Here is a 57,671-nt window from a genome sequence, read left to right as displayed (position 1 = left end):
AAATATTCAGGATGAGATTAGGTCGGTTACCTCCGATTTAATGATGATAGCAGAAAGTAATAGTCTTAGAAACTATTTAAGTGGTAATTCTAGTTTACTAGAGAATCTTCAAACTGAATTTTATAATTATTCCAAACATCATGAAGTTTTTGATCAGGTAAGACTTTTAGATGAGAATGGGATGGAGATTGTGAGAGTGAATTATAATAATGGTAATCCTATAATTGTGCAGTCTGAGGATTTGCAAAACAAAAATGACAGGTATTATTTTTACGATTCATTCAAATTAAATCGAAATGAGGTTTTCATTTCTCCTTTAGATCTAAATGTAGAGAACGGACAAATTGAACAACCGATTAAACCAATGATTCGTTTTGCAACTCCAGTGTATAATAATGAAGGGATTAAAAAGGGAGCGGTGGTTTTAAACTATTATGGGCAGAATATTATTAAATATTTTACAGAAGCGAATAACCGATTTATTAAGGGACAGTTAATGTTTCTTAATTCAGAAGGATACTGGTTTAAAGGTATCAATTCGGACTATGATTGGGGATTTATGTATGAGGATAAAAAGGATATCACCTTTAAAAATATATATGGGAATGTTTGGGATAGCATTTCAGGAGTTAACCATTCGCAATTTGAGAACTACCAGGGATTGTTTACCTTTCGAACAGTGAATCCTATTCCGTCGCAGCTTAGTCCGAGGTACGATTCTTCCCAAATACCTAAGGTAAAAGATAATTATCACTGGAAAATTGTTTCGTTTATCCCTGTTAATGTATTACAACAGGCTAAAAATGAAAGAATAATTCAAGCAGTACTATTGTTATCTGTTTTATTGATTAGTTGGCTGTTGATTTTTATCAGATTATTTAAGAATCAGTATTATAGATTTCTTGCTCAGAGAGAATTAGAAAAACGGGAGGTAAGATTATCCGAATTAAATGCTACTAAGGATAAATTGTTCTCGGTAATTGGGCATGACTTAATAAATCCTTTAAACCGAATTGAAGGGTTTAGCGATTTGCTATTGGAATCAGTAAAAGAAAAAGATTATGCAAGTGTAGAAGAATATGCCAGAATAGTTCAAAACTCTTCCAGTAAAGCAACTGATTTACTTTCCAATTTACTACAATGGTCGCGTTCGCAAATAGGAGGTGTTAGTTTTAATCCAGTAGAATATAATTTGTATGATCAGCTTACTGAAACTGTGTTATTATTGAAAGATGCAGCAGAAATAAAATCGATTTGTGTAAAAGTAAATGTAGTTGATGAATTTTCGATTTTGGCCGATAAAGAAATGGTTAATACAATTCTTAGGAACTTGATATCAAATGCTATAAAGTTTACTCATCAGAATGGGGAGATCGTTGTAAGTGCTAATGTAAAGGATAGTAAGGTCTTAATTAGTGTTTGTGATAATGGTGTGGGAATGGATCAAGATCAGTTAATAAAACTGTTTGATATTGAAAAAGGGGATACTCGATTAGGCACAGAAAAGGAAAAAGGTACAGGTTTAGGACTTGTTTTGTGTAAAGAATTTGTATCCAAACACCACGGTGAAATTTGGGTTGAAAGTGAGGTAAGTAAAGGCAGTTGTTTTAAATTTTCAATTCCGCAATAATAAAATTTGACTTTTAGCTTAAGAAATCTTTTGTGATTTAGATGTATAGGTATTAAATTATGTGCTAATGAATATCTCAATATTATACCTTTTCTTAACTCATAATTCCAAATTCTTTACTTTTTTGTAATATTTTTCGTCAAATAACTTAACAAGAGGAATTTACATTTGTCCATAATCAAGTAATTGAATATATGGCGAAAAATAAGCGAAAGGTAGAAGTAGTAGTTTTATCTGATATACACCTTGGAACTATAGGATGCAGAGCAGATGAATTACTAAAATATCTGAATTCCATCCAACCTAAAAAATTAATCTTGAATGGTGATATAGTGGATATCTGGCAATTTAAAAAAAGATATTGGCCGAAATCTCACATGCGTATCATCAAACACATTACATCTTTATTGTCTAAGGGAGTGCCCGTATATTACGTAACAGGAAATCATGATGAATTGCTAAGGAAATTTGAAGGGTTTACATTGGGAAAGCTCCAAATTGTAAACAAACTGATATTAAATTTAAATGGCAAGAAGGCATGGGTATTTCATGGCGATGTTTTTGATGTTACCATGCAATATGCCAAATGGCTAACAAAGCTTGGCTCTATTGGATATGACTTGTTGATCATGATCAATTCTGTGGTGAATTACTTTGCTAAACTGATGGGACGTGAGAAAGTTTCCTTATCAAGAAAAATAAAAAACAGTGTAAAATCTGCGGTAAAATACATCAATAGTTTTGAACAAACAGCAGCCGATATAGCTATTGATAAAGGCTATGATTACGTTGTTTGTGGTCACATTCATCATCCGGAATACAAAGAAATTACATCTAAAAATGGTTCTACAGTATACTTGAATTCTGGAGATTGGATTGAAAGTTTAAGTGCCCTGGAATACCACAAAGGAGAATGGAGCATTTATGAATACCATAAAGATCAGAATGCAAAATCCATGGAGCCAGATTTAGAAAGTTATAAGCTGGATGACAGCAATAAAATATTTAAAGAACTACTTGTGGAATTCACTTCAGGAGAAACGATTGTCGCATCATGACGATTTATCAGATCTAATGTTTGATTAATACCAATTAATGAAGATATTATACGGAATACAAGGAACAGGTAATGGACATTTGAGTAGAGCCATTGAGCTGATTCCTTATTTAAAGAAAGAATCTGAGGTTGATATTTTAATTTCAGGTTTGCACCACGATTTAGAATTTAATCATCCAATAAAGTTTAAGAAACAAGGTTTAGGTTTTTTCTTCGGTAAGAATGGTGGTATAGATATATGGAAAACCATTCGGAAATTTAATATTTACCGATTTTTAAAAGATATAAAATCATTGCCTGTAGAGGAATACGACTTGGTGATCAGTGATTTTGAGCCTGTGACTTCCTGGGCTTGTAAGCTGAAAAAGGTTTTTTGTTTGGGCTTAAGTCATCAATCAGCCATGTTGAATTCGCGAACTCCAATGCCTGATAAAATTGAATTTTTGGGTTACCAGGTTTTGAAAAATTATGCGCCATGTAATCACAATGTAAGCTTCCATTTTAAGGAATATGGACACAACATGTTTACACCGGTAATTCGAAGGGAAATCAGGCTTTTGGAGCCTGAGAATAATGGACATTACCTGGTTTATTTGCCTGCATATTCCGATGAGAAGTTAATTAAGGTTCTATCTCATTTTCCAGATACTCAATGGGTGGTCTACTCAAAGCATAGTAAATTAAAGTATCATGCAGATAATGTAAAAATCAATCCAGTGAATGGTGAGGCATTTATTCGAAGCTTAAAAGACTGCGCAGGAGTATTGTGTGGCGCGGGTTTCGAAACACCTGCCGAAAGTTTGTTTCTGGGAAAGAAACTTGCAGTAATTCCTATGAAAAATCAATTTGAACAAGTTTGTAATGCTCATGCATTAGGAGAATTGGGAATACCGGTTATTGAAGATTTAGAACAGGATGGACCTGCGAAAATAGCTCAATGGATTAATGGAGTGACTTCAATAAAAAAGTTGAACTATCCGGATAATGCTAAATCAGTAATTAAATACCTCATGAATCATTATGCGGTTCAGAAATAAGCGGAATAGGAGATAGGGAATAATCTTGCAGTTATTTACTGCGAAACCAAATCTCTTAGCTCCGAGTTCGAAGCTTTTTTCTGTGAAACCGAAGCTCTGAGCTCCGAGTTCGGAGCTTTTTACTGCGAAACCGAAGCTCTAAGCTCCGAGTTCGAAGCTTTTTGCTGTGAAGCCGAAGCTCTGAGCTCCGATTTCGAAGCTTTTTGCTGTGAAGCCGAAGCTCTGAGCTCCGATTTCGAAGCTTTTTACTTCGAAACCGAAGCTCTGGGCTCCGATTTCGAAGCTTTTTACTATGAAAATGAAGCTCTATGCTCGTATCAGTTCAAAACTAAATAGGCCTATAATCTGCTCATAAATTTTACAGGATCGATAATGTAGCGAACGTGGAAAGCAGATCCAATTTGTCCATCTTCGTCCGAAGCCTCAATTTCGAAGCTTAACTTTTTACCATCCACTTTAACCAACTTAGCAGTGCAAGTAATTTTAGCACCAAGCTTGCTGGCTTTAATGTGTTTGGTGTCAATTTGAATTCCAACCGAATCCATTCCTTCTTCAAGATCGGCATCGATACAAGCTACTGCAGTTCCTTCCATAAAAGCAACCATTGCAGGAGTTGCATAAACATCCAATTTACCTGACCCGTGATATTTTGCTGTATTTTGTTCGCCAACAATCATTTCTTGTGTGGCAGTTAATCCTTCTTTTAAAGCCATAATCTATATGAATTAAAATTCTGATGTAAAATGGAATTCAAGATTCGGATAGTTCGATTGTGCCATTTGAAGCATGTATCCTGAATCAGCTAGGAAAACATCTCTACCATGCTTGTCTTTTGCCATGTATTGATATTTTGCCTTCTTGAATTCTTTCAATTGTTCTTCGTCTTCGGTTTTAATCCAACAAGCTTTGTGCAGCATAATTGGTTCCCAACGACAGGACGCACTATATTCGTGTAACAAACGATACTCAATTACTTCGAACTGTAGCGCTCCAACAGTACCAATTACTTTTCTTCCGTTGAACTGAGAAACAAACAATTGGGCAACCCCTTCGTCCATTAACTGGTCAATTCCTTTTGCCAATTGTTTCGATTTCATCGGATCTGCATTTTCAATGTATTTGAACAATTCAGGAGAGAAACTAGGAATTCCTTTAAAGTTGATTTTTTCTCCTTCAGTAAGGGTATCTCCAATTTTAAAGTTTCCTGTATCGTGCAAACCGATTATATCGCCTGGGAAAGCTTCCTCAACAATTGATTTTTTCTCGGCCATAAATGCTGTCGGACTCGAGAACTTTAATTTCTTGCCATTTCTTACATGCAGATATGGTTTGTTTCTTTTAAAGGTTCCCGATACAATCTTTACAAAAGCAATTCTGTCTCGATGGTTTGGATCCATATTCGCATGAATCTTAAACACAAAACCAGAGAATTTTTCTTCTTCAGGTTCGATTACTCTTTCAACCGTCTGACATGGCAGTGGAGAAGGAGCTACTTTAATGAATACATCCAATAATTCGCGCACACCGAAATTGTTCAAGGCTGAACCAAAAAATACAGGTGCAATCTTAGCATCCAAATACTCCTGAACATCAAATTCAGGATAAACTCCCGATACCAAATCCAATTCTTCACGAAGCACTTCTGCATCTTCTCCAATGTACTCTTCCAATTTTGGATTGGAGATATCATCAAATTCGATACTCTCTTCTACAGTTTGAGTAGCAGGAGTAAACAAACTTAAATTTTTGTGATAGATATTGTAAACACCCTTAAAGTCAGGGCCCATATTAATTGGCCAACTCAAAGGATTTACACTTAATTGCAATTCTTTTTCAATTTCATCCAGCAAATCAAACGCATCCTTACCCAATCGGTCCATTTTGTTAATGAATACGATCACAGGTGTTTTACGCATTCTACAAACCTTCATTAGCTTTCTGGTTTGTGCCTCAACCCCTTTGGCAACATCAATTACAATAATTACACTATCGCAGGCAGTTAAGGTACGGTAAGTATCTTCTGCAAAATCCTGGTGACCTGGAGTATCAAGGATATTGATTTTATGTCCTTTGTATTCAAATCCCATTACCGATGTTGCAACCGAAATACCTCTCTGACGTTCAATTTCCATAAAGTCAGAAGTTGCAGTTTTCTTAATCTTGTTTGATTTTACAGCACCTGCAACGTGAATTGCACCACCAAAAAGAAGTAATTTTTCGGTTAGTGTAGTTTTACCGGCATCCGGGTGTGAAATAATTCCGAAGGTACGGCGTCTTTTAATTTCTTCTTTGAAACCCATTTATAGAATTGTATTTACTTTCAAAATTTAGCATGCAAAAGTAGTAATTAATACCGACAACTTAAGCGATAAGCTTGGTTTAAAACTTTAATTTCTGGTTAAAAATTGAATCTTTTTCTTATCTTCACGCTTCCAAAATTCAAAACACACTTAAATGAAGCAAATTGGATTACTTTCCGATACACATGGGCATCTTGATTCAGTTGCAGTAAAGCACTTGAGTGATTGTGATGAAATTTGGCATGCAGGAGATATTGGAAATATCGAAACGGCAGAAACTCTTGATCAAATCGCACCTCTCGTTGCAGTTCATGGCAATATTGATGGTCAAGAAGTTCGTTCGCAATATCCAAAGCATAATCGATTTACCTGCGAGAATGTGGATGTTTGGATGACTCATATTGGAGGATATCCTAAAAGGTATGATGTAAATGTGAAGCCGGAAATTTTTAACAATCCGCCACAACTTTTTATTTCAGGACATTCCCACATTTTAAAAGTGGTATTCGACAAGGAGTTGAACTTGTTGCATATTAATCCAGGAGCTGCAGGATTACAGGGATTTCACAAGGTGCAAACTTTAGTGAAATTTATAATCGATGGTAAAGAGATTAAAGACCTTCAGGTGGTCGAATTCGGAGCAAAGGGTAGATCCCTTTAAAGAAATTAAAATTCAAACCTGAAATCAAATTTATTAGGGGGAATTTTTTCTGGTATACTAAAATTATGCCAAAGGTGTAAATTTTGAGTTTTCTTAAACAAGAAATTCGCCTTCATCTTTTTAAAATACCAAGTTTTTGTTATATTTAGATATCTAAATTTGACCGTACTTAACACACTCTTATTAATGTTGGGTGTGGCTAAAATATTGAGATTTAGAAATATCAGCATTTGCAGATATGTGTCAAAAATACACATAAAAAGATCGGGAACTCTGAATAGGATTGATCTATATTCTAGGTTTTCGATTGTTAAATGCTGAAAGACCAAAATTTGAAATAAAAATTAATCAAAAATTCACTAGACATGCTATTTGATTTTGAATTGATAAAATCTGTTTATGAGAAAATGCCCGAAAGGGTGAATAAAGCCAGAAATATTCTTGGCAAACCATTAACCTTAAGTGAGAAAATATTGTATTCACATTTATCTGTTGAAGAAAAAGGTGAAAAATTTGAAAGAGGAGTAGATTACGTAAATTTTGCTCCGGATAGAGTTGCTATGCAGGATGCTACAGCTCAAATGGCTTTGCTTCAATTTATGAATGCAGGTAAAGCTAAAGTAGCGGTTCCATCTACAGTACATTGTGATCATTTGATTCAGGCATCAATAGGAGCTGAAAAAGATTTGGCTGATGCTAAGCATCAAAACAATGAAGTATATAACTTTTTGGAATCTGTATCTAATAAATATGGTATTGGCTTTTGGAAACCAGGAGCTGGTATTATTCACCAAGTAGTTTTGGAAAACTATGCATTCCCTGGAGGTATGATGATTGGTACCGATTCTCACACTGTAAATGCAGGTGGTTTGGGTATGGTAGCCATTGGTGTTGGCGGAGCTGATGCTGTAGATGTAATGGCAGGAATGCCTTGGGAATTAAAAATGCCAAAATTAATTGGAGTAAAACTTACTGGTAAATTAAGCGGATGGGTTTCTCCTAAAGATGTAATATTAAAAGTAGCTGGTATTCTTACTGTAAAAGGTGGTACTGGTGCAATTGTAGAGTATTTTGGAGAGGGTGCTGATGCCATGTCTTGTACAGGTAAAGGAACCATTTGTAACATGGGTGCTGAGATTGGTGCTACGACTTCCATTTTTGGTTACGATCAGAATATGAGCAACTATTTGCGTCACACAGGTCGTGAGCAAGTTGCAGATTTGGCTGATGTAGTAATGGATCACTTGCGTTCTGATGAAGAAGTGTACCAAAATCCTGAAAAATACTACGATCAACTAATCGAAATAAATCTTTCGGAGATAGAGCCATATATTAATGGTCCGTTTACTCCAGATTTGGCTCATGATTTATCATCTTTTGCCAAAGCAGTTAAGGAGAATGATTATCCTCAAACTTTGGAGGTTGGTTTGATCGGATCTTGTACGAACTCATCATATGAAGATTTATCGAGAGCTGCATCACTTGCGAAGCAGGCTAAGGATAAGAACCTGAAAGTAAAGGCTGAATTTGTGGTAACACCAGGTTCGGAACTGGTGAGATATACTACAGAGCGAGACGGAATCCTGAAAGAATTTGAAGATATTGGTGGTGTGATCATGGCCAATGCATGTGGACCTTGTATTGGACAATGGAAACGCCATACTGATGATCCAACAAGAAAGAACTCAATCATTACTTCTTTCAATAGAAATTTTGCCAAGCGTAATGATGGAAATCCAAATACACATGGATTTGTAGCTTCGCCGGAATTGGTAACGGCTATGGCAATTGCAGGTGATTTGTGTTTTAATCCAATGACTGATACTCTTGTTAATGAAGATGGAGTTGAGGTGAAGTTGGATGAACCAACAGGATTGGAATTCCCTCCAAATGGATTTGATATGAAGGATTCTGGTTATCTGGCTCCTCAAGCAAATGGTTCGGAAGTAGTTGTGGATGTGAAAGAAGATTCGGAACGTTTACAATTATTAGCTCCTTTTGGAGAATGGGATGGTTTAGATTATAAAGGACTAAACCTGTTGATAAAAGCCAAAGGAAAATGTACAACTGACCACATTTCTATGGCAGGACCATGGTTGAGATTCCGTGGACATTTGGATAACATTTCGAACAATATGCTGATTGGAGCTGTTAATTACTTTAACGAAGAGACCAATTCCATTTTTAATCCGGTGAGTGGTTCTTATGATGAAGTTCCTGCAACAGCTCGAGCATTAAAAGCCCAGGGTGTGGGTTCAATTGTAGTTGGGGATGAAAACTATGGTGAAGGATCATCAAGAGAACATGCTGCAATGGAGCCGCGTCATTTGGGTGTTAAAGCAGTTATCGTGCGTTCGTTTGCTCGAATTCATGAAACCAATTTGAAAAAACAAGGAGTTCTGGCACTTACATTTGCTGATAAAGCGGATTACGATAAAATTCAGGAAAAAGATCAAATTGATATTATCGGTTTAACCGATTTTACTCCTGGAACACCATTAACGCTTGTTGTAACACATGAAGATGGAACACGCGACAATATCGTAGCAAATCACTCATACAACGAGGTTCAAATTGAGTGGTTTAAAGCAGGAAGTGCACTGAATTTAATCAGAAAACAGAACAATTAAAACAATAAATAATCCTGGAATCAATTACCCCACTTGATTCTAATTCTAAAGTATAGACCATATGAAGAAAACATTAAAACAAACTTTGTCTGAGAAGATTGAAGAACACAGACCAAGAACAAAACGCCTGTTAAAGGAATATGGAGATGTGGTTGTAGATAATGTAACCGTATCTCAGGTGATTGGAGGAATGAGGGGATTGAAATCACTGGTTACTGATATTTCTTATCTGGATCCTGAGGAAGGTATCCGTTACAGAGGATATACACTGGGAGAAGTAATTGAAAACTTGCCAAAACCTAAAGGTGGAACAATGCCTTATGTGGAAGGTTTGTTTTACCTGTTGCTAACCGGCGATTTTCCAAATCAGGAAGAGGTAATGCAAGTAGTGGATGAATTTAGCAAGAGAAGAATTGTTCCTCGCTATGTTTATGAGGTAATTGATTCTTTCCCATGCTGCAGCCATCCAATGGCCATTTTCTCAACTGCTATTCTAACATTGAATCGTGAATCGGTTTTTAACAGACAATACCATGCAGGTTTAAATAAGAAAGATTACTGGGAAGCAACATATGAAGATGCGCTAAACCTATTGGCTAAACTTCCTGAAATTGCTTCTTATATCTACAATAAATTGTATCGACAAGGACCAAGAATCCAATCGAATCCTAATTTGGATATGGGCGGAAACTTCGCACATATGATGGGAATTGATAAACCTTACGATGATGTATCAAGATTGCATTTTATTATTCATAGTGATCACGAAAGTGGTAATGTGAGTGCTCACACCGGTCACTTGGTAGCAAGTTCATTATCGGATATTTACTTGTCGATATCAGCAATGATTAATGGCCTGGCAGGACCACTTCATGGTTTGGCTAATCAGGAAGTTTTAAGATGGTTACAGGATGTGATGGATAAGATGGGTAATAAATTGCCTACAGAAGATGAAATGAAACAGTTTGTTTGGGATACTCTGAATTCAGGACAGGTAATTCCAGGTTTCGGTCATGCCGTGCTGCGTAAAACAGATCCTCGCTACATGTTGCAACGTGAATTTAGCTTAAAGAACTTGCCTGATGATCCAATTTTTAAATATGCTGACTTACTTTACAATGTGGTACCTCCAATTTTGAAGGAGCATGGTAAGGCGAAAAATCCATGGCCTAACGTTGATGCTCAGTCAGGTGTAATTCAATGGCATTATGGTGTTACCGAATATGATTTCTATACAGTTTTATTTGGTATTGGTAGAGCCATTGGTATTTGTGCCAATATTATTTGGGACAGAGCTTTAGGTTATCCTCTGGAACGTCCTAAATCTATTACAACTGATATGCTGGAGAAAATTGCAGGTATTAAAAAGGAAGTTGTAGAAACACAACAAAGTTAAACGATTATAAAGCAAGATAGAAAGCTGATTTCAATTTATTGATTTCAGCTTTTTTTATAAAAAAAACTGTAAAAAAGTCTGGTGACAACTTTTTTACAGTTTTGAAGCAAAAACTAACAATATGGAAAAGTTCCAATAAATACAATTTAATAAGTGGGAAATACTTCAAATCCTACTAAACTCTAACCCTTACCTAAACAATGTAGGATTTGAAGTATATTCGCAGTTGAAAATTAAACTACCTCTCTACTCACTCACAATGATTGTATGGTTAAACATTGTGATTTCCCTTTCACATTACAAATATGGTTTCTTTTGTAACAGGAAAATAGATTGAATTTACCCAAAATACAGGGGTTATACACTCAAAATACAATGGGTGTTTTACGCCATAAGAGACATAAATAAAGGAGAAGTTTAATGAAGTTGTCTTGTGGGTAAGAAAAAAGCCAATCTTTTATGACTTGTAAAGATTGGCTTTGTTATGATTTATGATTCTGTTTTTATCAGAATACTCTTAATTTCTCCTTCGAGTTTTTCCAGATCTTTAGAGACTTGATATTTCATGTCATTATATTTATCTGAAAACTTCTGGGAAAGACCTTTATAGTAATCAACACCACTTAATAGGTTTTTCTTAAATCCTTCAAGAGATTTAATTTGTTTAGGAATTGGATTCTTGATTTCCGACACTTGTTCTTTTAAGTAGTCGTAATACAAATTCAATTCTTTAATAAACATGTGAGGTCTGTCTTTTCTTTCGATCAAATTGGTACGATTGTAAATGTGATCAATCATCTCTTTTAGCTTCACCTTTTTCGTGAAATAAGCAAGGTTTGGCCCTGGACAAATTGAAACACCATCACCATCTTTATTCGTATCAATATCATTCACCAAATAGGAAGCAGTGGATAATCCTTTACACAAACATGTCTTTTGAAGTAAAAGATTTATCTCCTTTTCAAGCTCTTCTTTTGGTAAGTTTTGTTCTCTTAAGTGAGCTAGCTTTAATTTCTGATACTGACGTGAAGCAGTACAAATCGGTTCCTTGGTAAACTCAGTATTCGCGATCATGTATCGCTTGGTACATGGACTACCTGGTTTATTTTGCTTTAATCTATCCCAAACATCAGCATCTCTGGTATTGCTGTTCAAATTATTGAATCTTACACCAAGAGGAGAGGCGTGACTTAAAGAAAGATCTTCTTCATCGGCTTTTTCAAGTAACGACAATGTTTTATCATCAACATCGCAAGCTTCCGGTACCATTAAAAATGGAGACCCCCAGCCAATTGAATCCAAATTGTATTGCTTCATTAGGAATTCATGCTCTTCTGCAGTTCCTACACCTCCCTGAGCGGTAACTTTAATGCTTAGTGGCTCGGAAGGAATAGTTTTTCCTTTTTCCTTTAGGGTGTCAAAAAGAACAGGATTAAGGCTGTCTCTTAATTCATCTCTTTTTTCTTTGAACTCCTGAAGGATAGGGCCCATTAAAAAGCCATCGGTGGCAAATGCGTGCCCACCACAGTTCAAGCCTGATTCAATTCGATATTCCGAAATCCAAATTCCCTTTTTGGCAAGAAAGCGTCCTTGAATCAGAGCCGATCGGTAATCGCTCACTTTCAGAACAATTTTTTTCTTGATATATCCATTTGCATTTGGATAGAAATCATCGAACTGCTCAAGGTAGCCATACAAACGTGGGTTCATTCCAGCAGAAAGGACCATGGAGCTCTCCAGGTTACTCATCGCAAATCCACGAAGAGCTGCATGGGCATCATTGAATTCTACAGGTAAATCTTCACCTTCATATTGGTTTCCCTTGTCTAATTTGGTCATGATATTTACATCAATCGACCCAAGAGGAAGGTTATTGCTTAACCATTCTTTTGCTTCTTTCACATAAGGATTATCAGCAAACTTTTCTTTGAATTCTTTCTTTACTTCTGAAAAATCAGGAAGCAAATCTAAGTATTCTTCAATCTCTTTTCCTTTATCCTGAATGGATTCTTTAAGATTTTCAAACTTCTCCTTCACCAAATTATCTAATAAATTTAGATAAGATGTAATTCTTTCTGCACGAAAATCTTTGGTTTTTTCTGTAATAGGCTTAAATGGAAGGCTTAATTTCTTGCAGTACATTTCTCGCATTTTCTCTACAAGAACATCATCTACGATTGATACTACCGAAGAAATCCCCAAATGAGCCACTTTTACAGGAGTATCCACTGTAAATCCTGTACCCATAACAGGAATGTGGAAACTATGTCCTAAAATTTTACTCATGAATTGTTTTTATTGATTTAATGATACTTTACCAATGTTATGCATCGGCTTTTTTATCGTGTGGCAAGTTAGATCAAATAGCCATCAAATCAAAGATAATTCAAGAGAAAGTGCTTTATATTAAAGTTAAAGCTTATAAAAGTTGAATAAGGAGTATTGTGATATTTTTCAAAAAATAAATTAAACCTTAAAATAACTCGAATTGTTGTGAGTCATCACCCAAGTCGATGCCTTCTATTTGTAATAGTTTGGCTTTAATATCAAGTCCTCCCGCATACCCTGTAAGTTTTCCATTTTTACCAATTACTCTATGACATGGAATGATAATTGGAATTGGATTTTTTGAGTTAGCCATTCCAATTGCTCTGCAAGCATTGGGTTTTTCAATAGAATTGGCTATGTCTAGGTATGATCTGATTTCTCCAAAAGGAATTTCTTCCAATTCTTTCCAAATTTGTTTTTGAAAAACCGTTCCTTCGGGATCAAGATCCAGGCTAAAGCTTGTTCGTTTCTTCTCAAAGTATTCTTTGAGTTGAGTTTGTACCTGTTCAAGTTTCGAGGAATCCTGCTGCCAGTCGTCCGAAATGTTTTCCAGATCAATTTGTTCTTCAAACAGAATTTTTTTCAATCCCTTATCGCTTGCTAAAAGCAGAAGCTGCCCAATGGGAGAGGAGATAATATCAAAATAGAGCATATGACTTAATTTTAGATTTAAGAATCTGCCAATAATCCTTTAATTACTACCGATGAAATAAAACAACCAAACAATGGAGGCATGTAAGAAATGGTTCCTACATTTGATTTTTTGTTTCTGCTTTCATCCAGAATTACTGCATCTTTAGAAACATCTTCAGGAGAGAACACGACTTGTACGCCTTTGTATACACCAAGTTTATGAAGGCGTTTTCGAAGCATGCGAGCCAACTTGCAATTGTAGGATTTAGAAATATCGGCAATTTGAATTTTACTTGGATCTGTTTTGCCGCCAGCACCCATTGCACTTACAATTTTCAAATTGTTTTGCAGACTATGGTAGATCAAGAAAATTTTTGGAGCCAATGTATCAATGGCATCAACCACATAATCGTATTCCTCTTCCTTTAATACTTCAATCATTCGTTCATCTTTAAGATATTCATTAAGAATTCTTAAATCCAAATTCGGATTGATATCTAAAAGACGAGCTCCCATAACCTCAGCTTTATCTTTGTTCACATTTGAGGTTGTTGCTGGTAGTTGTCGATTAATATTAGATGTGTCAATGGTATCTCCATCAACAATAGTCATTTTTCCAACTCCTGCACGACAGATTTGCTCTGCTGCATATGCTCCAACTCCGCCTAATCCAACTACAAGAACATGCGAATTCTGTAATTTTTCTAGTTTTTCACTTCCCAATAACAGATTCGTTCTGCTCAACCACTCTTCACTCATATTTTAAAAACACTTTAGGTAATTTAATAGAATTTGTTCTTTTAAAACGTCAATTTCAATTCCTTTAATTTCAGCTGCCTTTTGATAAATTTTTCTAATATCAATCTGCTTATCATCAGTTTCAAGAAATATTTTATCCAATGGGACTTCACGAAAAACTTTCTGAAGATTTTCGTTTTTTAACAAGTTTTCTCCAAATGAAAGGAAAAATCCAAACTTTAATAAATCCTTTGCCATTTGTAAACTCTTATTATAGCCATGAAAAATCCATGTAGTTCCAGTTTCATTTGCTTGCTTAATCTTAAGAAGTTCTTCTTGAGATTTAACGCAGTGAATAATTACTGGTTTTTGAGTTAATTTTGCCAATTGAAGTTGTGCAGTGAAAAATTTCTCCTGAATAGAAAAATCGGTGCTAATCAACTTATCAAGACCAATCTCGCCAATAGCTATATTGCTCTTATTAGCAGAAAACTCTTTTAAATAAATATCTATAGAATCGATCTCTAATTTTTCAATGTCCCAAGGATGAATTCCAATTGAATAGGCTTGATTCCTATCCAATTCATTTATAGATTCACCAATGCTCATATTAATAATAGAAAGGATTTCTTGGTCAGAATCCACTTGATGAGTATGAATATCTATGTAAGGAATTGATGCCATATTTATGATTTAATAAACGCAAAAATAAGAATATTGCATGGTACGCCAAAGTGAAGAGAATATGTAACAAATAAAATTTTTAATAAGCTTTTAATTATTTGAATGTTGCAGTTACTCTAGCTTGCGATTCGTCAAAAAATGAATGAAAAAAACACTGAAACCCTTGTTTAATGGTAGATTCTTGCTTACTTTGCAAGTAGAAACAGAACGTTCTTTACATACAAGATAAACGCATTCCGCATTAATTAGCGATTGTTAAACTCAACAGTTATCACATACCGAGAAAGCAACATGCTTGCAAAAGCAGGCCCCAACCTTCGGGTTGCTTCGGCACAGGGGAAACTTGACCAAGCAGGCACTCAAATCCTGTCGTACAGGAGTTTAAAATCCCATTAATTAATGCGGTTTTTTTATGCCTTTTTTTCTGAAAGTCTTGAAGAGTTTGAATAGCGGAAAATCACGGAAAATCAATGGACTATACTATGATGCATAGTTCTAATTTTATATTTACACAATAACAAAATTACACATCATGAAAACTTCCATTTCTGTTGGTGATTCGAACTTCATCATGAAAGTTTTTATGATTTTTCTATAAAGAACTGCTTTCTACCTGTTTCAATTTATAGCTGGTTCCTTTTTCTTCAAAATTAGGTTCCAATACTTCCCAGCATATTAATTTTACAAGAATTCGCTCCGCTTTATATCGGCTTATTTTTGCCAGTTTACAGAATTTATTCAAGCTAATACTTTCATTAGTTTTGAGATGCTCAAGCAATAAACTTTCAGTTTTGGTATACTCCAGATATGTACCTGTAGATTTTGATTTGCGTTTCCAAACTTCCAGAAGAATTCTGTTTGCTAGTTTGTTTTCATCATCTTTTCGTACGTATGCCAACCATTTTCCATTTTCATTTTGGGCATAATGGGGCATATCATCCGATGGTTCTATCGTAATCTCGAGTACATTTTTACCATGTACAGTCCAAACCTTACTTTCGAACTCTATTTTAGGTTTAGAATACATTTCTGCTGCAGCCTGAATCATATGAAACTCTTCATCAACAATGGTTCCAGCAATTTTGCCATTGTCTTTCACACCAATAAGTAGTCTGCCACCATCGGTATTGGCAAAAGCCGATAATGATTTGGCAATTTTTCGTGAATCAGTAATACAAAATTTAAAATCTTGTTGTTGGTGTTCGCCTTCACGAATTAGTTTTTCTATATAGTGAACCATAATCAAAAAACTTTAACGGTTCGTAATATCAGTAATTTCAATTCGAAGATTATCCGAAGATAATCTTCATTTCGCAGCGCTGACAGTTGAATTCCAACTTGTAGCGGTTTTTATTATCTACCAAAAACAATGCCTGATTTTTCTCCTTTTCAGTCTTGGTTAATTTCTGGCACATTCCAAATTCATGACGCAAACAATGTTTTGTTGTCATGATGGTTTTTCCAGTATGATTTTTTTGTAGTTCGAAACCCTTTTCGATTTTTTCTACTCCGCATTTGTGATAGAACTCTTCAGCCTTGCAATTCACCACATTTCCCATATAGCTTAATTCTTTTGCAGGGTATTGTGGATGAGCAATCAATGGTCTACTTTCTTCTTGTTTTGCCGCTTCTATTCTAATTTCTGTCAATTGCTCCAAACATTGTCTTCGCAAATCATTTAATTTCTTTGCCTGGATAAAAGGAACTTTATCACAGTTGATTTGGATATTATTGATTTCAAAGATTGAATCGCCACTTTTTTGAAGTTGCTTTTTGATATTGCTTAAAGCCAATTCCTCATTTTTTGCAGATTCAAATTCCTCCTGAATTTGAATGTTAGCAGAGATCTCATCTTCATCTATTGCAGTAAGATTTATACAACCATCAAAAATATCCAGATAGAATTCAACGCCAATTTTTCTAATGGAATTGTCTTTTTTTAGAGCTTTCGAAAATTCATGATCGTTGTTTCGAAACAAGCCAACTCCTCTTTGAAGCATATTCATATCATTGGGAAAGATCTTGTTTCCCTGAACGCCATTTACCTGAAATCCTTTTAAAAGCTTATTCTTGTTAAAGAAACAAAGTCCATCGCCATTGTGTAGTTTAAATTTGCTATCAACAACAATGTGATCCTTTTTGACTTCCCGGATTCTTCCAATTTCTTTACCCATTGATTTTGGCGTATGGAAATTGGCAATCTCAGGAATTCTGCCTGTAAAAAAGTAAGATGTATATCCACGATTAAAGGTAACATCAGGATCGGGTTTAAAGCCAGGTTTTATGGTTCCCGATGAGGCTTTCTCGTATTCTCTTTTCTTATTGAAAATTTTATCCAATGATTGTCGGTAGTAACTCGTGATATTTTTCAGATAGGAACTATCCTTTAACCTACCTTCAATCTTTAAAGAACAAATGCCAGAGTCTACAATATCACCTAAATGATTAGATAAATTCAAATCTTTAAGAGACAGAAGGTGTTTATCTTTAGCAATTACCTTTCCTTCATCATCAACCAAATCATATTTCATACGACAAGCCTGACTGCATTCACCACGATTGGCTGAGCGTCCGCCAATGGCATGAGAGAAATAGCATTGTCCGCTAAGCGAAACACATAGTGCACCATGAACAAAATACTCCAGTTCTACATTTGTATGCTTTCTGATGTTTTTAATCTCTTCAAGAGACAATTCTCTTGCAAGAATGATTCTTTTGAATCCAACTTTCTCTAAAAATTGAATTCTCTCCAAATCGTAATTGTGAGTTTGAGTACTGGCATGCAATTCGATAGGAGGCAAATCCATTTCCAGAATTCCCATATCCTGAACAATGAGAGCATCAGCTCCCATTTCATACAGTTTATGAATTAGTTTTTCAGCTTCGTTTAATTCATGATCGTACAGAATGGTATTCATGGTAATAAATACTTTAGCCCAGTATTTATGAGCATATTGTATTAGTTCACCAATATCTTCCAAAGTATTTCCTGCGGCAGAGCGTGCTCCAAATTTGGGTGCTCCAATATATACGGCGTCGGCTCCATAATTAATGGCTGCTATACCTGTTTCCAAGTTTTTAGCAGGAGCCAATAGTTCAATTTTCTTCATGCTTATCGCTAATTTCAAACAAAGATACCAAGCAATGTTGAAAGCGCTTAGCATTCTTCTATCATATTTTAAATTGGTTTCAAAAAATCTTTATTACCAATTCATTTTAAGATTTTTTAATGAACCTTATTTTCTGATTCTTGTTCTTATTTATATCTTGTATAAATAAAAATAATAAAAGAATATGACTAAAAATACATTGCTAAGCAATTTCTCTATCGGAGATTTACAGCTAAAAAATAGAATGGTTATGGCTCCAATGACCAGAAATAGGGCAGGAGAAGGAAATGTTCCGACCGAATTGATGGCTGAATATTATAGACAACGCTCAGGAGCTGGATTGATAATAACAGAAGCAAGTCAAATTTCACCTCAAGGAATGGGATATCCGGCAACACCAGGCATACACTCCAAAGAACAAGTTGAAGGGTGGAAGTTGGTTACCAATGCCATTCACGAGAAAGGAGGGAAGGTATTTATTCAGTTGTGGCATGTTGGAAGGATTTCACATTCTGATTTCCATAATGGACAATTGCCAGTGGCTCCATCGGCAATAAAAGCCTCAGGACAAGCTTTTACTTATGAAGGATTAAAAGATTTTGAAATGCCTAGAGCTCTTGAATTGAAGGAAATAAAATCGATTGTTGAAGATTATAAGCTTGCAGCAAAAAATGCTAAAGAGGCTGGTTTTGATGGAATAGAAATCCATGCAGCTAATGGCTATTTAATTGATCAGTTTCTTACAGATAAAACCAATCATAGGAATGATGAGTACGGTGGGAGCGTTGAAAATCGAGCTCGCTTTTTGTTTGAAGTGATGGATGCCGTTTGCGAGGTATGGCCAAGTAATCGAGTAGGAGTTAGGTTATCGCCAAGTGGCTTATTTAATGACATGGGCGATTCTGATCCAAGAAGCTTATTTGCATTTGTAATAGAGAAGTTGAATGCCTACAATCTGGCATATTTGCACCTAATTGAACCGTTGATGCCGATTGATGAACATCCACATTTGGTTCAGGATGTAGCTGCTGAGTTTGGCAAATTGTATAATGGGGTTAGAATGGTGAATGGTGGATTTACCAAAGACAGCGGCAATAAGGCCATCGAAAGGAATATTGCTGAATTGGTTTCCTTTGGAGTTCAATATTTGGCAAATCCGGATTTAGAAAAGAGGTTTGAATTGAATGCAGAGTTAAATTTTCCAAATCAGGATACCTTTTATGGAGGAAATGAGGTTGGGTATACCGATTATCCAAGCATGAAATAATAGTAACGGCAGTTCAAACTTGAACTGCCGCTTTATTTTAGTCATTTATCTCGATAGAATATTCTGCCGTAAATTTATTTCCGGGTTCTAATTTCTGTAACAACTCTTTGCTTGAAAATTCTCGATTGCTATCTGCACTATCAGCAATTCCAATCCAAGGTTCAATGCATACGTAGGGAGCATGAGGTTTTGCCCAAAGTCCCAAATAAGGAAAATCAGCAAAGCGAACTTTCAATTCAAAATCTGATTTTTTACACTTTAAGCTAATTGCCGAAGATTTTAAATTTTTCAGGATTAGTGCATCCTTGGCAAAAATCTCTGGATGAAGATTAATGGTGTTTGCATTGTTCAAGACTTGTTTGCCTTCTGATCCAATTAAACCACCATCTGCCAAATTCCAGGTATTTAAAGTTTCGTTTTGTTCAAACTCCAAATAATAATCGGTGTACTCTTCACCATTTTTCAATTGACAATTAAAAGCCGGATGACCACCTAAATGGAACAGCATTTCATTGTTTCCGGCACTGGTAATCTCATGAACGACTTTCAACTGGTTTGATTCAAGAATGAAATGAATCTTGAACTCAAATTCGAAAGGATAAACTTTTCGTGTGTTTTCATTCGAAGATAATATGAAAGATAGGCGATCTTCGCTTTGTTCAAATAGTTTTACATCGGTATTGTTGCGAATAAAACCATGCTTAGGCATGGCATATTCTTTCCCTTCATGAATAAATGCATTTTCTTTTAGGCATCCGATAACAGGAAATAGGTTAGGAGCGTGGCTTCCCCAAATATCAGGGTTTGCCTGCCATATGTATTCAGTTCCATTTTTAATAGATTGTATGCTGCACAGTTCAGCACCTTTTTCGAGGACTGAAACTTTCAATTGGTCGTTTTGTATTGTGTAAATCATTATTTTCTAATTCTTAAAAAATGTATCTCACTTTTATTAAATGATAAAGAGCCAAAATATTACATTTTGGTCTTTCATTAAATGATGAAGAGTTAAAATATTACATTTTGGTCTTTCATTAAATGATGAAGAGTTAAAATATCACATTTTGGTCTTTCATTAAATGATAAAGAGCTAAAATATCACGTTTTAGTCTTTCATTAAATGATAAAGAGTTAAAATATCACGTTTTGGCCTTTTATTAAATGATAATTTGAAAAAATGAATTTTCGTTTTCATCAAATGATAATTGGAAAAGGTCATCTCGTTTCATTATTAAAATGACTCTCTCATCATTTTTATAAAAAAATAGCTGCTAGTAAAACTAACAGCTAATATTATAAATTAAAGTTTCATTTATATCATTTCAAGGTCTTCTTTCTTCAGCCAACCTTCGTTTCCATCGCTCAACTGAATGTTTCTCCAATCGCCCAATTGATCAATCACTTTAACTTTGGTTCCTTCGTGCAAAAGAAACAATTCTGTACCACTCACATCTGGCGAGCCTTTAATGGTAACGCTAGGGCTAAAAATAATTGCATACTCACGATTGGTAATTTCATCGGTTCGGGTCGATGCAAAAGAGTAACTAACAATGCTTAGTACTAAACTGATTGCTGCGAAAAAGAAACCTAACTTTTTTAAACCAACCTTGTTGCTATACAAGTAGAAACATGCAAACAGCAAGCACAAAAAGAACAATCCGATAGATAGGTATGACCATAAATCTGCCGAGAAAGCATTTCTGATTCCGGAAAACCATCTTTTAAGGAATAATTCTGGCAACACTTCCAGCTTGTCTAAAACATGAGCCTGAGCCATTTTTAAATTGTACTCTACATCTTTGTCTTGAGGAGCAAGAAGTTTCGCTCTTTCGTAATTTAAGATCGCAGGAGCAATTTGTCCTGTCTTGTAATATGAATTGGCAAGATTAAAGTAAATCTCAGGAGATTCGATATGTGTTTCCAATACAAACTCGTATGATTTAATTGCCTTTTCGTATTCTCCTTTTTGGTAAAAATCGTTTGCTTCACGAATTGGAGTATCCTGCGCCTGAGCAGCAGAAACAAATAGCAAAGCAATAAGGATATATAATAATTTCTTCATTTCTATTCGATTTTACTAGATGCTCTTTTCTAATTTGGTAATTGTCTCCATTGTTTTCTTGTACAGTTCATCCATTTCCGACGATCCTGAAGAAGGAGCGTAGCGTGCGAACTCACAAGTATCCAAAATATTCAGGAAGTCTTGAGTTAATTCATCTTCCACATTCTTTCCTTGTAAAATTTCAGTAATGTTTTCCTTGTTCAAATCAGACAAGGGTAGGTTCAACTTATCGGAAGTATAACCCCAAAGAGCTTTTAATATTTCATCGTAGAATTCTTCTTTCTTCTGTGCTTTTAAACTTGCCGAAGCAGCTTTCAATCGCTTCATGGCAACTCGGTTGGCACGCTTATTTTTAACACGAGCAAGATCGGCATTCTCTTTAATTCGTTTTCTGTTGAAAACAAAAGCAAGAATGAATACCAAAAATGGAATTAAGTAGGCAAGATAGAAGTTGGTGGTACCAAAGAATACCTGACCTTTCAATCGAGGTGTAAAATCGTTGGTTTTGATAAAACGAATGTCTTTGCCAATAAACTTCACATCTTCTTTCGAGAACGAACTGATAACAGCACTAGTTGCATCTCCACTACCTTTTCCAACTTTTATATTGAATTTTGGAGTTGATCGGGTGCGGTAAATTCCAGCTTTAGGATCGAAGAAACTAAAGTCAACCGGTGGAATTTCATAGTTGCCAGCATGACGAGGAATAATTAAATATTCAAAGGTTGTTGAACCTGTCATCCCTTTTGCAGTGCTCTTGATATCCTGTTTGGTAGTTGGATCGTAAACCTCAAAGTCTGCAGGGAAGTCAAATTCCGGAGGATTAATTAGTTTCAGGTTACCATTCCCCGAAATTTTAACTTTTAAAGAAATCGCCTCATTTGCTTGAAGAGAATCTTTATCAACATTTGCTGACATTCTAAAGCTACCAACTGCACCATCAAAACTTGCTGGTTTGTTAGCAGGAAACTCTTTCACACGAATGGTAACTGGTTTACTCTTTCTTGGAACTCTAATGTCACGATAGTTATCAAAGAAATCATCAAAGAATCCTCTGTTGCTATTTGATCTGCGTTGACGAATGATACATTCCAACTCAAATGGATCGATGGTAATTTTCCCAGTATGCTGAGGGAATAGAATTAATTTACGGATAACACCAGTGTTGTAAATGGTACCATTTACATTTTCTCTTTGTAAAGAAATTTGTCCTGGCGTAGGAATTTCCTGACTCAAAAAGCCGTTAAACGAAGGGAATTTTGAATCGCCAAATCCTGCAATGTTTAAACGAGTATAAACTTTAATGGTAGCCACAACGTGCTCTCCCATATAAACACTCTTGCGATCAAGATCGACCTTTACAAATAAATTGGCTTGAGTGATTTTATTGGCTGAAGCCTGTGACGATTGATTACCCTGACTGTTTTGAGATTTTGAGTTGGTTTTAACTACTTCAATACTCACCGAATTGGAACTAAACTCATAACCTTTTACCTTAATTTTGGCTGGATTAATCGTAAACTTTCCTTCTTTTTCGGCCAATAATACATATGTGTAGGTGTAGGTAGTTGACGAACTCCACTTGCCGTTGATGTATTGTGTACTTGAATTTGTTGCTACAGAAGGACGACCTACCAAATCACGGAAACCATCAATTGCCGGAAGTTGAATGTCCTTGGCTTTTTGGTTGATGGAGTATATTAATTGGAATTGTTCGCCTACCTCAACCACACGAGGTGCTGCAGCTGTAAATTTAACTTCTTCTGCAAACGAGGCAGAAGTAATAAATAATGTTGCTAATAGTAAGAAAAATATTTTCTTCATCCGTAATGTTCTGTTTTTCAGATGTGTTCTTTTTGTTTTCTGATGATCAAATTTATCGCACAAATGTAACTATAAATCATCACTTAAGTTCAAGATTCAACAAGCAATTACCAATCCTTTTTGATTTTGGTCTTTTTCGCTTTCATTGCTTTGGCTTTGGCCTTTTGAACTTTCTCCTGAACTTTCTTCTCGTCGTTCTCCAATGCTTCTAGCAAGCGTTTAGCATCCTCTTTCGAGATTTTAGGTTGTTGCTGCTGTTGCTTTTGTTTATCCTTATCGCCTTTGTCTTGCTTGTCCTTGTTTTGTTGATCTTTATTCTTGTCCTGATCCTTCTTATTCTGATCTTTTTTGTCTTGATCTTTTTTATCCTGGTCCTTCTTATCTTGATCCTTCTTGTCCTGGTCTTTTTTATCCTGATCTTTCTGATCCTTATTTTGATCTTTGTTCTGATCTTTCTTTTTCTGCTCTTCTTCCTGTTTCTTTTTCATTTGGCGAGCATATTCCAGGTTGTATTTGGTTTCCTGTGAATTTGGATTGTAACGCAAGGATTGCTTGTAAGCTTCAATACTTTCATCAATCTTTTTACTTTCCAAAAGTGTGTTTCCCATATTGTGAAACAAGTGACCAAGCTTTTCAGGATTCTTTTCGTTAACAGCCAAAGTTTGGAACTGCTTTAAAGCTTCTTCGTATTTTTTTTGCTTGTACAATGCATCACCCAGGTTGAACCCTGCCTCGAAAGAATTGATTTTCTTATCCAAAGCTTTGCGGTATTCAACTTCCGAATTTTCAAATTTCTCTCCCTCAAAAAGTTCATTACCTGATCGGATAAACTTTCTTTCCTTCTGGGCTACTGCCTCCATGCTTAGAAGACAAATCAAGCTAATGAATAACAATAATACTTTTTTCATTTTAAAGGATTTGTATCGTTCTACTTCGATGGATTAAATAAATTAATGTCTTTTAAATGACGGTTCTTACGTTCCAAAACAAGGAATTCAATGAATAAAAGCAACAAACCGATTGCCAGGAATATCTGAAACTTTTCATCGTAAGCAGTATAAACTCTGGCTTCCAATTCTGTTTTATCCATTTTATTGATTTCTTTAAATAGAACGTTTAAACCCGTGGTTGTGTTGTTGGCAATTACTGCTTTTCCGCCTCCTGCGGTTGCAATTTCCTCAACCATTTGCTGATCCAGTTTCGAAATCACAATATTACCTTCATCATCACGTCTGAAATCACTGGAACCAGCTCTTACAGGAATAGGAGCACCTTCTGGTGATCCCATTGCAATGGTATGAACAGCAATTCCCATTTCTTTAGCCATATTAGCTGCCGTTACTGCATCGTCTTCGTGGTTTTCACCATCTGTAATTACAATAATTGCCTTGCTGGCTTCACTATCTGGTGTAAAACTTCGCGTTGCCAATGTAATTGCTGAACCAATGGCTGTTCCCTGAATCGGAACAATATCGGTACTAATGGAAGACAAGAACAGTTTTGCCGAAGCATAATCGGTAGTAATTGGCAATTGGGTATAAGCTTCACCAGCAAAAACAATCAAACCAACCTTATCGTTGTTAAGCTTGTCAACCATTTTCGAAATGGCACGTTTTGCACGCTCCAAGCGGTTTGGCTGAATGTCTTGTGCCATCATCGAGTTGGAAACATCCAAAGCAATGATTACCTCAACACCTTTTCTTTTTATCTTCTGAAGCTTTGATCCAAATTGTGGACCTGCTACACCAATAATGATAAAGCTTAGAGCCAATATCAAAATTGAAAATTTATACACAGGTCGGGTAAATGAAGCATAAGGCATCAAATGGGAGATGATGTTCATCTCACCAAATTTTTGCAAAGCTTTCTTCTTAATTACATGGCTTACCCAGTACAACACCACCAATATTGGTATGAGTGCGAATAAGTATAGAAATTCAGGATGATCGAAACGAAACTGATCCATTTATCAATGATTTTCGGTTTATCAAATAATTACAATTAAGGAATATTCCTTAAAATTGAATTGCGTAATGCAATCTCCAATAGCAAAAACAATGCGGCAAGCATCGCAAAGATTAAGAACTCTTCACTTTTGGTGCTGTATTGTTTTACTTCAATTTTACTTTTCTCAAGCTTATCGATTTCAGCATAAATAGCCTTTAGCTTGTTGTTGTCTGTTGCACGGAAATATTGTCCGCCAGTCATTTCTGCAATCTCTTTCAGTACAGATTCATCAAATTTAACCGGCATATTTCTCATGCTGATACCAAAAGCCGTTTGCACAGGGTAGGGAGCCGTTCCTCTGGTTCCAATCCCAATGGTGTACACACGAATGCCAAACGATTTAGCCAGCTCTGCAGCGGTTAAAGGCGCAATTTCACCTCGGTTGTTATCTCCATCGGTAAGCAGAATTACCACTCTCGATTTTGCTTCACTGTCCTTCAATCGGTTCACCGCGTTTGCCAAACCCAAACCAATGGCAGTACCATCTTCAATCATACCACTGTGGATATCCTTGAACAGGTTAATTAATACTGCATGGTCGGTAGTTAGCGGACATTGTGTAAAACTTTCCCCACTAAAAATTACCAATCCAATTTTATCCTCAGGACGACCTGTAATAAATTGTGTTGCTACATCTTTGGCAGCTTCCAATCGATCTGGCTCAAAATCGCGAGCCAACATACTGCTCGAAATATCCAAAGACATTACAATGTCGATCCCTTCGGTAATGGTATCCTGAAATTTGTTGCTTGACTGCGGACGAGCCAATGCTATCACGATAAATGCTATTGCCAAAACACGAAACACAATCAGCGCATGACGCAGATAGTATTTGTAAGTTTTTGGAGCAGCATTAAAACTTTTTACAGTTGAAACCTGAATACTTGCATGTGCATTTTTGTCCTTCAGAATGTACCATACAATTACTGGTAGCAGAAGCAACAAAAGGTAGAAATATTCCGGATTTGCAAATTCTATAGAACTCATAGTCTATTGTTTCAATGTTTACTTTTTATACTCAGATTTTTCATCTGCTTCCGATTCTTCCTCTTTTTTCTCTTCTTCCTTTTCTACCAAAATGGTTGATTCAATAATTTGGTAGGCATATTTCAAACTTTGTTCGTTTTCGTTAGGAAGAGGTTGGAATTTTGCGAATTTGGCCAAATCGGCACGTTCAAGAACTTCTCTAAGATTCGTATGCCACTTGTTGTTTACTTCAACCGAGTTTACAGCCTCAAGAATTTCATCGGTAGTAGACTCTTGCGTAGACATGTTATATCTTTCATCAAGATAAGTTCTAATGGTATCCGTTAAATCTGAGTGGAACTGTTTTACTTTTCCACCTTGCCATAATTTCTGCTGTTTGATCTCATCCAATTTCTTCAGCGCAATCACATGAGCAGGTTCAATTGGTTTCGATACAGCAAATAATGGTTCATCTTTCTGACGGAATCTGAAATACCAGATTAGGAATACAATTAGTGCAAGTACTACCAATCCTCCCAATAGCCAAGGAGCAATTTCAGCAAATGATACTGGCGTTTGAATCGGCATTACGATGTCAAAATTTCCTTTTGTGGTATCAATTTGCATGGTTTTAACGCCCAATAGCAAAGTATCGGTACGCAAAATCTGATTCACGCTTCCATAAACCTGAAATTCGAAAGGTTTTAACTTGTATACACCGCCATCGAACGAGGTAATGGTGTAATTCTTATTCACCTTAATTACGTCATTCTCAAGAGCAGTAGTATCCTGCGGAGTTTGCTTTATAATTTCAACTCCATTTACAATGCTATCGGAAAAAACCGGGAAGCCAATTTTAAGCTCCTTTGGTTGCTCCACCGATAATTGCAAATTAATCTGATCTCCAATTACAATTACATTGGTATCTAGTTTTACTCCGTAATTGATTCCTCCATCGTTTTGTGCAAACGAATTGTGAGAGAATAATAACGAAGCAAATACCAAAGTAAAAGCAAAAGCCTTTGTCAGGAAGTTAATATGTTTTTTTATTTGATTTGCCATAGTTCTCAGTTACCTGATTAATGTCCTCTGCGTTGGAATAGGTTGATCAGTGATCTTACGTAATCCTGATCGGTTCTGATGTTCGCCACATCAACTCCCGAACGCTTAAAAACTTCGGTGGTATTTTCTTCTTGCTTGCGCCACCACCCGGCATATTTTTCACGAACTTTCTTGTTCGATGTATCTACCCAGGAATATTCTCCTGTTTCGGCATCTTTAATTTTAATCAAGCCAATGGAAGGAAGTTCCGTTTCGCGTTGATCGTAAATTTTAAGTGCCACCACATCGTGTTTTTTGTTCGCGATGGTCAAAGCATTTTCATAATCCTTATCATCGATAAAATCTGATATCACAAAAGTGGTGCAACGCTTTTTAATGGCATTGGTAAGATATCGCAACGCATTGCTAATATCCGTACTTCGGTGTTCAGGTTTAAAATCGATCAACTCACGAATAATCCTTAGAATATGAGTTTTCCCCTTTTTAGGAGGAATAAATTTCTCGATAGTATCCGAAAAGAAAATTACCCCAATTTTATCGTTGTTCTGGATTGCTGAGAATGCCAAAACAGCAGCAATTTCGGTAATCTGATTTTTCTTCAGCTTCGACATGGTACCAAACTCACGGCTACCACTTACGTCAATCATCAACATTACGGTAAGCTCACGTTCTTCTTCGAACAGCTTTACGTATGGATTGTTGTAGCGAGCCGTAACATTCCAGTCGATGTTTCGGATATCATCACCATATTGGTATTCGCGAACTTCGGCGAAAGTCATTCCTCGACCTTTAAACGCAGAGTGATACTCACCCGCAAAAATATTGCGGGAAAGACCTCTGGTTTTAATCTCAATCTGCCTTACGCGTTTTAATAATTCACTAGTCTCCATAAAATTTAATTACGAATTGATAATTACGAATTAAGAATTCTGTATTAATAATTAAGAAGTACGTATTTAATATTATTCGTAATTCTTAATTAATCATTCGTAATTGACTACGGAACTTCAACAGTATTTAGAATTTCGCTAATGATATTTTCGCTGGTAATATTATTCGCTTCAGCTTCGTAAGTTAAGCCAATTCTGTGACGCAATACATCGTGAGCTACTGCACGAATATCTTCAGGAATTACATATCCTCTGCGCTTGATGAATGCATACGCTTTAGCAGCTGATGCCAAAGAGATACTAGCACGAGGCGATCCACCAAATGCAATCATGTCAGTGTATTTTTCCAATCCGTAATCAGAAGGGAAACGGGTTGCGAAAATAATATCAACAATGTATTTTTCAATTTTTTCATCCATGTAAACATCCTTAACCACATCGCGTGCTTTAATGATGTCTTCTGGTTTTAAGATTTGTGATGCTTTAGGAAATGCCTTCAAAAGATTCTGACGCATGATTAATTGCTCTTCCTCTTTTTTAGGATAGTTGATCACAACTTTAAGCATGAAACGGTCAACCTGTGCTTCAGGAAGCGGGTAGGTACCTTCTTGCTCAATCGGGTTCTGAGTAGCCATTACCAAGAATGGTTCTTCCAGTTTATAAGTATTGTCACCAATGGTGATCTGACGTTCCTGCATAGCCTCCAGTAAAGCAGCCTGTACTTTTGCAGGAGCACGGTTGATCTCATCGGCAAGTATGAAGTTGGCAAAGATAGGTCCTTTTTTCACCACGAACTCCTCTTTCTTCTGGCTGTAGATCATTGTACCCAATAAATCGGCAGGCAAAAGGTCTGGAGTAAACTGAATACGGCTAAAGTCCGCATCGATAGTTGTTGAAAGTGTATTAATGGCAAGCGTTTTTGCCAAACCAGGAACTCCTTCCAATAGGATGTGACCATTGGAAAGCATACCGATTAAAAGGCTTTCAACAAGGTGTTTCTGTCCAACAATAACTTTGTTCATCTCCATAGAAATCATATCCACAAAAGAACTTTCTCTTTGGATACGCTCATTTAGCTCTTTGATATCAACTGTTTGGATCATAGAAATATTTATTTGTTTACTTAAATTTTGACATAAAACGGTTCGGTTTCCCGAAAAACCTCTACAAAGATAAATTTTTGAAGATTTTATAAAAGTTCTGGGCCGTTAAAAAGTGTTAAGAGATTGAAGTTCCAAGTGACAAGCTTCAAGTAGCAAAGGTAAAAGGTGCTGGACGCTGATTGCTGAGCGCTGACCGCTTTTTACTTTTCAACCGTTCGACACTTCGACTCTTTGACTTTTATTCTTTTTACTATTTTTGTCCCAGATTAAAGAAAAACTCTACGATTTGAACAAACGATATTTTATCAGATTAAGCTATAAAGGCACCAATTATCATGGATGGCAGATACAACCCAATGCAATTACAGTGCAGGAGGTTTTAAACAAGGCGCTATCTACCATTCTAAATTGTGAAATCAATGTGGTGGGTTGCGGTAGAACCGATACAGGGGTTCATGCCAGCGATTTTTATGCACATTTCGATGTGGATGAGCAAGTGACTTTCGATTGTGATAAGCTGAGTTTTCGTTTGAATCGTTTTTTACCTCACGATATTGCCATTAAGCAAACTTTTCAGGTGAGGGAAGAGGCGCACACGCGCTTCGATGCTACGGCCAGAACTTATCATTACTTTATCACCAAGAATAAGAATCCTTTCAGGTTGGAATCGCATTGGAAGGTTCCTTATGAATTGGATGTGCAAAAAATGAACGAGGCGGCTAAAATTCTGTTCGAATTCGAAGATTTTACCAGCTTTAGCAAACTACACACCGATGTGAAAACCAATAACTGCAAAATTTACCAGGCAGAATGGAAGGATAATGGTGACGAGTTGGTGTTTACCGTAAAAGCAGATCGTTTCCTTCGCAATATGGTTCGTGCCATTGTGGGAACTTTGGTTGAGGTAGGTCGTGGAAAAATGAATCTGGAAGATTTCCGCCAGGTAATCGAAAGCAAGAATCGATCTAATGCTGGATCTTCGGTTCCTGGTCATGGATTGTTTTTGGCTGAGATAGACTACCCGGAGTCAATTAGGAATTAACAATTACAAATTACATATCATATGCTTTGCTTGGGCAAAGTAAGTTATCGGATTTGTAGAGCACGAGTTATATAAACTCGCGCTATCCGAATTAGATTGGTTTTACTTTAATTCTTGATGAAAGGATTAATTAAAGGCTTATCAAACAGCGCAAATACAGCATTCATTATTGAAACCAAACTCCCAATTAGTAATCCTATAATAATTGGTATTGACTGATTTGTTTTCCAATAAATCCATAAGCCAATAAGACTGATTACCCAAATACACAACTGCATAGAAATAGCTGCGCGATAATGATGTGACACTTCATTCGTTTTATCCTTTTTGTTGGTCCACAAAAGCAGGGTAGGAATGATTAATGGAACAATGCCACTAAGATGAAGAAGTGCTGACCAGTTTTTTTCGTCATTAGCTTGCACTTCTTCTTTAGGTTCATTTTCTACAAACAAACTAAAATCAACTTCGAGTGCATTGGCAATCATTTGTAGGGTGTAAGCTCTTGGATCTACTTCTCCATTCTCTATGCGTTGAATTGTTCGTGCGCTTACCTCAGTTCTACTTGCCAACTCTTCTTGAGTCAATCCTTTTTTTAACCTAAGTTCTTTGATTAGTTTTCCTGTTTCCATTTTTTTTTCATTTTGATTCAAAAGCAAATGTCCTACAGATTAGGGTAACTTTCCAACTACAAAAACACGACATTTACACGACATTTGCAATTAATGTGTTGATTATCTGTATTGGTATTGTTTTAAGTTTGTAAGCCAAAACTTTATTCTATGACACATGAATTTTTGCTTTGTAGGGTACGAGTTGAGCAAACTCGTGCTATCAGAAGATCCGTTCGTAATTTGTAATGCTCCGACTCAAAAGATGGTTGTCCCGCATAGCAATTTGGTTATTCCGTATCATCAGGCTGTATTTCCGTTCGTGTAAATTGTCTTTCTGAACGATACTTTTGCATTTCCGTGATACTGGTTAGTGCTTCCTTTATGCAAAGGAGGTAGTAATTTAGCGTGCGGAAAGGGTGCCTTCGCGTGCGGAAGAACCAAACTTGCGTGCGGAACAACTTCCTGTGGGTGCGGAAAGGCCCCCCTTGTGTGCGGAAGGCTTACCCTTGCGTGCGGAAGAAGAAAATCGGCGTGCGGAAGGGGTATCTGGCTGTGCGGAAAGGGTACCTTGGTGTGCGGAAACCATTTCTTTGTGTGCGGAAGCTATTCTTCGTGTGCGGAAAGGCTCCCGAATGAACGGAAGCTCAACCTATCTGAAATGATCAATTCTTTTCGCAAACCCAAATTCTTCTGGCGAAATTGGCTTTCTCTTTTTTGCGAACGCTGCAATGATCCGTTATTGTCAATCCTACATTGTTCACAATTTCAGTAATGTCTGTGGTAGATACAATCACCAATCGGTCGGTTACTTTGGTTGACGACTCAATGATGTGCGAGATGGTATTCTCATCAGCATAGCTAAATAAATTGTATGGCAAGTCGATAATGGCTGCATCGTACTTGTTCTCGATATCTTTAATATCGGAGCGATATACCGTACTTTCATAATTGAAATGAGCAAGATTTTGGCGCGCTTGTCGGCATACTTTCCAATTGATATCGGTACCTTCAATATTGTATCCGGCAAAACAGGCTTCGAGCATAATGGTACCAACTCCGCAGCAAGCATCCAAGAGTTTTGTTTCCTTGTTGTTTTTGGCAGCAAGGATTACCAGTGTTTTGGCAATGTTAATATTGATTGAATTGCTGTAGGAAAAAGGTTTTTTGTTGTGTTTCTCCCAAGCAAAATCATTTTTAAGCAATGTTCCAAAATACCAGGTTCCCTGGTGACAGCAGACTGCATAGGTGATTTTTGGCTTGTAATATTCGGGCATGCCATTAATATTGTAGCCAACATCTCTTAGTTTGTCCAAACGATCGTTGTACTTGGTTTTGTCACCATTTAATACCACATATTCCACCTTGAAATCATCAACAGAAATCTTTTCATTTTTTATTTTCTCGATCAGTTCCAAATAGTCCTCAGATTGAAGCTGAACATCAACTCTTTTTCTGATGAACGCACTGCAGGTAGGTTCAATCTTGATATCAGAAATCAATAACTTGTCCTTTTCTTCCTTGTTAAAAAGATATTTCGATTCGAGTTTGCAAAGTTCACTTTCGTGATTGTCGTAGATGTAAGTATATATGTATTTGCTTGCTTGCATTTGTTTTTGGTAGGTTTAAATTCCAAAGAATGCCCGAAATTATTAAAACCACCTTAACTAACAAAAATCTAGTCAAGTAAAGTTTAATTGTGATTTTTTAGATTCTAGCTTTAAACCATTTGTAAAACTTGAAGTCATAACATCAGAACTAAAAATATATTGTACATCATGAAGAAATATGTATTCGCCTTTGCTTGTTTCCTAGTTTTCGGAAATTGCCTATTTGCTCAAGACTTTCAGGGCAAAGCATACTATGAAAGTAAAACGACCATTAATATGGATTTTTGGGGAAGACAAATTCCGGAGGATCGTAAAAAGATGATTCTGGAACGCATGAAACAGATGAGCGAGAGAACCTACATCTTAAGTTTTAACAGAACAGAATCGGTATACAAACAAGAAGAAAAGTTGGAACAACCAGGAATGGGGCAAGGCCGAGGTGGTATGCGAATGGGCATGATGATGGGCGCTGGTGGTGAAGATTACTACAAGAATGTGAAGGCAGGCAAATATGCGGTATCGAAAGACTTGTTTGGCAAGATATTCTTAGTGAATGATAGTTTGCCAAAACTACAATGGCAAATGCAGGCAGAAACCAAAAAGATCGGCAATTATACAGCTTACAAGGCTACTGCAGTAAAACATGTGAGTGAGCCAAATATGCGAGCTGTTTTTCAGCGAAGAGGTAGAGGGGTGCAGACAGATAGCAAAGAACCTGAGATGATTGAAAAGGAAGTTGAAATTGTAGCTTGGTATTGTCCTGAGATTCCGGTGAATCAAGGTCCGGGAGAGTATTGGGGATTGCCTGGTTTAATTATGGAATTGAATGATGGCAGAACAAGCATTCTTTGCTCAAAAATCGTAATCAATCCAAAAGAGAAGATCGATATCAAAGAGCCTAATAAAGGCAAAGAGGTAAGTCAAGCGGAATACGATGAGATATCGCGCAAGAAAATGAAGGAGATGCGTGAAAATTTTAGAAGTATGAGACCGGGAGGAAGAAGAAGGTAATTTAGAATTATAAATTATGAATTCAGAATTTTAGGTGAATTCATGAGTAATGTTGTAATTGAAAGAAAGCTTTTATCTAAAAGCTAATGGCTAATAGCCTGATCAAACAGGAAGATGAGATTCAAGTAATCAAAATGATAAATTGAGTCAATAAGCTCGAATAAAATACAATCCACTACTTCACTAAAATTGAAACAAAAATCATGAAGAAATACTTTTTCATATTGGTATTGTTGTGTGCAAGCCTTATCAGTTTTGCGCAGGAGGATGTCAATCTTAAAGGAATCGTTACGGATGATTCTGGTAAGGCCATTGAAATGGCCAATGTAATTGCTATAAATGCAGAGACAAACTTGTTGGAATCGTACTGTGTTACCAACCATAGTGGTTTGTATAAGGTGAAGTTGAAATCGGGTTCGGTGTACAATATAAAAGTGAGTTTTATTGGTTTTGGTGCTAAAGAATTCCAATACGAAGCTACTGCAGAGGATGGAAGTCATGATGTTAGCATGTCGGAAGAGAACAGCATGTTGAACGAGGTTGATGTGACTTATACCATGCCTGTAATGGTGAAAGGCGATACCATAGTTTATGATACTGATTCGTTTACTGTGGGAACCGAGCGTAAACTGAAGGATGTTCTGGTGACTTTGCCAGGTGTGGAAATGAACGACGATGGACAGATTGAGGTAGAAGGGAAGCAGGTGCAGAAAGTGATGGTTGAAGGAAAAGATTTCTTTGATGGCGATTCTAAAATTGCTGCAGATAATATTCCTGCCGATGCAGTAAGTAAGGTTGAAGTACTGAGAAACTACAACGAAATTGGGCAAATGAAAGGTCTTACCAACGACGAGGATAATATTGCTTTGAATATTCGACTGAAGAAAGGGAAGGATAAGTTCTGGTTTGGTGAGTTCACCGTTGGTGCAGGTCCTGACGAAAAGTATTTGGCACATCCCAAACTGTTTTATTACAGTCCTAAATTTAGTTTAAACCTGATTACCGATGCCAATAACATTGGTGAGGTTCCTTTTACACGAAGAGACTTTATGAATTTTACGGGTGGTTTTAGAGGTTTTAATCCAGGAGGAGGAAGTTCTATTAGCGTAGGAGGAAATTCTCTGGGAATTTCAACGGCTCAGAATAACCGAGCTAAAGATATCGAAACCAGGTTTGCAGCTTTGAATTTTAGTTATGAGTTGAAAGATAACTGGGATATTGGTGGATTTGGAATCTATTCATATACTGGGACCTTAATGGAAACTCAAAAAATAACTACCTACGAGTTAGAGGATGATCAATCGCAGGTAGAGAAAAGTATTACCAGGAACGATCAGGATGTTGAATTGGGCTTGTTCAAATTCAATTCGGTGTACAAACCAAATGTAAACTTCCAGTTTGATTACGACATTTTTGTGAAGCAATCGGACGACGACGAGGAAGAGCAGGTGGAATCGACGGTTAATGATGAATTGGATGAAATTTATCAGCTGAAACAGCAGGAACCACTTACTTTACAGCAATCTGCTAAAATTTATTACACAGCTAGTGATAAACACATATTTGCTTTTGAAGGTCAGCATTTGTATCAAAACGAGGATCCGTTTTACAATTCAATTCGTGATGAGTTTGCATTTGCTACGCTATTTCCGGTTGATAATACGGTGAGTTTGTACAATATGAATCAGGAAAAGAGAATTATTACCAATAAAGTAGATGCAAAGCTAGATTACTATTTGGTTACTGGTGACAAGAGCAACTTGCAGTTTACATTGGGAACTACGCAGAATCATCAGAATTACGATACCGAGATATTCCAAAAGCTGGATGATGAATCTGATTTGGAAATGGCAGGTGATGAATTCAAGAATGATGTAAAGTTTAATGTTTCTGATTTGTTTTTCGGATTTCACTACAAACTAAAAGCGGGAATGTTCACTTTCAATCCTGGGGTTACCATTCATCAGTACGAAACCAAGAGCACCCAGCATAGCAAGAAAGTAAAGGATGATTTGATTTCTGTTTTGCCAGATGTTTATATTAATATGCAGTTGAAGAAATCGGAGAATTTAAGATTCAATTATAGAATTACCAGAACTTTTACCGATGTGTCGAAATATGCAGAGGCCTTTGTGTTGAACAATTACAATTCGGTATACAGTGGAAATCCTGAATTGGAAAGCGCTTTAAAGCACAATGTATCTTTGAACTTCTTTAGTTTTAACATGTTTAATTTTACCCACATGTTTGCGAATATCAGCTATACCAAAAGTATTGAAGGATTCAAGAATAATGTGATTCCTATGGGTATTAACCAGATCAGTTCAACCATTAATTCTGATTTGTCTGATGAATCATTAAGCGCCAATGCGAGATATCAAAGAACCTTTAAGAATATAAAAGTATCTGCTAAAGCTAATGTTTCCTGGAGCGAGAATAACAATTTGGTGAATTCTCAACCAACAAAATCGGAGTCGTTCAATCAGAATTATACAGGATCTATTGGTACGAATTTTAAGAATGCCCCGAATATTGAATTTGGCTACAAGTATAGCATCAATAAATATGATAGAGGAGCAACTACAAGTACTTATTACACCAAGCGTCCATTTGCAAGATTAGATATGGCTTTCCTGAAAAACTTTATTCTTACAGCGGACTACGATTTTTATTCTTATACCGATAAGGATAATACTATAGAGAATGAATATAGCTTTTTGGAAGCTGATTTAACCTACAGAAAACAGGATAGTAAATGGGAGTTTGGTATCAAAGGGAAGAACCTTTTGGATACGGATTCTTTGGATAGAAATAGTGAGAACGATTTTTCCTTTACTTCGTCAACTTACTTTGTGCAGCCAAGGTATTTCTTGTTTACGGTGAAGTATGACATTTAAATCAATTACGAATTTTTAATTACGAATTACGATAGAAATTAGACCTTCTCGTAATTCGTAATTTTTCATTCGTAATTATAATTCGTTCCAAATTTCCCAATTTTTCTCAGCTTGCAGGTGAAGCATTTTTAAGCCATTGTGTGTTTTTGCTCCTTGTTCTGCACCTTTCTTCATGAATAAAGTCTCTGCAGGGTTGTAGACTAGATCGTAAAGAAAATGTTCTTCGCTTAAGTGTTGGTATGGAAGATTTGGACAAGTATCATCTTTTGGAAATGTACCCAGGGGAGAACAGTTTACGATTAACTTGTAATTCTCCATGATTTCCTGCGTTAATTGCTCGTAGGTAAATTGGTTTTCTTTGGCTGAGCGACTCACAAATTTGTATTCGATTCCCAAATCTTCTAATCCTCCAGCTACAGCTTTTGATGCTCCTCCTGTTCCAAGAATTAAGGCTTTTGGTCGGTTTTCTCCAATAAATTCCTTAAGTGATTCCTGAAAACCGAATATATCTGTATTGAAGCCTTTCAGTTTGGTTTCATCACCATTTTTAATAATCTGAACAGAGTTTACAGCGCCTAGCTTTTTTGCTAAAGGATCGATTTCATCTAAAAATTGAATTACCTCTTCTTTGTATGGAATGGTTACGCAAAATCCTTTTAGATTTTTTGTTTCTTTTAGTGTGTTTGGCAAACCCTGAATGGAAGGAAGCTCAAAATTTAGAAATTCAGCTTCGATGTTAAGCTCAGTAAATTTCTCTTCGAAGTACTTTTTCGAGAAAGAGTGTCCCAAAGGATATCCAAGAATGCCGTAGGTGTTCATGTGGTTAATTCAATTTAATAGTTGATGTTTATTTTGATTCTTCCGGAGAATATTTTTCCATGATCCAAATTAGCAAGAATCCAGCAAGAGCTAAAACCAGAGCAAAGTATAGTTGAGAATCCTGGTTGAATAGAGTTTCGAATTTTCCAGGTAGAATGTTCTTTTGAAGTACAGGAATCACTTCACCATGTCTGTCAATTCTTGTGGTAATGGTTTCTTTCCATGGCCACACCTTATTTAATGATCCAATCATGAATCCTGAAAGCAAACCAATGGTCATGTTATGGTATTTTTTAAGCAACCAGCTTAATAGGTGAGAGAAGCTTAGGATTCCGATTCCAGCACCAGCGGCTACAGTTGCAATTACATCAATTTTAAAACTGCTCAAAGCACTTAGAATATGATTGTATGATCCTAGTAAGACTAAGATGAATGCACCTGAGATACCTGGAAGAATCATGGCACAAATTGCCAAAGCGCCAGATAGAAATAAAAACCAGTAGCTGGTAGGAGCTTCGGCTGGTGTTAATTCGACAACCATATAAGCTATAATAGTGCCTATAATCATGGCAATTATGGTTCTGGCTTTCCATTCTGTAATTTTTCGGGCAACTACAATTGCCGATGCTACAATTAGACCAAAAAAGAAAGACCAAATCAAAATGGGTTGAGTCTCCAATAAATGTTTTACAAGTTTAGCCAATGTATAGAAACTAAAACCAATACCAAATAGTAAGGCCAAAAGAAAATTTCCATTAACAGCTTTCCAGAAGTCTTTCAATTTAAACTGTAAAAGAAGTTTGATAGAACTTAAGTTTACTGATTTAATGGTGTTGATTAATTCTTCGTAGATTCCGGTGATAAAAGCAATGGTTCCACCCGAAACGCCAGGTACAACGTCTGCAGCTCCCATACCCATACCTTTTAGGGCAATAAGAACATAATCTCTAATTTTTCTAGCCATAATTGTTTGTGCGTGAAATTAAGTAGCAATATATTTTCTATGCGGAGTAAGCCGCAATGATCTTCTTGAATTGCAAGTTTTCTTCCAATTCAGGAAACTGAAGGAAGATTTCTTTTAGGTTTTCGGCATCAATATCGGTTGATTTCTTGATGTAATGCTCTGTTGCATTTAAATCACCTGAAAGCATGTAATAAGCAGCCAAGTTGTTGAAAAGCTCTGGCGATTCAGGATTGTATCCACAACTCTCTAAAAGAACATCAATGGCAGTCTCAACCTTTTCATTTCTATGGTAGAACTCTGCTAAAGTGATCGAGAAAGTTGGATCGTAAGGATCTAAATCAATGGCTTCACGAAAGGCGCGAACTGCTTTTTGAGGCGATTCAGACCTAGAATATGCCGATGCCAAAGCAAACCAATAATCAGGATTGTCACTATCTAGTTTATTAGCCTTTTCAAGATAAACCAAGCTCTCATCAATCTTGTCCTGATACATCAAAATCAATCCCATCCCGAACCATGGGTCAGGAAGCTCTTCATTTGATTTTATGGCAGTTTCGTAATAGTTCAGTGCTTGATCGTACTCATTCAACTTTTCGAAACATTCTCCAATATATGAGTAGGTTGAAGCGTGATCATCTTCAAATTCCAAATATTCGATATAGTGCTTAATTGCCTCCTCAAATTTACCGGAATTTGCTAGTGCATTTGCAAGGTTAAAATAAGCTTTACTGTGCTGAGGATTTACAGCCAAAGCAAACTCGTATGCTTCTATTGCCTTTGGAAACGTCGCCATGCGATTGTAAACAATTCCGATGTTGTACCATGCATTGTCTGAGAAAGGATTAATATCCAGAAATTTGCTATAGGTTTCAATGCTTTTCTCATCCATACCAAGTTTCTCGTAGCAATATCCCAATTCAAAAAGGACTTCTGAATCTTCCTCGTTTAATCTTAATGCTTCCTCAAGGTAACCAACTGCCAAATCAAATTGGTTGAGTTGTTCGAAAGCCATTGCAATTCTAAAAAGAAGGTCTTCTCTGTTTTCGTGATCTTTCGTTAAAGCTTCGTCGAATTGTTTTTTAGCACTTTTGTGTTTACCCATCAGGTTGTAGATATTGCCTTTTAAAAGCCAAATCTCCTTATTGGATGATTCAATTCCCTGAACTTTATTTAGGATTGCCAGTGCTTCGAGATGTTGCCCACGATTAATTAATACCTGGGCTTTTTTAATTTGAATTGAAATGGCAGAAGGATGCTGCTTAATAGCAATGGTGGTAACTTTAACCGCATCGCTAAATTTATTTTTTTCGATATAATGATCTATGATGTTTTCAAATTCGTGAACATCAAAGTAATAAAGCTCATTCGCTTTAATCATTTCCTCATATCTACTTACAATTGTAAGTACATCACCATCAAGATAGTTTTCTGTATTATCTATCATTTATCAAATTAAAATGATTACTGCATTGCAAAAGTAGGATTAATTTTAAAAATACCAAGTTGTAAGATATTAACAAAGTAGGTGTTTTTATCACTGAAATATTGATATTAGCCTAAAAATAAAAGGTCTTGCATTGCAAGACCTTTGTTGATTATAAGTTTCTGTGTTCTATTCGTAATAAGTCGAAAACTGTTTTTACCGGGTTAAAGGTGATGATAGGAACCTCAACAAATATGGTATTCCAGTCAGACATGGCACCATTCCACAGACCTGGTAGCTCCATTGCCTTCAGATCTCTTCCGTTGTTAGATTTTTCTGAAATGAAACCAGTTTGAGGATCGATGAATTTGTGTAAATCAAACTTATTGCCTTTGTAATCCCTGGTTCCACAAATCAAATCAACGGGGTTGAAGTGAGTTGCTCTTTCAAGAATGTTTTTCTGTCTAACATCTGATTTGTCGATTTGAGAACCTTCAACAATCTGTAATGAAACAGATCCATCTGTATTTCTTGCCCAGAAAGGACCGCCACCTGGTTCTCCTTCGTTCTTCACCATTCCGCATACACGAATCGGTCTGTTGAACTTATCGAACAAGTACTTTTTAACCTTATCAGGATTATCTCTTTTCAAGCTAGCTGGGGGTGTAGTACAAAGTTTTTCTTCAAGGAATGTCAACATTTCGTTTAAAGTATCTTCAGAAATTTCTTTGTCTTCTTCCAATAATTTTAAATAATCGAAAATGATGGATTGATTTTCCAATAATAGACCTGCTAGAACTTTCTTAAACTTGTAAGTAGTTTCTTTTAGTCTGTCAGGAACAACATTATCAATATTTTTAACGAAAATAATATCGGCTTTGAGTTCGTTCAGATTTTCTATTAATGCACCATGTCCACCTGGACGGAACAGGATTGATCCATCTTCGTTGCGGAATGGTTCATCATTAATATCAACAGCAATTGTATCTGTAGAAGATTTTTGAACAGAATAAGATACGCTCAGGTTTCCTTGATATTTTTCTTCAAAGGTATCTTTGGTTTTATTGTAGCGATCCTGGAATAATTTTTTGTGATCTTCAGATACAGTCAAGTGGATGTTGGCATTACCAGCTTCATCTTTTGCATAATTTAGTGCTTCAACCAAATGCTCTTCGAAAGCTGTTCTGGAGTAATGCTTGTATCTATGAAATTTCAATAATCCTTTTGGTAGGTTCCCGTAGTTAAGACCCTTACTATTCAAAAGCATGGCTAAAATTTCCTTGAATTTATTTTTATCGGCCATTTTATCCAAATCCATGTCTTCTTCGATCATTGCGTTTTTGAGATCACCATAAAAGGCAAAATCTTCCAGACGGTCAAAGAAATTGAACATGGTTTCTGGCCCTTTATTGCATAGGAATTTCAGATATTCATCTTCAGTGTCCTGATATGTGTTTAGGAAATCATAAAGGATTTTAAACATTCTTGATGCTGCACCAGAGGCAGGAACAAACTTTAAAAGTTCTAGATTTTTAGAATGTGTGTTATACACTTCTTCGTAAATCTCAAGTTCTTCATCTTGAATTTTGGTAATACCGTCTTCAATAGTAGCCGGTTTTTTCAGTTTCATCTTCGGAAAGCCATTTTTAAAATTGCTAATCTGTGCTTCGATTTTTTCAATAGAAATTCCTTTAGATTGAAATTGAGATAGATCTTGTTCTGAAAACATGCTTAAAGTTTTATTAAAGTGTCCGAAGCAAGATAAAGAATACTTTCATAAAAAGAAAAGGGCTATAGCTTTAATAATGAAAAAAATTATGCAATACAGTGAATTTGTTTAAATGCTGACAGAATGGAAAAAGGATACTTTGTATTCTATGTGCTTTACCCGTAGAGTTGAAGCAAAATAAGATTTCTAACTGTTGAATTAAAATTCTATTTGTATTTTTGCCGCAAAATAAATATTAAATGACTGACATTACTTACCCATGGGGACATGAAGGACGATACAATGATTTTCCTTCTTATTTTAAAACCCGATTTGCTGAAAGAATTCAAAAAGTATCGATAGATGCTGGTTTTACCTGTCCTAATCGAGATGGGAGTAAGGGTGTTGGAGGTTGCACATATTGTAACAACAATAGTTTTAATCCAGCCTATTGCAGTCCGCGCAAAACAATTACAACGCAAATTGAAGAAGGGATTGATTTTTTTAAATCCAAATACAAAACACAGAAGTATCTGGCTTATTTTCAGGCATACTCGAATACCTATGGTCATATTGATAAGATAAAAGAGCTGTATGAAGAGGCTTTGGCTCATGAAAAGGTAGTAGGTTTGGTTATCGGTACAAGACCCGATTGTGTTAGTGATGAAGTGCTGGATTATTTGGAAGAGCTTGCCAAGAACAATTACATTGCCATTGAGTATGGAGTTGAATCGGCGAATGATGATGCACTGGCGGCTATTAATCGTGGACATACATACATTGAAGCTGAAAGAACCATTCAACGAACAGCCAATCGAGGTATTCATATTGGTGTGCACTTGGTGAACGGCTTGCCACATGATAGCAAGGAAGATATGCTAAGTCATGCAGTTGAACTATCGAAATTGCCTATTGAGACTTTGAAATTGCATCAGCTTCAAATCCTAAGAAATACCCAAATGGCTAAAGAGTATGAGCAAGCTCCTGAGCGATTTTATATGTTTGAGCTGGATGAATATTTGGATTTTATTGTAAATGTAATTGAGAGAATAAATCCTGATGTAATGTTGGAACGTTTTACCAATCAGGCTCCTCCTGGATGGTTAATCGCACCTAAATGGGGGCTTAAAAATTATCAGTTCGTGAACAAGCTGAATAATCTTTTAAAAGCTAGAAATACTTGGCAGGGTAGATTGTTTGAGAAGTAAAATAAGACCTGACAGGTTTGGCCTGCCAGATCTTGTTATAAGTGTAAACGTATCTACTGAATTTGTTTCAGAACATCAGTACCTTTTTTGAATCCCATTTTAACGGATGTTTGAATGTCTTTTACGGCGCCTTTTTTGTCACCATTTTTTAATTTGGCAATTCCACGTGCATAATAAGCTCTGTCTAGTTTTTGGTCTATTTTAATGGCTTTGTTGTAGTGTTTTATGGCATCATTAAAATCACCCGTACAATCTAACGAAACCGCTTTGTTGTAATACACGCCTGATGAATTTAAGCCAATCTTTATGGAGTGATTGTAATCCTCAATGGCTCCTTTGTAATCTTCGATATAATATTTGCATATGCCACGATAATGATATGCTTTAATATTTCGAGGGTTAATATTTAATACATGTGAATAATCTTTTATGGCCTGTTTGTAATTTTTCTGATTCTCATAAAGAATGGCACGGTTTAAATAGGCCTCTTCCTCAAATTTTTGCTTGCCGATTACTACATTTAAATCTTTTATGGCAACTCGGTTGTTGTTAAGATAAGAATATGCAATGGCACGATTAAAGTATGCAGGCAAGTAATTTTTATCTTCTTTTATAATAGTGGTAAAATGCTTGGCAGCTTCTTTAAATTTTTTGTCCGCCAGCAATTCAATCCCTTTCTCGTTTTGTCTGTCTTGCTTTGATTTTTCGCAATTTGTAAACAAAAAGATGAATCCGAATAACAACAAATATTTAAAAGTCGTTTGGTAAAATGGTTTCATAAATTAAGCTTAGAGTTTGAACACCTAATGTACAACTATATAGAAGAATAATAAAATATTACCTGTTTAATGTCAATAAAAATATTATTAACAGTGTTTATTGTTTGTTAAACTATCTAAATAACTTGGTGAGTAAATCTTTTTTACCCATTTTGATTAACTCTTGTTTAATCGCATCACGATATTCCTTTTTATACCAGAATAAGAATTTTCTTTGCGACAATTTCTCTTTTTTGGTCTTGGCAGTGTAAACCTTTTTTAAAGTATAAGGATGATATCCTGAATAATAAATCACCGTTGCAACGGTCATTGGTGTAGGTGTGAAATCCTGAACCTGTTCCAATTTAAAATCCAACTCCTTGGTTTTGATAGCCAAATCGGCCATGTCGGTTCCATAACTTCCTGGATGACTTGAGATAAAATATGGAATCAGTTGTTGGTTCATGCCTTCTTTTTTATTGATCTCATCAAAAAGAGTTTTTAGCTTGTAAAACAACTTGAATGAAGGTTTTCTCATGATTTCCAAGACTTCGTCAGAAGTGTGCTCTGGTGCAACTTTAAGTCGGCCGGACACATGATTTTTAATCAATTCAACCGCATAATCCTTATTTGATTTGTTGATGCTTTCATCTTTTGATTTGTGCATCATTAAATCGTAGCGAACACCACTACCGATGAATGATTTCTTAACTCCAGGAATTTTATCCACTTTTTTGTAGATATCCAGCATTGGCTGATGGTTTGTGTTTAGGTTAGGACAAACATCAGGATGAATACAAGAAGGACGACGACAAGTTTTACAAATCGATTCAAAAATCCCTTTCATCTGATACATATTTGCAGAAGGACCTCCTAAATCAGATAAATAGCCTTTAAAATCAGGCATTTTTGTAATGTGTTCAACTTCTTTTAAGATTGATTTTTCCGATCGATTGGCAATAAATTTCCCTTGATGAGCAGAAATGGTACAAAATGAGCAACCACCAAAACATCCGCGGTGCATATTTACCGAAAATTTAATCATTTCGAAGGAAGGAATGTGTTTGCCTTTGTAACGCGGATGTGGGAGCCTTGTGTATGGCAAATCGTAAATCTCATCCATCTCTTTTTCATTCATTACCGGATAGGGCGGATTTACAACAATTTGCTGATCACCATAGTTTTGAGTTAGTTTCTTGGCCATCATGGCATTCGATTCCATCTCAATGTATCTAAAATTGCTAGCAAATTTCTTTTTATCTGCTAAACAGTCCTCATGCGAAAAAAGCTCCTGGCTTTGCCATTGTTTTTTTGTGGCATATTTTTCATCCTGATTAACAATGAAAGAGGTTTGTGGAATATTGGTAAGAGAATAAAAAGGTACACCTCGTTTCATTAGGCGGATAATTTCCTTTAAAGGTTTTTCTCCCATTCCATATACCAGCATATCAGCACCGCTATCCAATAAGATGCTAGGTTTTAACTGATCTTCCCAATAATCGTAGTGAGTTAACCTTCTTAAAGAAGCTTCGATTCCACCTACCAATATTGGTGTTTCAGGGTATAACTTTTTTAAGATTTGTGTGTAAACAACTGTAGGTTTGTCTGGACGGAATCCATGTTTTCCTCCAGGAGTATAAGCATCATCATGACGTAGTCTTCGGTTTGCAGTGTAATGATTCACCATTGAATCCATATTTCCTGCAGTTACCCCAAAAAACAATCTTGGCTGTCCTAGCTTTTTAAAATCTCTTAAATCATCACGCCAATTGGGTTGCGGAACAATTGCAACCTTTAAACCTTCGTGTTCAATAATTCGTCCAATTACCGAAGCACCAAATGATGGATGATCCACATATGCGTCTCCGCTGAAAAGAATTACATCCAATTCGTCCCATCCTCTTTCTTTAACCTCCTTGGCCGATGTAGGTAGCCATTGATTATATCTAGTTGTTTCTTTATTCGCCATAAGTCTTGAAATTACTGCAAAGATAGGATTATTTAAAAACATTTTAAAGAAGCGAGCTCTTATTCCTAAGCTCATCTTGTTAGTTCTCGATATTGATTTATATTTGCACAACATAAAAAGAGCTAATGAAATATTTTTCCTATCATACACACTCATCCTTTTGCGATGGTAAAGGAGATCCTGAAGAGTACATAAAAGAGGGGATTAAATTAGGAATGAAAGCTATTGGATTCTCGTCTCATGCACCTTTAAATGAAAGTTTTCCATGGGCCATGAAATCTTCGAACCTTAAATCCTATTTGAGTGAGATTAATCGTTTAAAAGAAGATTATAGAAATGAAATTGATGTGCACCTATCGCTTGAATTGGATTATATTCCAGGAATAACACAATCTTTTCAAACTAAGAAAAAGACTGCAGGATTGGATTATACCATAGGATCGGTGCATTTGGTAAAAGGAGATTCTAATGATGAACTTTGGTTTTTAGATGGTCCTGATACCAATTATTCAGAAGGTATTCGGAACGTATTTCATGGTGATGTTGAGAAAGCCGTTACAGCTTATTTTGATCAAGTAATAGAAATGATCGAAAATCAGAAACCAGATGTGATTGGTCATATCGATAAGGTGAAGATGAATAATAAGGGACGATTTTTTGAGGAATCTGAGGAATGGTACCTTAACTTGCTGAATAAAACATTGGGTGCTCTTGAAAAATCAGATTGTATAGTAGAAGTGAACACTCGGGGCATTTACAAAAAGAAATCGGCTAAACTATTTCCAGATGATTATTTCTTAGTGGGATGCTGTAAACGAAATATTCCGGTAACAATTGGAACCGATGCACATCAACCTGCTGAATTATTAAGCCATTTTGATGAGACTAGAAAAAAGTTGAAACAGATAGGTTTTAAACAAGTTAGTGTTTTTCATAAGGGAATTTGGATTCAAGAAAGTATTTAAATAATAAAATAGAGTAGTGATTTAACCAAATATTCAAGCTCTCATATAAGAAATAATACTATTTTTGCCTAATTAAGAGAAAGTGTTCGATTGAAACGAATGCTATCAAAAGGACAACCAAAACAAAAACTAAGAAAGAAAGTCAATCTTGATCTGTAGTGAGATTTTAACTTGTAAGAGGACTTTCAGGAAAATATTAATATATGAAATTAGTCGATCCGAAAGATTTACTAAAAGCCAGCGAAAGTTTAAATTGGTTTGGCGGTGAAAGCTTTGCCAAATTTTTAATGTACATTTTAAAATTAGACAAGCTAAACAAACTATACTCTGATAATTATTGTAAAGATGGGATCGAGTTTATAGATGCTTTGATTGATGAGCTGGGAATCAAATTTGAATTTGATGAAGAAGAGTTGAAGCGAATTCCTACCGAAGGAGCTTTTATTACCACTTCGAACCATCCATTTGGAGGAATTGATGGTATTATTTTGATCAAGCTGTTAAGTCTTGTTCGACCGGATTTTAAAGCGATGGCGAACTTCTTGTTGAAGAAAGTAGAGCCACTTCAGGATTATTTCTTGGGAGTGAATCCTTTTGAAGATAGAAAAGGAGCTGCATCGAGTACGGGAGGATTAAAGGAAGCTTTAAGGCATTTGAGTGATGGTAAGCCATTGGGGATTTTTCCAGCGGGGGAGGTTTCAACTTATCAATCGGCAACCCATAATATTTCAGATAAACAATGGATGCCTTCTATTCTTAAATTTATTAAGAAGGCTGATGTGCCAGTAGTTCCAATCTATTTTCAAGGAAACAATAGCTTAATTTTTCACTTGTTGGGTATGATTCACCCAAGTTTGAGAACAGTGAAGCTTCCTTCGGAACTGTTGAACAAGAAAAATAAAGTTGTTCGAATAAGAATTGGTAATCCGATTTCTCCAAAAGATCAGAAAGGCTTTGCGGATATCAACCAGTATGGTCGATTTTTACGTGCAAAAACCTACATGTTGGGCACTCCAATTGAGGTGAAGAAGTTTTATCGCTTTAAACGCAAAGCAAAGGTGGTTAAAGTGGAAGATGTAATTCCTCCAATTGATGAAAGTGTGATCCGAAATGAGGTAGACAGCTTGAAAGATGATTACTTGTTGTTTAAAAGTCGTTCGTATTGCGTGTATTGTGCACCTTCATCAAAATTGCCAAATATACTTAATGAAATAGGTCGCTTGCGTGAAATTACTTTCCGTGAGGTAGGAGAGGGTACAAATCAGAGTATCGATATTGATGAGTTTGATTTGTATTATCACCAGTTGTTCATTTGGGATGAAGAAAATCACAAAATAGTAGGCGCTTATCGTGTGGGAAAAGGACATGAAATCTTATCAGGTTATGGATTAAAGGGCTTTTACCTTCAAAGCTTGTTCCGAATGGGTAAGAAATTTCAACCTATTTTGAGTCAGTCTCTGGAGCTTGGTCGTTCCTTTATTGTGAAGGAATATCAAAGAAAACCAATGCCACTGTTCTTGCTTTGGAAAGGGATATTGTACTTCTTGCTTAAAAATCCTGAATCTCGTTATTTGATTGGACCGGTTAGTATTAGCAATAAATATTCGAACTTGTCAAAAGATTTGATCATTAAATTCATAATGGCCAACTATTTCAATTATGAAATGGGGCAGCATATCAAATCGAGAAAGCAATTTAAAGTTAAGACCAAGGATTTGGATGTTGATATTTTATTGGAAACCGCTAAGAATGATATCAACAAACTGGATAAACTAATTGGTGATTTTGAAATTACCAATGATAAGTTGCCAGTTTTATTAAAGAAGTATATTTCTCTGAATGCTAAAATTGTAGGGTTTAATATTGATCCTAATTTTAATGATTGTTTGGATGGATTGCTTGTGTTGGATTTGTTTGATGTTCCAATGAAAGTGATTGAATCCTTGTCGAAGGAAATAAATGATGATACAATTCTTCAAAGATTTTCTTCGGATGATATGGAATTTTAAGAGATTTATTCCGAACTTTGCGACTCATTTTTGTTAACTGAAAAAGACGATTAGTTGGACTTTCAATATATATTTAAAGGGATTGTTGTGGGCTTAATGGCTTCAATACCATTAGGACCTATCGGTGTTCTGATCATTCAAAAAACACTGCAGAAGGGAAGGTTGGCTGGTTTTATTTCAGGATCGGGAGCAGCTGTGGCTGATACATTATTTGCTTCCATTGCTGTCTTGGGTTTAGGATTTGTTATCAACTTTATTCAGGCTCAGGAATTTTACTTCAGATTGGTTGGATCTATTTTTTTGGTTTTGGTTGGATTAAGGATTTTTCTAGCCAATACCGTAAAGCAATTTAAAAAATCACAAGCACCAGGTAAACGAGGAATGTTTGGTGATTTTATGACCATCTTTTTTTTAACACTATCTAATCCTATTGCAGTCTTATTTTTCGGGGCGATGTTTGCAGGAGCTTCAGTATTTGGAGATGCTCACTCTGCAACGACAGGCCTTTATTTATTGCTTGGTGTTTTACTAGGAGGATCACTTTGGTGGTATGCATTATCAACCATAGTCGATCTGTTTAGAAAAAAGTTTAGACTAAAGCAGATGTTTTGGATCAACAAAATATCGGGATTAATCATTGCCATATTGGGATTTCTGGTTTTTCTTTCTTGTTTTGATCCAATCAAGTCATTCTTAGATTCTTAAGGAAAATCTAATAACAAATCTAAGGATAATTGCAGGAATTAGTGAGATGCCCGAACTTTGTGCTACACTCACTTTTCGACTGTTGAGCTTTTCGTAAAAAAAGGAGTACAATACTTTGCACTCCTTCATTCATTATTTATAATTCCGTATTATCTTATCGTTACCATCGTAGCTCCCCAGCCATACTCTTTAAACGAAGCATCTTGCTGGTAGTGCTTTTTGTATTTGCGTCGCAATTCGTCGTGTACTTTCTTTTTTAAGGTTCCGTTTCCAATTCCGTGGATAAACACAATTCTTTTTCCTTTAGAATTTTGGTATTGGCGCATGATTTCATGGAACTTGTTCAATTGAAATTCCAAAATATCTGCATTTGAAAGGCCAGTGACAGAATCGATCAATGAGTTGATATGAAGATCGACTTCAATAATATCATCTTTACCTTTTACATTTATTTGTTGCTTAGGGGATTTATTGGCTGATTCTTTTTCTCGAATTACTTTTTTGAGCTCTTTTTGGCTTAGTTCTTCCAATTTGTGCTCTAACTCTTCACCTGTTAATTTGTGAAGAATTACATTTTGCTGAAAATATGGAGTGTCTTTGTAGCTATTAGATTTATAGAATTTAACTGGTTGAATCTTGATATTCCTCTCCAGAGGTTTTTTGATATCAGACTCACCTGGTTTGTAGAATAATATCTGAAAGAAGCAGTTTGATAATTCATTTAGCTCTTTAAGATCGTATTCGTTCAGAAGGATTTTTGATTTTGGATCAAGATTACCTGCTGTTTGCCCCTCCATCTTGTTACCTTTTTTATCATAGAATCCATACAGAAGGATATGATTGGTATCATTAATCAAATAAAGTTCTAATGGACTTTCGGTTGGAGTATAACCTTCGCGAGGAGCAAATGCTACGTAGACTTCTTCTTTCTCTACAAATAAGTTTTGTGCACTTGGTTTAAATGTAGAGCTTTCTGTTGTGATATGTGTGGTTTGTTGCTGATTTGCTTGCTCGCCGCCAGCTGCTTCAACCACTACAAGATTTTTTTTCATGCTTGGAATCTCAAAATCATCTTCATCGTTCAATACCATAACGGTATTTGCATCAATGATTTTGGTTACGGTTCCACCACCTATATCATTTAAAAAACGGACTTTATCGCCTATATTGATTTGCATTTGATCTGATTTTTTTAATTCCCGACAAAGTTAGCTATTTTTGCCGATCAAAATGAATTGCCGCATGATAATGTGTGGCCCACAGACGAAGGAAGATGGAGATTAATACAGAAAACAAAACATTAGAGACACAACAGATTGAAATTGCAAATTTCACTTACGATTTGCCTGATCATAGAATTGCAAAGCATCCTTTACAAAATAGGGATTTATCTAAATTATTGATTTATCGCAATGGTGAAATCAATGAATCTGTATTTAATCAACTTCCTGAAGAAATTGAGGCGGGAACAAAAATGGTGTACAACAACACCAAAGTAATTCAAGCAAGATTAATTTTCCATAAAGAAACGGGTGCACGTGTCGAGATATTTTGTTTGGAACCATTGAATCCGGCCGATTACAATTTGGCCTTTCAGGCAACTCAAAAATCTACCTGGAAATGTATTGTAGGGAATTCTAAAAAATGGAAGTCTGGAGTTTTGAGCATGTCTTTCTTTGTGGATGAGAAGGAGTATCAATTGCAAGCAGAGAGAGTTCAATTGTTGGATGGTGCCCAGGAAATTCAGTTCAGCTGGAATCATGATGAGCTAAGCTTTAGCGAAGTTTTAGAGCAAACAGGAAAAATTCCAATTCCTCCATATTTGAATCGCGATACCGAGGAGGGGGATTTGGTTCGATATCAAACGGTTTACTCGAAATTTGAAGGTTCTGTTGCAGCTCCTACGGCAGGCTTACACTTTACGGATAAGGTTTTTGCAGAAATGGATACCAAAGGAATTGAACGTGAGGAGTTGACTTTGCATGTTGGTGCTGGTACATTCAAGCCTGTGAAATCTGATCAGATTGGGGATCATGAAATGCATACCGAGCACATTCAGGTAACTGCGGAAAGTTTAAGAAGTATTGCGGCTGCAAAAAATGGTGTCATTGCTGTAGGAACAACATCCGTTCGTACTTTAGAGAGTTTGTATTGGATGGGAGTTAAAATCCTGAACAAGGCAGAAGATCCTAAATTGCTGAAGCAGTGGGAAGCCTATGAATTGCCTAAAAACTATACGGTAGAAGAATCATTTCAGGCCATTTGTACATATATGGATGAGAATGAGATTAGCCTTTTTAATGCAGCTACGCAAATTATTATTGCTCCAGGTTATGATTTTAAAGTAATTAAAGGTCTGGTTACCAATTTTCACCAGCCACAAAGTACATTATTGCTGCTAATATCGGCATTGGTGGGCGATGATTGGAGAAAGATCTATCAATATGCTTTGGAGAACGAATTTCGATTCTTGAGTTATGGTGATAGTTCGTTGTTGATGAGAAGAGAGAGATTTGCCTAGTCCTAAGGTATGGGGTGGTAGAAAAGTGAAATAGTAGAATGGTGACAAAGGAGAAAGTGTCCTATTCTATTATTTGTATTTTCTTCCGTCGCATGTAAACGATCTTTATTAATCAAGGACATGTAGTTGCGACGATATTTGCATGAACCATATACCTTGGGCTACATTCGCTTTGCTCATTTGCCCAAGGCTATAAAGATTACGCCCCTCTGGGGCTATCCTTTGGGTCTTATGGACTCGCTTGTTCGAGACTTTTCCAGATTCTTCGAGATTATTCGACTTTTTGACTGTATAAATTAGAACATTACTATATCTTCTAAAGAAGAAAAGTACGCAGTTCCAAACTCCCTCTCCTTGAGGAGAGGGGTGGGGTGAGGTAATTGCAAGAAAAGAGGCACAAACCAATGTATTACTTGTAATTGTTCATTACTCAATTTTAAAATGACCAATTGTAGGCTAGAAATCACTCCCATCGGGGATTGGAATGACAACTGGTTCGATTTGCCTGCTGAATGCTGTCGTTTGTGTTCATCTATGAGCAAAACTTATTTGCGAAAATCATATCAATCATCAACATCTGCGTCTAATTCTTCGAGATCTTCGTAGATCTCCTTCTTTTCTCCTTTATCCTTGGAGCATGAGATTTGGTTCTGAAAGCTTTCGAGATTGGGAATTTGTATTTAATACTTGATTTTTGGATTTTCTAATAAAAAAGTTCTATTTTTATTTATGTTCATCCCAAATATAGTAAAAGTATGGCTATCAAATTTCAACTCACTTTTCTGTTTATTTGTTTTACTTTTCTACTTTCTGCTCAAAACCGATTTTTGAGGAGAGGAGAGAAGGCTTTTGTAAGGACTCATTATGCCGAGGCAATCGCAAATTTTAAAAATGTAAAAAACAAGAACCCTGAAATCAATCGCAAGATTGCAGAATCATACTACTTTCTTGGAGATTACAAAGAGGCAGAACATTATTATCAAAAAATATACGATAGTGAAAAATCTGCTGACGATCTGTTGGCTTTGTCTCATATTTATCTAAATGAAAAGAAGTATATAGAGGCGATATTGTGTTGCGAAAGGGCGGCCCTGAAAGGAGCGAACCAGCTATCCGTTCACAAAAGAATAAAAGCAATACAGGACTTGAGCAATGCTACAGATAGTTCAGGAATGATTTTACGTCCCATTCATCAACAACCACAATCGAAAAGTTTGGGTGTAAGTGTAGTGGGGAATAAAATCATATATTCTAATCTGGGGAAAAAGAATGCTCGTGGTGATAAAAATTATCAACTGTATTATAGTGAATATGCCGATCAAGAGTATTCAGGGGTGAAACCTTTGGCTGGTCAATTGGATAATGCTGTTGATATTGGTGCGGTTGCGGTTTTTGGAGATGAGAAAACCATGTATTACACGCGTTGGTATACCAGGAAGGGCAGACAGTATGCCGAGATTGTTCAGGCTGAATTTAAAAATAACAAATGGAAGGCAAGTTTTGCTCTACCATTTAATGGGCGAAAATATTCTTGTGCTTATCCTCATGTTACCAAAGATGGCAAGAGTTTGTACTTTTCTTCAGATATGCCAGGTGGGTATGGTGGTATGGATGTCTATGTGTGTCATAAGAGAGGTAAATACTGGGGAACTCCAATAAATTTAGGAGAAGAGATCAATACCAAACATCATGAAATCCATCCTGCGATTTTAAAGGATGGAAGGTTGTGGTTTGCGTCTGATGGACAAGTTGGATATGGTCGTTTGGATCTGTTTCATGCATCGAAAACAAAGGAAGGTGAGTGGGGGAAGGTGAAAAATGCAGGTCCTGCTTTGAATTCATCTCAGAATGATTTTAGTATTCAGGACAGTCCTGAAGAGGGACAGTTTTTATTGGTTTCGGATAGAAACAACAAGGGGATTAGAGATCGAATTTATTCATTTGGTGCAGATCGAAAAATACTGGTTGAGCTGTTGGTTAAAGATAAGATCAGCAGGGAATCAATTTCGAATGTGAATATTAAAGTTGAAAAAGTTTTGAGCGATCAAATGATTGTACCGCAGCAAATCGCTTCAGGTCAATTTCAATTTGAAGTTTCCCATTATGAATTGGGAGAGGGCATTCTTTATGAGATCAATGCTGAGAGACAGGGTTATGAGAAGGCTCACCTAAAGTATTACCCAGTGAAATCTAATTTGAGTATAGATATCTTACTAAAGAAATTAGAAAAAAATATAGAGGGAGATTTTGCCAAAGAGTTAACGCCAATTCATTATCCTGATAAAAGAATAATGTTTCATAAAATTCATTTCGATTCAGGAGAAGAGGGTTTAAATTCTCAGGCAAAATTAACTTTATCGAAAATGGCCGGATTTTGGAAGATGTATCCTGAATTGGATATTGTGATCAACTCCCATACCGACTCAAAAGGAGATGCTGTGTTCAATAAGGCTTTATCAATGAAAAGAGCAAAGATGGCTAAGGAATTCGTAATTGCAAAGGGTGTTGATTCTGATAGAATCATCTGTAATGCCTATGGAGAGCGTTTTGTGGTGAATGGATGTGTGGATGGTATGGACTGTTCGGAAGAAATGCATCGACAGAACCGAAGGTTGGAGTTGTTGTTTGTGATCAAATAGCTTTATCAGTTAGCTGTTGTCAGGGAATTTGATCTTTGTTTTTTGGACTTTCACCTTTTCCCTTTCTCCTTCATCCTTTCTTTCATCCTTGTATGTGAGCTTTACTCACTGTTCATTGCTAACTGGTCACTGTTTGTTGTTGATTAATCAGTATTAATATAAAATCTTAATTGCTAATCATCCGAAAATTATTATATTTACTACGAATATTGCGTCCAATTTATCTCTGTACCTTATTCTATCTTGCACTATGAGAAATATCTATTTTATCATCTGTTTTGTTTTATCGGTTGGGACAATCGGTTACTTTTCCCCGGTTTTAGATTTGAATTTCAATGTAGCATCATCCGGCAGTACTTCTTATGCAGTTGAGATTGCGAAATACAAATATCCTGTTTATACTGACTATTTTGAAAATTTAGAAGGGGTAATTGAACTGAGTAGTGAGGAGGGTGATTTTCATTACATTTCAGGAATAACAAAGTCTTTGAATGAAGCAAAAGAATTGAGTCAGAAGATAAAAGAAATAGGATATGCCGAGGCAAGGGTTGTTGATTTGTTAGAGGAGTTTTCAGAAGAAGAGTTAGAGGGGGTAATCGTATCTGAGCCTCAGGATAAGAATACTCAAAAAAAGAAATCTGCTGAAATTGCAATATCTAAATTGACCAATGTTGAAAATGCATATTTCTATACCATTAAATTAAAAGAGTCAAAAGAGATTTTAACGGCAGATCAATTTGAAGATTTAAAACCTAAGGTGCACAAGCAGGAAGAAATGTATTACTATTTGTTAGGAAAGTTTGAAGATGTAGGTAATGCAGAAAAGTTTCTAAATGATAAAGTGAAGCGTCAGTATAGCAATGCAGAATTGCTTGTAATGAATATGGGACAATTGGTAAATGTGCCGAAGGCTAAATCAGTTAAAAAAGCCAAAGATGCGAATGAGGGATCTTATAATATGGGACGCAAAATGCGTGGCAAGGAATATGTTGATTACTACTACGATTTGTCAAGCCTGAAGATTACCAAGTCTCCAATATACTACATCGAAATTGGACCATATGCCGATAAGGAGGAAGTAGACGATGCTGTTCAAAAACTTCATGATTTAGGCTTTACCAAAGCAGGTATTAAAGATCCAAGTAAAGACAAGAGAGTTGTAAATCAGCCTGACGCTGCAGCTGATGCGCATTATACCATTCAAATCTTTGCAGGTAAGAACAAAGTAAAAAACTCTCGTTTTAATCTAAAGGATGTAAGTCAATCCTATGACCAGCGCGATAAATTGTATCGCTATTTTGTAGGTAACTACGACAACTACTGGGTTTGCCGCCGCGAATTACGCGAAGTGCGCAAGAAAGGCTTTAGGGATGCGTTTATAATTAAATTGTAACAAAGTTGCAATTTAATAAATCCCAAATCTTAAGCCCCAAATACCAAAGGCTACAAAGTTTTGATCTTATGAATTGTAAATTTGATTTGCAGGAACGATTGTTTAATTTCTCAATATCTATTGTGAATGAATATCGTAAGTTGCCAATTTCGAATGAATATACAGTAATTTCTCACCAAGTGCTTAAATCAGCTACATCTATTGGGGCGAACTTTGAAGAAGCTCAAGCAGCCGTGTCAAAAGCAGATTTTACCAATAAAGTTGCGATTTCGTTGAAAGAAGCAAGGGAAACGAATTATTGGATCCGAATAATTATTGCAATTTCAGATGTTAGAGAAGAATGGATTAAACTCGAAAAAGAATCCAAAGAAATTATTAAAATTCTGGCTAGCATCTACAATAAAACAGTAGTGAAAAAATAACTTTACTGTTCTTCTAGCTTTTTCTGATAATTTGTAATTTGTTTTCACATGCTTTGGGCGTTGAGCTTTGGAACTTGACTTTTATGATTTGATTATTTTGAATTTGAAGCTTGGGATTTGATTTTTGGCTATTGCATCAAAGATAATTTCATTATCTTTGATGCCGGCAAACCGTTCTATCGCTGTTTCGCAAGAAAGAGAGGAAAGTCCGGGCAACGCAGAGTAACATACTTCTTAACTGGAAGAAGGTCGAAAGGCTTTAGTAGTAGAGCAGAAAATAACCGCTCCAATTTATTGGTGTAAGGGTGAAAAGGTGAGGTAAGAGCTCACCGGTACCTGTGGTGACATGGGTAGCCGTGTACCTTATGTGTTGCAAGATCAAGTATACCGTCAGTTGTAGGCTTACTCGGCCGATGTCGGGGGGTAGATTGCTAGAGACATTTGGCAACAAATGTTCAAGATAAATGATAGAAACTCTTTTTAGAGGACAGGACCCGGCTTATAGGTTTGCCACTTTATTTTCAATGAACATCCTGATAGCTATCGGGAATTAATTAATAATACCATCTCAATGTTTTTGGGGTGGTGTTTTTGTATCTGCTAATCACGAATTCCAAAATCAAACCCTAAAGCTTTTCCTGAAAGCGTTTTTAAGCCTGACGGCATCAGGGATTCAATAGAAATAGAATTACGAATTACGTTTTGTGAATTCAATTTTCGAACTTTGCATACTCATTACTCATTACTCATTACTCATTACTCATTACTCATTACTCATTACTCATTACTCATTACTCATTACTCATTACTCATTACTCATTACTCATTACTCATTACTCATTACTTATAAGGGCTTCAAAAATAGATGGTTAAAATAATTATTCAAAAACAAGTAGGGGGATGGTTAAATAAATCGGTATAAAAATTGAAATAAATTAATTTGAAGACGCAACCCTTTGCGTTATTTGTAATCTTAAGAGTGATGCATTTGGCAATGATGAATGGATGTAAAACCAATGTAAAGGCTTTTTGATTTTTGATTAAAAAAAAATAATGACAAGTTTGACACTTGCTTTTGATAAATTAAGACCGTACTTTTGTCAAGTTAACTATATGAGTTAATAATACTACTTATACTACTATAAATTGTTTATTATGACTTTACCTAAAATTAACATTTTTGATAAGACAACTCCTCGTTGGATCGTTTTTGTGATCGATTTAGCGATTAGTTTAATTTCGATTACAGCTGCTTACCTTTTGCGGTTTAATTTTAATCTGGAAGAGATTCATTTGAATGCTGCAAAGGTAATTATTCCTCTTTTTGTTTTGTTAAGGGCATTAACTTTTTTGTATGGAGGTACTTATGCTGGAATTGTTAGGTATACAAGTTCTAAAGATGCGGAAAGGATATTTGTTGTTGTTTCCATAGGATCAGCTGTCTTTACTTTATTCAATTTATTAAGTTATGTGGCAAGGGATGGTGTATTTATTGTTCCCTTTTCTATTTTGATTATCGAATATATAGCGGTTGTCTTTTTGATGACAAGTAGTCGTATCATATTCAAAGCCATTTACTATAGATACTTGACTCGATCTAAGATTCGTGAAAATA

General features: G+C 36.0%; 45 protein-coding genes and 1 other RNA gene (2 of these 46 running past the window's edge). 20 read left to right on the top strand and 26 right to left on the bottom strand.

Features of this window, described 5'->3' with window-relative positions:
* The 3 genes from DF185_RS02845 to DF185_RS02835 form a co-directional block, all read left to right on the top strand.
* On the top strand, nucleotides 1–1,630 hold the 3' portion of the coding sequence (locus DF185_RS02845; RefSeq protein WP_110359200.1) for a sensor histidine kinase. 203 nt of this gene lie to the left of the window's left edge; the window shows 1,630 of its 1,833 coding nt (coding positions 204–1,833); its start codon lies off the left edge, out of view; the stop codon is at nucleotides 1,628–1,630.
* Nucleotides 1,631–1,824: 194 nt separating this feature from the next.
* Nucleotides 1,825–2,688, top strand: a complete 864-nt coding sequence (locus DF185_RS02840; protein ID WP_110359199.1) for a UDP-2,3-diacylglucosamine diphosphatase — start codon at nucleotides 1,825–1,827, stop codon at nucleotides 2,686–2,688.
* A 37-nt stretch (nucleotides 2,689–2,725) separates the two neighbouring features.
* Nucleotides 2,726–3,724, top strand: a complete 999-nt coding sequence (locus tag DF185_RS02835) for a glycosyltransferase family protein (protein ID WP_110359198.1) — start codon at nucleotides 2,726–2,728, stop codon at nucleotides 3,722–3,724.
* A gap of 338 nt (nucleotides 3,725–4,062) precedes the next feature.
* On the opposite strand, the gene DF185_RS02830 is transcribed toward DF185_RS02835, so the two are convergent.
* Together DF185_RS02830 and DF185_RS02825 are read right to left on the bottom strand one after the other, a co-directional pair.
* Nucleotides 4,063–4,437, bottom strand: coding sequence for a thioesterase family protein (locus DF185_RS02830; protein WP_110359197.1), 375 nt, complete (start codon nucleotides 4,435–4,437; stop codon nucleotides 4,063–4,065).
* A gap of 12 nt (nucleotides 4,438–4,449) precedes the next feature.
* Entirely contained in the window at nucleotides 4,450–6,024 is a 1,575-nt protein-coding gene (locus DF185_RS02825; protein WP_110359196.1) for a peptide chain release factor 3, read from the bottom strand.
* Between the two features lie 154 nt (nucleotides 6,025–6,178).
* Between DF185_RS02825 and DF185_RS02820 the strand changes: the two genes are divergently transcribed.
* The 3 genes from DF185_RS02820 to DF185_RS02805 all read left to right on the top strand — a co-directional run bounded on the left by DF185_RS02820 (nucleotide 6,179) and on the right by DF185_RS02805 (nucleotide 10,711).
* Nucleotides 6,179–6,685, top strand: coding sequence for a metallophosphoesterase family protein (locus tag DF185_RS02820; RefSeq protein WP_110359195.1), 507 nt, complete (start codon nucleotides 6,179–6,181; stop codon nucleotides 6,683–6,685).
* A gap of 365 nt (nucleotides 6,686–7,050) precedes the next feature.
* Nucleotides 7,051–9,315, top strand: a complete 2,265-nt coding sequence (locus tag DF185_RS02810) for an aconitate hydratase (protein ID WP_110359193.1) — start codon at nucleotides 7,051–7,053, stop codon at nucleotides 9,313–9,315.
* A gap of 61 nt (nucleotides 9,316–9,376) precedes the next feature.
* Complete coding sequence (locus DF185_RS02805) at nucleotides 9,377–10,711, top strand: citrate (Si)-synthase (RefSeq protein WP_110359192.1); 1,335 nt, start codon at nucleotides 9,377–9,379, stop codon at nucleotides 10,709–10,711.
* A 489-nt stretch (nucleotides 10,712–11,200) separates the two neighbouring features.
* Here the strand turns inward: DF185_RS02805 and DF185_RS02800 are convergent, their stop codons facing one another.
* The 6 genes from DF185_RS02800 to DF185_RS02775 form a co-directional block, all read right to left on the bottom strand.
* A complete protein-coding gene (locus DF185_RS02800) occupies nucleotides 11,201–12,997 on the bottom strand; it encodes a hypothetical protein (RefSeq protein ID WP_110359191.1) in 1,797 nt (598 codons plus the stop codon).
* 187 nt (nucleotides 12,998–13,184) lie between these two features.
* Nucleotides 13,185–13,691, bottom strand: coding sequence for a methylated-DNA--[protein]-cysteine S-methyltransferase (locus DF185_RS02795; RefSeq protein WP_110359190.1), 507 nt, complete (start codon nucleotides 13,689–13,691; stop codon nucleotides 13,185–13,187).
* Nucleotides 13,692–13,708: 17 nt separating this feature from the next.
* A complete protein-coding gene (locus DF185_RS02790) occupies nucleotides 13,709–14,431 on the bottom strand; it encodes a tRNA threonylcarbamoyladenosine dehydratase (RefSeq protein WP_110359189.1) in 723 nt (240 codons plus the stop codon).
* Between the two features lie 3 nt (nucleotides 14,432–14,434).
* Nucleotides 14,435–15,094 carry a TatD family hydrolase gene (locus tag DF185_RS02785; RefSeq protein WP_110359188.1) on the bottom strand — a complete coding sequence of 220 codons (660 nt, stop codon included), beginning with the start codon at nucleotides 15,092–15,094 and terminating at the stop codon, nucleotides 14,435–14,437.
* A gap of 592 nt (nucleotides 15,095–15,686) precedes the next feature.
* Nucleotides 15,687–16,334 carry an AlbA family DNA-binding domain-containing protein gene (locus tag DF185_RS02780; protein WP_110359187.1) on the bottom strand — a complete coding sequence of 216 codons (648 nt, stop codon included), beginning with the start codon at nucleotides 16,332–16,334 and terminating at the stop codon, nucleotides 15,687–15,689.
* Nucleotides 16,335–16,383: 49 nt separating this feature from the next.
* Nucleotides 16,384–18,204, bottom strand: coding sequence for a peptidase U32 family protein (locus tag DF185_RS02775; RefSeq protein ID WP_110359431.1), 1,821 nt, complete (start codon nucleotides 18,202–18,204; stop codon nucleotides 16,384–16,386).
* Between the two features lie 184 nt (nucleotides 18,205–18,388).
* Here DF185_RS02775 and DF185_RS02770 point away from each other — a divergent pair, with 184 nt between their 5' ends.
* Nucleotides 18,389–19,471: an alkene reductase gene (locus tag DF185_RS02770; RefSeq protein ID WP_110359186.1), complete on the top strand. Its 1,083-nt coding sequence runs from the start codon at nucleotides 18,389–18,391 to the stop codon at nucleotides 19,469–19,471.
* 37 nt (nucleotides 19,472–19,508) lie between these two features.
* Here DF185_RS02770 and DF185_RS02765 read toward each other — a convergent pair whose 3' ends face one another.
* The 9 genes from DF185_RS02765 to DF185_RS02725 all read right to left on the bottom strand — a co-directional run bounded on the left by DF185_RS02765 (nucleotide 19,509) and on the right by DF185_RS02725 (nucleotide 29,385).
* The gene (locus tag DF185_RS02765; RefSeq protein ID WP_110359185.1) at nucleotides 19,509–20,387 is read right to left on the bottom strand and encodes an aldose 1-epimerase family protein; all 879 of its coding nucleotides are present in this window, start codon (nucleotides 20,385–20,387) and stop codon (nucleotides 19,509–19,511) included.
* A 396-nt stretch (nucleotides 20,388–20,783) separates the two neighbouring features.
* Complete coding sequence (locus DF185_RS02760) at nucleotides 20,784–21,533, bottom strand: tetratricopeptide repeat protein (protein WP_110359184.1); 750 nt, start codon at nucleotides 21,531–21,533, stop codon at nucleotides 20,784–20,786.
* Nucleotides 21,534–21,548: 15 nt separating this feature from the next.
* Nucleotides 21,549–23,357, bottom strand: a complete 1,809-nt coding sequence (locus DF185_RS02755) for a BatD family protein (protein ID WP_110359183.1) — start codon at nucleotides 23,355–23,357, stop codon at nucleotides 21,549–21,551.
* A 107-nt stretch (nucleotides 23,358–23,464) separates the two neighbouring features.
* On the bottom strand, nucleotides 23,465–24,265 hold the full coding sequence (locus DF185_RS02750; protein ID WP_110359182.1) for a tetratricopeptide repeat protein: 801 nt from the start codon (nucleotides 24,263–24,265) through the stop codon (nucleotides 23,465–23,467).
* A 20-nt stretch (nucleotides 24,266–24,285) separates the two neighbouring features.
* Nucleotides 24,286–25,323: a VWA domain-containing protein gene (locus DF185_RS02745; protein WP_110359181.1), complete on the bottom strand. Its 1,038-nt coding sequence runs from the start codon at nucleotides 25,321–25,323 to the stop codon at nucleotides 24,286–24,288.
* A gap of 35 nt (nucleotides 25,324–25,358) precedes the next feature.
* Nucleotides 25,359–26,351 carry a vWA domain-containing protein gene (locus DF185_RS02740; RefSeq protein ID WP_207784556.1) on the bottom strand — a complete coding sequence of 331 codons (993 nt, stop codon included), beginning with the start codon at nucleotides 26,349–26,351 and terminating at the stop codon, nucleotides 25,359–25,361.
* A gap of 18 nt (nucleotides 26,352–26,369) precedes the next feature.
* Nucleotides 26,370–27,392, bottom strand: a complete 1,023-nt coding sequence (locus DF185_RS02735) for a hypothetical protein (protein WP_110359180.1) — start codon at nucleotides 27,390–27,392, stop codon at nucleotides 26,370–26,372.
* Nucleotides 27,393–27,409: 17 nt separating this feature from the next.
* Nucleotides 27,410–28,282, bottom strand: a complete 873-nt coding sequence (locus DF185_RS02730; protein WP_054721992.1) for a DUF58 domain-containing protein — start codon at nucleotides 28,280–28,282, stop codon at nucleotides 27,410–27,412.
* A 107-nt stretch (nucleotides 28,283–28,389) separates the two neighbouring features.
* Nucleotides 28,390–29,385 carry an AAA family ATPase gene (locus DF185_RS02725; RefSeq protein WP_110359179.1) on the bottom strand — a complete coding sequence of 332 codons (996 nt, stop codon included), beginning with the start codon at nucleotides 29,383–29,385 and terminating at the stop codon, nucleotides 28,390–28,392.
* A gap of 286 nt (nucleotides 29,386–29,671) precedes the next feature.
* Here DF185_RS02725 and truA point away from each other — a divergent pair, with 286 nt between their 5' ends.
* Complete coding sequence (gene truA, locus DF185_RS02720; RefSeq protein WP_207784555.1) at nucleotides 29,672–30,427, top strand: tRNA pseudouridine(38-40) synthase TruA; 756 nt, start codon at nucleotides 29,672–29,674, stop codon at nucleotides 30,425–30,427.
* 107 nt (nucleotides 30,428–30,534) lie between these two features.
* Here the strand turns inward: truA and DF185_RS02715 are convergent, their stop codons facing one another.
* Together DF185_RS02715 and DF185_RS02705 are read right to left on the bottom strand one after the other, a co-directional pair.
* A complete protein-coding gene (locus tag DF185_RS02715; protein ID WP_110359178.1) occupies nucleotides 30,535–31,056 on the bottom strand; it encodes a helix-turn-helix domain-containing protein in 522 nt (173 codons plus the stop codon).
* A 644-nt stretch (nucleotides 31,057–31,700) separates the two neighbouring features.
* The gene (locus DF185_RS02705) at nucleotides 31,701–32,645 is read right to left on the bottom strand and encodes a TRM11 family SAM-dependent methyltransferase (RefSeq protein ID WP_110359176.1); all 945 of its coding nucleotides are present in this window, start codon (nucleotides 32,643–32,645) and stop codon (nucleotides 31,701–31,703) included.
* A 168-nt stretch (nucleotides 32,646–32,813) separates the two neighbouring features.
* Here DF185_RS02705 and DF185_RS02700 point away from each other — a divergent pair, with 168 nt between their 5' ends.
* Both DF185_RS02700 and DF185_RS02695 read left to right on the top strand, forming a co-directional pair.
* A complete protein-coding gene (locus DF185_RS02700) occupies nucleotides 32,814–33,656 on the top strand; it encodes a GLPGLI family protein (RefSeq protein ID WP_110359175.1) in 843 nt (280 codons plus the stop codon).
* A gap of 203 nt (nucleotides 33,657–33,859) precedes the next feature.
* A complete protein-coding gene (locus DF185_RS02695; protein WP_110359174.1) occupies nucleotides 33,860–36,553 on the top strand; it encodes a TonB-dependent receptor in 2,694 nt (897 codons plus the stop codon).
* Between the two features lie 75 nt (nucleotides 36,554–36,628).
* Here the strand turns inward: DF185_RS02695 and DF185_RS02690 are convergent, their stop codons facing one another.
* From DF185_RS02690 to DF185_RS02675, 4 genes are all read right to left on the bottom strand, one after another.
* Entirely contained in the window at nucleotides 36,629–37,372 is a 744-nt protein-coding gene (locus tag DF185_RS02690) for a shikimate dehydrogenase family protein (RefSeq protein ID WP_110359173.1), read from the bottom strand.
* Between the two features lie 28 nt (nucleotides 37,373–37,400).
* Nucleotides 37,401–38,336 carry a polyprenyl-phosphate transporter gene (locus DF185_RS02685; RefSeq protein WP_110359172.1) on the bottom strand — a complete coding sequence of 312 codons (936 nt, stop codon included), beginning with the start codon at nucleotides 38,334–38,336 and terminating at the stop codon, nucleotides 37,401–37,403.
* A 37-nt stretch (nucleotides 38,337–38,373) separates the two neighbouring features.
* Nucleotides 38,374–39,780: a tetratricopeptide repeat protein gene (locus DF185_RS02680; RefSeq protein ID WP_110359171.1), complete on the bottom strand. Its 1,407-nt coding sequence runs from the start codon at nucleotides 39,778–39,780 to the stop codon at nucleotides 38,374–38,376.
* A gap of 151 nt (nucleotides 39,781–39,931) precedes the next feature.
* A complete protein-coding gene (locus tag DF185_RS02675; protein ID WP_110359170.1) occupies nucleotides 39,932–41,488 on the bottom strand; it encodes a DUF4301 family protein in 1,557 nt (518 codons plus the stop codon).
* Between the two features lie 239 nt (nucleotides 41,489–41,727).
* Here DF185_RS02675 and mnmL point away from each other — a divergent pair, with 239 nt between their 5' ends.
* A complete protein-coding gene (gene mnmL / locus DF185_RS02670) occupies nucleotides 41,728–42,675 on the top strand; it encodes a tRNA modification radical SAM protein MnmL/YtqA (RefSeq protein ID WP_110359169.1) in 948 nt (315 codons plus the stop codon).
* A 53-nt stretch (nucleotides 42,676–42,728) separates the two neighbouring features.
* Here the strand turns inward: mnmL and DF185_RS02665 are convergent, their stop codons facing one another.
* Together DF185_RS02665 and DF185_RS02660 are read right to left on the bottom strand one after the other, a co-directional pair.
* Nucleotides 42,729–43,454 carry a tetratricopeptide repeat protein gene (locus DF185_RS02665; RefSeq protein ID WP_110359168.1) on the bottom strand — a complete coding sequence of 242 codons (726 nt, stop codon included), beginning with the start codon at nucleotides 43,452–43,454 and terminating at the stop codon, nucleotides 42,729–42,731.
* Nucleotides 43,455–43,566: 112 nt separating this feature from the next.
* A complete protein-coding gene (locus DF185_RS02660; protein WP_243421747.1) occupies nucleotides 43,567–45,477 on the bottom strand; it encodes a YgiQ family radical SAM protein in 1,911 nt (636 codons plus the stop codon).
* A gap of 50 nt (nucleotides 45,478–45,527) precedes the next feature.
* Between DF185_RS02660 and DF185_RS02655 the strand changes: the two genes are divergently transcribed.
* The 3 genes from DF185_RS02655 to DF185_RS02645 all read left to right on the top strand — a co-directional run bounded on the left by DF185_RS02655 (nucleotide 45,528) and on the right by DF185_RS02645 (nucleotide 49,081).
* The gene (locus DF185_RS02655; protein WP_110359167.1) at nucleotides 45,528–46,367 is read left to right on the top strand and encodes a histidinol-phosphatase HisJ; all 840 of its coding nucleotides are present in this window, start codon (nucleotides 45,528–45,530) and stop codon (nucleotides 46,365–46,367) included.
* Between the two features lie 203 nt (nucleotides 46,368–46,570).
* Nucleotides 46,571–48,376 carry a bifunctional lysophospholipid acyltransferase family protein/GNAT family N-acetyltransferase gene (locus DF185_RS02650; RefSeq protein WP_110359166.1) on the top strand — a complete coding sequence of 602 codons (1,806 nt, stop codon included), beginning with the start codon at nucleotides 46,571–46,573 and terminating at the stop codon, nucleotides 48,374–48,376.
* A 54-nt stretch (nucleotides 48,377–48,430) separates the two neighbouring features.
* Nucleotides 48,431–49,081 carry a LysE family translocator gene (locus DF185_RS02645; protein ID WP_207784554.1) on the top strand — a complete coding sequence of 217 codons (651 nt, stop codon included), beginning with the start codon at nucleotides 48,431–48,433 and terminating at the stop codon, nucleotides 49,079–49,081.
* A 149-nt stretch (nucleotides 49,082–49,230) separates the two neighbouring features.
* On the opposite strand, the gene DF185_RS02640 is transcribed toward DF185_RS02645, so the two are convergent.
* A complete protein-coding gene (locus DF185_RS02640; RefSeq protein WP_110359164.1) occupies nucleotides 49,231–50,259 on the bottom strand; it encodes a Smr/MutS family protein in 1,029 nt (342 codons plus the stop codon).
* 95 nt (nucleotides 50,260–50,354) lie between these two features.
* Here DF185_RS02640 and DF185_RS02635 point away from each other — a divergent pair, with 95 nt between their 5' ends.
* From DF185_RS02635 to DF185_RS02605, 6 genes are all read left to right on the top strand, one after another.
* Nucleotides 50,355–51,602, top strand: a complete 1,248-nt coding sequence (locus tag DF185_RS02635) for an S-adenosylmethionine:tRNA ribosyltransferase-isomerase (RefSeq protein ID WP_110359163.1) — start codon at nucleotides 50,355–50,357, stop codon at nucleotides 51,600–51,602.
* A 755-nt stretch (nucleotides 51,603–52,357) separates the two neighbouring features.
* Nucleotides 52,358–54,241, top strand: a complete 1,884-nt coding sequence (locus tag DF185_RS02630; RefSeq protein ID WP_110359162.1) for an OmpA family protein — start codon at nucleotides 52,358–52,360, stop codon at nucleotides 54,239–54,241.
* A 250-nt stretch (nucleotides 54,242–54,491) separates the two neighbouring features.
* Nucleotides 54,492–55,634, top strand: coding sequence for a hypothetical protein (locus tag DF185_RS02625; protein WP_110359161.1), 1,143 nt, complete (start codon nucleotides 54,492–54,494; stop codon nucleotides 55,632–55,634).
* A gap of 68 nt (nucleotides 55,635–55,702) precedes the next feature.
* A complete protein-coding gene (locus tag DF185_RS02620; protein WP_110359160.1) occupies nucleotides 55,703–56,056 on the top strand; it encodes a four helix bundle protein in 354 nt (117 codons plus the stop codon).
* A 163-nt stretch (nucleotides 56,057–56,219) separates the two neighbouring features.
* Nucleotides 56,220–56,574: RNase P RNA component class A (gene rnpB / locus DF185_RS02615), an RNA gene on the top strand.
* A gap of 637 nt (nucleotides 56,575–57,211) precedes the next feature.
* A protein-coding gene (locus DF185_RS02605) for a polysaccharide biosynthesis protein (RefSeq protein ID WP_110359159.1) crosses the window boundary here: on the top strand, nucleotides 57,212–57,671 show its 5' portion. It continues 1,496 nt past the right edge of the window; only the first 460 of its 1,956 coding nucleotides appear in the window; its start codon is at nucleotides 57,212–57,214; its stop codon lies beyond the right edge, outside the window.

It is taken from the genome of Marinifilum breve (genome assembly GCF_003202155.1).
GTDB lineage: Bacteria > Bacteroidota > Bacteroidia > Bacteroidales > Marinifilaceae > Marinifilum > Marinifilum breve.
Note: the sequence above shows the minus strand (reverse complement) of the source record. Positions and strands in the feature narration are given on the sequence as shown.

Excerpts from the sequence above, each read along its gene's own strand:
- DF185_RS02840 (WP_110359199.1), top strand. The coding sequence starts at position 1,825 with ATGGCGAAAAATAAGCGAAAGGTAGAAGTAGTAGTTTTATCTGATATA.
- DF185_RS02835 (WP_110359198.1), top strand. The coding sequence starts at position 2,726 with ATGAAGATATTATACGGAATACAAGGAACAGGTAATGGACATTTGAGT.
- DF185_RS02830 (WP_110359197.1), bottom strand. The coding sequence starts at position 4,437 with ATGGCTTTAAAAGAAGGATTAACTGCCACACAAGAAATGATTGTTGGC.
- DF185_RS02825 (WP_110359196.1), bottom strand. The coding sequence starts at position 6,024 with ATGGGTTTCAAAGAAGAAATTAAAAGACGCCGTACCTTCGGAATTATT.
- DF185_RS02820 (WP_110359195.1), top strand. The coding sequence starts at position 6,179 with ATGAAGCAAATTGGATTACTTTCCGATACACATGGGCATCTTGATTCA.
- DF185_RS02810 (WP_110359193.1), top strand. The coding sequence starts at position 7,051 with ATGCTATTTGATTTTGAATTGATAAAATCTGTTTATGAGAAAATGCCC.
- DF185_RS02805 (WP_110359192.1), top strand. The coding sequence starts at position 9,377 with ATGAAGAAAACATTAAAACAAACTTTGTCTGAGAAGATTGAAGAACAC.
- DF185_RS02800 (WP_110359191.1), bottom strand. The coding sequence starts at position 12,997 with ATGAGTAAAATTTTAGGACATAGTTTCCACATTCCTGTTATGGGTACA.
- DF185_RS02795 (WP_110359190.1), bottom strand. The coding sequence starts at position 13,691 with ATGCTCTATTTTGATATTATCTCCTCTCCCATTGGGCAGCTTCTGCTT.
- DF185_RS02790 (WP_110359189.1), bottom strand. The coding sequence starts at position 14,431 with ATGAGTGAAGAGTGGTTGAGCAGAACGAATCTGTTATTGGGAAGTGAA.
- DF185_RS02785 (WP_110359188.1), bottom strand. The coding sequence starts at position 15,094 with ATGGCATCAATTCCTTACATAGATATTCATACTCATCAAGTGGATTCT.
- DF185_RS02780 (WP_110359187.1), bottom strand. The coding sequence starts at position 16,334 with ATGGTTCACTATATAGAAAAACTAATTCGTGAAGGCGAACACCAACAA.
- DF185_RS02775 (WP_110359431.1), bottom strand. The coding sequence starts at position 18,204 with ATGAAGAAAATTGAACTATTGGCTCCTGCTAAAAACTTGGAAACAGGT.
- DF185_RS02770 (WP_110359186.1), top strand. The coding sequence starts at position 18,389 with ATGACTAAAAATACATTGCTAAGCAATTTCTCTATCGGAGATTTACAG.
- DF185_RS02765 (WP_110359185.1), bottom strand. The coding sequence starts at position 20,387 with ATGATTTACACAATACAAAACGACCAATTGAAAGTTTCAGTCCTCGAA.
- DF185_RS02760 (WP_110359184.1), bottom strand. The coding sequence starts at position 21,533 with ATGAAGAAATTATTATATATCCTTATTGCTTTGCTATTTGTTTCTGCT.
- DF185_RS02755 (WP_110359183.1), bottom strand. The coding sequence starts at position 23,357 with ATGAAGAAAATATTTTTCTTACTATTAGCAACATTATTTATTACTTCT.
- DF185_RS02750 (WP_110359182.1), bottom strand. The coding sequence starts at position 24,265 with ATGAAAAAAGTATTATTGTTATTCATTAGCTTGATTTGTCTTCTAAGC.
- DF185_RS02745 (WP_110359181.1), bottom strand. The coding sequence starts at position 25,323 with ATGGATCAGTTTCGTTTCGATCATCCTGAATTTCTATACTTATTCGCA.
- DF185_RS02740 (WP_207784556.1), bottom strand. The coding sequence starts at position 26,351 with ATGAGTTCTATAGAATTTGCAAATCCGGAATATTTCTACCTTTTGTTG.
- DF185_RS02735 (WP_110359180.1), bottom strand. The coding sequence starts at position 27,392 with ATGGCAAATCAAATAAAAAAACATATTAACTTCCTGACAAAGGCTTTT.
- DF185_RS02730 (WP_054721992.1), bottom strand. The coding sequence starts at position 28,282 with ATGGAGACTAGTGAATTATTAAAACGCGTAAGGCAGATTGAGATTAAA.
- DF185_RS02725 (WP_110359179.1), bottom strand. The coding sequence starts at position 29,385 with ATGATCCAAACAGTTGATATCAAAGAGCTAAATGAGCGTATCCAAAGA.
- DF185_RS02715 (WP_110359178.1), bottom strand. The coding sequence starts at position 31,056 with ATGGAAACAGGAAAACTAATCAAAGAACTTAGGTTAAAAAAAGGATTG.
- DF185_RS02705 (WP_110359176.1), bottom strand. The coding sequence starts at position 32,645 with ATGCAAGCAAGCAAATACATATATACTTACATCTACGACAATCACGAA.
- DF185_RS02700 (WP_110359175.1), top strand. The coding sequence starts at position 32,814 with ATGAAGAAATATGTATTCGCCTTTGCTTGTTTCCTAGTTTTCGGAAAT.
- DF185_RS02695 (WP_110359174.1), top strand. The coding sequence starts at position 33,860 with ATGAAGAAATACTTTTTCATATTGGTATTGTTGTGTGCAAGCCTTATC.
- DF185_RS02690 (WP_110359173.1), bottom strand. The coding sequence starts at position 37,372 with ATGAACACCTACGGCATTCTTGGATATCCTTTGGGACACTCTTTCTCG.
- DF185_RS02685 (WP_110359172.1), bottom strand. The coding sequence starts at position 38,336 with ATGGCTAGAAAAATTAGAGATTATGTTCTTATTGCCCTAAAAGGTATG.
- DF185_RS02680 (WP_110359171.1), bottom strand. The coding sequence starts at position 39,780 with ATGATAGATAATACAGAAAACTATCTTGATGGTGATGTACTTACAATT.
- DF185_RS02675 (WP_110359170.1), bottom strand. The coding sequence starts at position 41,488 with ATGTTTTCAGAACAAGATCTATCTCAATTTCAATCTAAAGGAATTTCT.
- mnmL (WP_110359169.1), top strand. The coding sequence starts at position 41,728 with ATGACTGACATTACTTACCCATGGGGACATGAAGGACGATACAATGAT.
- DF185_RS02665 (WP_110359168.1), bottom strand. The coding sequence starts at position 43,454 with ATGAAACCATTTTACCAAACGACTTTTAAATATTTGTTGTTATTCGGA.
- DF185_RS02660 (WP_243421747.1), bottom strand. The coding sequence starts at position 45,477 with ATGAGCTTAGGAATAAGAGCTCGCTTCTTTAAAATGTTTTTAAATAAT.
- DF185_RS02655 (WP_110359167.1), top strand. The coding sequence starts at position 45,528 with ATGAAATATTTTTCCTATCATACACACTCATCCTTTTGCGATGGTAAA.
- DF185_RS02650 (WP_110359166.1), top strand. The coding sequence starts at position 46,571 with ATGAAATTAGTCGATCCGAAAGATTTACTAAAAGCCAGCGAAAGTTTA.
- DF185_RS02640 (WP_110359164.1), bottom strand. The coding sequence starts at position 50,259 with ATGCAAATCAATATAGGCGATAAAGTCCGTTTTTTAAATGATATAGGT.
- DF185_RS02635 (WP_110359163.1), top strand. The coding sequence starts at position 50,355 with ATGGAGATTAATACAGAAAACAAAACATTAGAGACACAACAGATTGAA.
- DF185_RS02630 (WP_110359162.1), top strand. The coding sequence starts at position 52,358 with ATGGCTATCAAATTTCAACTCACTTTTCTGTTTATTTGTTTTACTTTT.
- DF185_RS02625 (WP_110359161.1), top strand. The coding sequence starts at position 54,492 with ATGAGAAATATCTATTTTATCATCTGTTTTGTTTTATCGGTTGGGACA.
- DF185_RS02620 (WP_110359160.1), top strand. The coding sequence starts at position 55,703 with ATGAATTGTAAATTTGATTTGCAGGAACGATTGTTTAATTTCTCAATA.